General features: G+C 64.9%; 38 protein-coding genes (1 of these 38 running past the window's edge). 20 read left to right on the plus strand and 18 right to left on the minus strand.

The genetic code is table 11. From position 1 onward, the window contains the following. The 5 genes from FJ471_RS07495 to FJ471_RS07515 all read right to left on the minus strand — a co-directional run. Positions 1 to 593, minus strand: partial view of a sugar phosphate isomerase/epimerase family protein gene (locus FJ471_RS07495; RefSeq protein WP_140802532.1) — the 5' portion only. 262 nt of this gene lie to the left of the window's left edge; the window shows 593 of its 855 coding nt (coding positions 1-593); it begins with the start codon at positions 591 to 593; its stop codon lies off the left edge, out of view. Position 594: 1 nt separating this feature from the next. After that, positions 595 to 1,371 (minus strand): ATP-binding cassette domain-containing protein, encoded by a 777-nt coding sequence (locus FJ471_RS07500; protein ID WP_140802533.1) that lies wholly within the window; start codon positions 1,369 to 1,371, stop codon positions 595 to 597. Next, positions 1,368 to 2,360: an ABC transporter permease gene (locus FJ471_RS07505; protein WP_140802534.1), complete on the minus strand. Its 993-nt coding sequence runs from the start codon at positions 2,358 to 2,360 to the stop codon at positions 1,368 to 1,370. The genes FJ471_RS07500 and FJ471_RS07505 overlap by 4 nt, the downstream gene beginning before the upstream one ends. Positions 2,361 to 2,507: 147 nt before the next feature. Continuing rightward, a complete protein-coding gene (locus tag FJ471_RS07510) occupies positions 2,508 to 3,497 on the minus strand; it encodes a substrate-binding domain-containing protein (protein WP_140802535.1) in 990 nt (329 codons plus the stop codon). Positions 3,498 to 3,559: 62 nt separating this feature from the next. Further along, positions 3,560 to 4,636, minus strand: coding sequence for a LacI family DNA-binding transcriptional regulator (locus FJ471_RS07515; RefSeq protein WP_140802536.1), 1,077 nt, complete (start codon positions 4,634 to 4,636; stop codon positions 3,560 to 3,562). A gap of 143 nt (positions 4,637 to 4,779) precedes the next feature. On the opposite strand from FJ471_RS07515, the gene FJ471_RS07520 reads away from it, so the two are divergent. Then, the gene (locus tag FJ471_RS07520) at positions 4,780 to 5,811 is read left to right on the plus strand and encodes a hydroxyacid dehydrogenase (protein ID WP_140802537.1); all 1,032 of its coding nucleotides are present in this window, start codon (positions 4,780 to 4,782) and stop codon (positions 5,809 to 5,811) included. Positions 5,812 to 5,821: 10 nt separating this feature from the next. On the opposite strand, the gene FJ471_RS07525 is transcribed toward FJ471_RS07520, so the two are convergent. Continuing rightward, positions 5,822 to 6,499, minus strand: a complete 678-nt coding sequence (locus FJ471_RS07525; protein ID WP_140802538.1) for a GntR family transcriptional regulator — start codon at positions 6,497 to 6,499, stop codon at positions 5,822 to 5,824. A gap of 140 nt (positions 6,500 to 6,639) precedes the next feature. Between FJ471_RS07525 and FJ471_RS07530 the strand changes: the two genes are divergently transcribed. From FJ471_RS07530 to FJ471_RS07610, 17 genes are all read left to right on the plus strand, one after another. After that, on the plus strand, positions 6,640 to 7,227 hold the full coding sequence (locus tag FJ471_RS07530) for an amino acid synthesis family protein (RefSeq protein ID WP_140802539.1): 588 nt from the start codon (positions 6,640 to 6,642) through the stop codon (positions 7,225 to 7,227). Further along, positions 7,220 to 9,046 carry an alpha/beta fold hydrolase gene (locus FJ471_RS35520; RefSeq protein ID WP_140802540.1) on the plus strand — a complete coding sequence of 609 codons (1,827 nt, stop codon included), beginning with the start codon at positions 7,220 to 7,222 and terminating at the stop codon, positions 9,044 to 9,046. The genes FJ471_RS07530 and FJ471_RS35520 overlap by 8 nt, the downstream gene beginning before the upstream one ends. Positions 9,047 to 9,053: 7 nt before the next feature. Beyond that, on the plus strand, positions 9,054 to 10,106 hold the full coding sequence (locus tag FJ471_RS07540) for an LLM class flavin-dependent oxidoreductase (protein ID WP_140802541.1): 1,053 nt from the start codon (positions 9,054 to 9,056) through the stop codon (positions 10,104 to 10,106). Then, entirely contained in the window at positions 10,103 to 11,578 is a 1,476-nt protein-coding gene (locus FJ471_RS07545; protein ID WP_140802542.1) for an aldehyde dehydrogenase, read from the plus strand. The genes FJ471_RS07540 and FJ471_RS07545 overlap by 4 nt, the downstream gene beginning before the upstream one ends. Positions 11,579 to 11,643: 65 nt before the next feature. After that, the gene (locus FJ471_RS07550) at positions 11,644 to 12,648 is read left to right on the plus strand and encodes an ABC transporter substrate-binding protein (protein WP_140802543.1); all 1,005 of its coding nucleotides are present in this window, start codon (positions 11,644 to 11,646) and stop codon (positions 12,646 to 12,648) included. Positions 12,649 to 12,716: 68 nt separating this feature from the next. After that, positions 12,717 to 13,577, plus strand: coding sequence for an ABC transporter permease (locus FJ471_RS07555; protein WP_140802544.1), 861 nt, complete (start codon positions 12,717 to 12,719; stop codon positions 13,575 to 13,577). Between the two features lies 1 nt (position 13,578). Continuing rightward, positions 13,579 to 14,379, plus strand: coding sequence for an ABC transporter permease (locus FJ471_RS07560; protein WP_140802545.1), 801 nt, complete (start codon positions 13,579 to 13,581; stop codon positions 14,377 to 14,379). After that, positions 14,376 to 15,452: an ABC transporter ATP-binding protein gene (locus FJ471_RS07565; protein WP_140802546.1), complete on the plus strand. Its 1,077-nt coding sequence runs from the start codon at positions 14,376 to 14,378 to the stop codon at positions 15,450 to 15,452. Before FJ471_RS07560 ends, FJ471_RS07565 begins: the two co-directional genes overlap by 4 nt. A gap of 234 nt (positions 15,453 to 15,686) precedes the next feature. Further along, positions 15,687 to 16,898 (plus strand): efflux RND transporter periplasmic adaptor subunit, encoded by a 1,212-nt coding sequence (locus FJ471_RS07570; RefSeq protein WP_140802547.1) that lies wholly within the window; start codon positions 15,687 to 15,689, stop codon positions 16,896 to 16,898. Next, a complete protein-coding gene (locus FJ471_RS07575) occupies positions 16,898 to 20,056 on the plus strand; it encodes an efflux RND transporter permease subunit (protein WP_140802548.1) in 3,159 nt (1,052 codons plus the stop codon). Before FJ471_RS07570 ends, FJ471_RS07575 begins: the two co-directional genes overlap by 1 nt. Positions 20,057 to 20,264: 208 nt before the next feature. After that, positions 20,265 to 21,479 (plus strand): ROK family transcriptional regulator, encoded by a 1,215-nt coding sequence (locus FJ471_RS07580; protein ID WP_140802549.1) that lies wholly within the window; start codon positions 20,265 to 20,267, stop codon positions 21,477 to 21,479. Continuing rightward, positions 21,476 to 22,729, plus strand: coding sequence for a M20/M25/M40 family metallo-hydrolase (locus tag FJ471_RS07585; RefSeq protein ID WP_140802550.1), 1,254 nt, complete (start codon positions 21,476 to 21,478; stop codon positions 22,727 to 22,729). The genes FJ471_RS07580 and FJ471_RS07585 overlap by 4 nt, the downstream gene beginning before the upstream one ends. Positions 22,730 to 22,761: 32 nt before the next feature. Further along, a complete protein-coding gene (locus FJ471_RS07590; RefSeq protein WP_140802551.1) occupies positions 22,762 to 23,823 on the plus strand; it encodes a substrate-binding domain-containing protein in 1,062 nt (353 codons plus the stop codon). 63 nt (positions 23,824 to 23,886) lie between these two features. After that, positions 23,887 to 24,948 (plus strand): substrate-binding domain-containing protein, encoded by a 1,062-nt coding sequence (locus tag FJ471_RS07595; RefSeq protein ID WP_140802552.1) that lies wholly within the window; start codon positions 23,887 to 23,889, stop codon positions 24,946 to 24,948. Positions 24,949 to 24,991: 43 nt separating this feature from the next. Further along, positions 24,992 to 25,963: an ABC transporter permease gene (locus FJ471_RS07600; protein WP_140802553.1), complete on the plus strand. Its 972-nt coding sequence runs from the start codon at positions 24,992 to 24,994 to the stop codon at positions 25,961 to 25,963. A 12-nt stretch (positions 25,964 to 25,975) separates the two neighbouring features. Next, a complete protein-coding gene (locus FJ471_RS07605; protein WP_140802554.1) occupies positions 25,976 to 27,175 on the plus strand; it encodes an alanine racemase in 1,200 nt (399 codons plus the stop codon). A gap of 86 nt (positions 27,176 to 27,261) precedes the next feature. Continuing rightward, on the plus strand, positions 27,262 to 27,999 hold the full coding sequence (locus FJ471_RS07610; protein ID WP_140802555.1) for an ATP-binding cassette domain-containing protein: 738 nt from the start codon (positions 27,262 to 27,264) through the stop codon (positions 27,997 to 27,999). Positions 28,000 to 28,018: 19 nt separating this feature from the next. On the opposite strand, the gene otsB is transcribed toward FJ471_RS07610, so the two are convergent. From otsB to FJ471_RS07630, 4 genes are all read right to left on the minus strand, one after another. After that, complete coding sequence (gene otsB / locus FJ471_RS07615) at positions 28,019 to 28,798, minus strand: trehalose-phosphatase (RefSeq protein ID WP_140802556.1); 780 nt, start codon at positions 28,796 to 28,798, stop codon at positions 28,019 to 28,021. Next, the gene (locus FJ471_RS07620; protein ID WP_140802557.1) at positions 28,795 to 30,585 is read right to left on the minus strand and encodes a trehalose-6-phosphate synthase; all 1,791 of its coding nucleotides are present in this window, start codon (positions 30,583 to 30,585) and stop codon (positions 28,795 to 28,797) included. The genes otsB and FJ471_RS07620 overlap by 4 nt, the downstream gene beginning before the upstream one ends. Positions 30,586 to 30,733: 148 nt before the next feature. Next, positions 30,734 to 32,896: an amylo-alpha-1,6-glucosidase gene (locus FJ471_RS07625; protein ID WP_140802558.1), complete on the minus strand. Its 2,163-nt coding sequence runs from the start codon at positions 32,894 to 32,896 to the stop codon at positions 30,734 to 30,736. Between the two features lie 103 nt (positions 32,897 to 32,999). Beyond that, a complete protein-coding gene (locus tag FJ471_RS07630; protein ID WP_140802559.1) occupies positions 33,000 to 34,058 on the minus strand; it encodes a glycosyltransferase family 4 protein in 1,059 nt (352 codons plus the stop codon). 200 nt (positions 34,059 to 34,258) lie between these two features. Here FJ471_RS07630 and FJ471_RS07635 point away from each other — a divergent pair, with 200 nt between their 5' ends. Continuing rightward, on the plus strand, positions 34,259 to 35,464 hold the full coding sequence (locus FJ471_RS07635; protein WP_140802560.1) for an ROK family transcriptional regulator: 1,206 nt from the start codon (positions 34,259 to 34,261) through the stop codon (positions 35,462 to 35,464). A 3-nt stretch (positions 35,465 to 35,467) separates the two neighbouring features. Then, on the plus strand, positions 35,468 to 35,965 hold the full coding sequence (locus FJ471_RS07640) for a peptide deformylase (protein WP_140802561.1): 498 nt from the start codon (positions 35,468 to 35,470) through the stop codon (positions 35,963 to 35,965). A gap of 10 nt (positions 35,966 to 35,975) precedes the next feature. Here FJ471_RS07640 and FJ471_RS07645 read toward each other — a convergent pair whose 3' ends face one another. The 8 genes from FJ471_RS07645 to phnY all read right to left on the minus strand — a co-directional run bounded on the left by FJ471_RS07645 (position 35,976) and on the right by phnY (position 45,035). Beyond that, positions 35,976 to 36,773 carry an ABC transporter permease subunit gene (locus tag FJ471_RS07645; protein WP_140802562.1) on the minus strand — a complete coding sequence of 266 codons (798 nt, stop codon included), beginning with the start codon at positions 36,771 to 36,773 and terminating at the stop codon, positions 35,976 to 35,978. 2 nt (positions 36,774 to 36,775) lie between these two features. Next, on the minus strand, positions 36,776 to 37,636 hold the full coding sequence (locus tag FJ471_RS07650; RefSeq protein WP_140802563.1) for a 2-aminoethylphosphonate ABC transporter permease subunit: 861 nt from the start codon (positions 37,634 to 37,636) through the stop codon (positions 36,776 to 36,778). Next, positions 37,629 to 38,777 (minus strand): ATP-binding cassette domain-containing protein, encoded by a 1,149-nt coding sequence (locus tag FJ471_RS07655; protein ID WP_140802564.1) that lies wholly within the window; start codon positions 38,775 to 38,777, stop codon positions 37,629 to 37,631. The genes FJ471_RS07650 and FJ471_RS07655 overlap by 8 nt, the downstream gene beginning before the upstream one ends. 31 nt (positions 38,778 to 38,808) lie before the next feature. Continuing rightward, the gene (locus FJ471_RS07660) at positions 38,809 to 39,840 is read right to left on the minus strand and encodes a 2-aminoethylphosphonate ABC transporter substrate-binding protein (protein WP_140802565.1); all 1,032 of its coding nucleotides are present in this window, start codon (positions 39,838 to 39,840) and stop codon (positions 38,809 to 38,811) included. Between the two features lie 257 nt (positions 39,841 to 40,097). Continuing rightward, a complete protein-coding gene (locus FJ471_RS07665; RefSeq protein ID WP_140802566.1) occupies positions 40,098 to 41,108 on the minus strand; it encodes an NAD(P)-dependent oxidoreductase in 1,011 nt (336 codons plus the stop codon). Positions 41,109 to 41,113: 5 nt separating this feature from the next. Then, positions 41,114 to 42,460 (minus strand): aspartate aminotransferase family protein, encoded by a 1,347-nt coding sequence (locus tag FJ471_RS07670; RefSeq protein WP_140802567.1) that lies wholly within the window; start codon positions 42,458 to 42,460, stop codon positions 41,114 to 41,116. Next, complete coding sequence (locus tag FJ471_RS07675) at positions 42,457 to 43,575, minus strand: TIGR03364 family FAD-dependent oxidoreductase (RefSeq protein WP_140802568.1); 1,119 nt, start codon at positions 43,573 to 43,575, stop codon at positions 42,457 to 42,459. Before FJ471_RS07675 ends, FJ471_RS07670 begins: the two co-directional genes overlap by 4 nt. A gap of 5 nt (positions 43,576 to 43,580) precedes the next feature. After that, positions 43,581 to 45,035 (minus strand): phosphonoacetaldehyde dehydrogenase, encoded by a 1,455-nt coding sequence (phnY, locus tag FJ471_RS07680; protein ID WP_140802569.1) that lies wholly within the window; start codon positions 45,033 to 45,035, stop codon positions 43,581 to 43,583. Positions 45,036 to 45,225: the final 190 nt, after the last annotated feature.

Genomic DNA, 45,225 nt, shown 5'->3' on the forward strand with positions numbered 1-45,225 from the left:
TAGGGCGCCGCCGCCTCGAAACCGGACGCGAAACTCTCCTCCTCGATATGCATGTGGTAGGTGTCGAGATGGATGAAGATGTTGTCGGCGCCGACGCGCTCGATGATGCGCGCCGCATCGATGCCGCGATTGATCAGATGCGTCTCGTAGCGATTGCAGGGTTCGATGCCGAGCTTGAGGCTGCGCGACTTCGCCGACTTCGCCGCGCGTTCGAGGAAGCGGCACATGCCGTCGATCTCTCGCTGTGTCGGCGCCCGCCCGGTGGTCTTGCCGATCGTGCCGTAGGTGACGCCGCCAAGCGCCTCGGCGCCCACCTCGTTGCAGACCTTGAAGGCGGGCTGCAGGAAATCGAGCGCCTCGTCCGGCCGCTCGACCACGTCGAGCGCGCGCGGCAGGCCGAGCGACGGGATAAGCTGGACACCGTAGTGATTGGCAAAGCCGCGCGTGCGCTTGGTATCGATCTCCTCGGGGCGCAGCAGCGGGATCTCCATCAGGCCGATGCCGAGCTCCTTCAGCCGGTCCATCTGCGGCTCGATGCGGGCAAGGTCCCAGACCGGAGCGATGGCGAAAGTGTGCAGTCCGAAGGTGTTCATGTCAGCCTCGTTCTTCATGCGCCGCCGCTGCGGCCGTATCGCCGCCGCCGACAATGCGGCTGACGACTTCGTTCATATTGGTGTTGGCGGTGACGAGATCGGCATCCGCCCTGCCGTGACGTAGCACGACGATGCGGTCGGTGACCGACAGCACGTCGTTCAGCCGGTGCGAGATCAGGATGACGGCGATACCTTCCGACCTGAGCCGCCGGATGAGGTCGAGCACGCTCTGCACCTCGCGCACCGCAAGCGCCGCCGTCGGCTCGTCCATGATGACGAGCTTCGGGTTGAAGGTCAGCGCACGCGCGATCGCGACCGTCTGCTGCTGGCCGCCGGAGAACGAACCGACCGACCGGTTTATCGACGGCAGGTGCGCGCCCAGCCGCTCGATCATCCTGGCGGCCTGGCGGTCCATCTCGCCTTTGTCGACGAAGCCGGGGAACAGGCCGAACAGCCGCTTCGTCGGCTCGCGTCCGAGGAAGATGTTGGAGGCCACGTCCTGCTGCTTGGCCAAAGACAGATCCTGGTAGATCATCTCGATGCCAAGGCGCCGACGTTGGCCTGGATCCAGTGCCAGGATGTCCTTGCCGTCGAATTCGATCGAGCCGGTGTCGGCCCGGTAGATGCCGGTGATGGTCTTCATCAGCGTCGACTTGCCGGCGCCATTGTCGCCGACCAGCCCCACCACCTCGCCGGCCGCCACAGACAGATCGACGCCATGCAAAACGTCGACCGCGCCGAAGCTTTTGCGAATGCCACGAAGCGAAAGCAAGGTCATACGCGCGACTCCTTCCGCACCTGGTACTGGTCGATAAAGACCGCGAGGATCAGCACCGCGCCGATTGCCATCTGCTGGTAATAGGACTGCACCGCAAGCAGCGTCAGCCCGTTCTGCAGGACGCCCATGATCAGCGCGCCGATCATCGTGCCGAGGATCGAGGCGCGGCCGCCGAAGAGGTTGGTGCCGCCGATGATCGCCGCCGTGATGGCGGTGAGCTCGTAGTTGATGCCGGCGGTCGGATCGCCGGCGTTGACCCGGGCGGTAAAGAGCAGGCCCGCGAGCCCGGCCAACGCGCCGGAGAGCGTGTAGATAATACGGCGGTGATGCTCGACGCGGATGCCGGCCGCGCGCGCCGCACCCTCGCTGTCGCCCAGCGCCAGCGTGTGGCGGCCGAAGCGCGTATAGGCAAGCACCGCATGCGCGACGATCGCGGTGACCACGAGTATGATGACCGGCATCGGAATGCCGAATGGCCTGCCCTGGCCGATATAGACGATCTCAGGCGGCAGGCCGTAGATCGCCCTGCCCTGCGAGATGACCAGCGCCAACCCGCGCGCCAGGCCCAGCATGCCGAGCGTGACGATGAAGGCCGGCACGAAGGCGCGGGTGACCAGCTGCCCGTTGATGTTGCCGGCGATCCCACCGGCCAGGATGCAGGCGATCACCGCCAGCACTGACGGCCAACCGAGATTGACCGCGACGAAGGCGCCGGCCACGCCGGCAAGGCCCATCACCGAACCGAGCGACAGATCGAGCCCGCCCGAGCCGATGACGAAAGTTGCGGCTATCGCCAGCACGCCGATCGTCGAGGTCGCGAGCAGGATGTTGAGGAAATTGCTGAGCGACAGGAAATAGGGCGACAGGAGCGCCATCGCCGTGCTCAGCGCCAGAAGCACCACCAGCGACTCCAGCCTGATGTGGAGCCTTTCGACGGATGCGCGCTGCACCCGAGCCCAGAAGCCGGGCTGCGTCGTTTCGGAAGCCATTTTTCCACCCTTCGGGTAGGGGAATAGGGGAGTAAGGCAGTAGGGGAGTAGGGAAGGCAAGGAAGGTGGGGGAGACCGGTTGGAGAAGCGCAAACCATCATTTCTCCCTACTCCCCTACTGCCTTACTCCCCTACTCCCTTCCTTCCTCACTTCACATATTGCAGCATCGGTTCCTTGCCGGCATCGATCACGTCCTTGGTCAGCACCAAAGTCGGCACGGCGATGCTGTCCTCGACCTTCTCGCCGGCCAGCGCCTTCTTGACGTTCTCGACCGCCTGCTTGCCGACCAGATAGGGAAGCTGCGCCACCGAGGCGTTGAGGCGGCCTTCCTTGATCGACTTCACCGCGTCCGAATTGCCGTCGACGCCGATGATCGTCACCTGCGGACCTTTGCCGGCCGCGTAGACCGATTCCACCGCGCCGAGCGCCATGCCGTCATTGGCGCAGAAGATGGCGACGAGATCTGGATGCGCGGTCAGCGTATCGGTGGCGATCGAGGCGGCCTTGCCGCGATCCCAGTCGCCGGGCAGCGAGGCGACGATTTCGAGCCCCGGCGCCAGTTCCTTCAGCTTGTCGGCGAAGCCCTTGGCGCGCTTCTCGCCGGTGATGTTGCCCGAAAGGCCCTCGATCACCAGCACCGGACCCTTGGCGTCCTTGCCGAGCTTGTTGGCGAGATATTCCGCGCCCTGCGCGCCGGCGGCGATGTTGTCGGAGCCGATATGGAAGGTCACCTTGACGCCTTCCTTGTCGAGCACCGCCTGGTCGAGATTGTTGTCGAGGTCGACGATCTTGATGCCGGCGTCCTGCGCCGACTTCAGGCATGGCAGGAGGTTCGTCGAGTTGATGGCGGCGGTGATCATCGCCACCGGCTTGCGCTCGAGCATGGTGTTGCACAGGTTGAGCTGCGGCTCGGCCGCCTGGTCGCTCTCTGCCGCCTGCTGGAAATACTTGACGCCAGCTTCTTTGGCGCCGTCCGCGACGCCCTGCGCCATCGCGCCCCAGAACGGATTGGCCAGCGTCTTCATCAGCACACCATATTCGCCGTCCTCGGCCTTGGCGGCGCCGACGGCGGAAAACGCGAGCACGGCGCCCACGGCCAGGGTAAATCGATTTATCTTCAGGAAATGCGATGTCATTCGATCCTCCGTTTGATCCTTGGGCGCCGGATGCCTCGGCCAGGGCCGGCGCTAACTTTCGTTCACGACAATGGGGGCTGTTGTCGGTCTCCTCCCCCGGAATGCGGGCCGCTGCCTGGCGAGCCAACGGATTCCCGCATCAACACCTGGCAGGGCTCGAGCCGCGCCGTGGGTGGTCCCACGGCGCCCTCGACCCTGCGAAACAAGAGGTTCATCGCCTCGCTGGCGATGTGGCGCACCGGCTGCACCACGGCCGCGATCGCCGGCCACGTCACCTGCATCCATTCGGCATCGTCGAAGCCGACCAGCGAGATGTCGTTCGGGCAATGCCAGCCACGCCGGCGAAACTCCGACAGCGCGACGAGCGTGCCCTTCAAAAGCAGTGAATAGACGGCGGTCGGCCGCTCGCCCCTGGCAAAGTAATCGCGCAGCGAAGCCCTGAGCGGCTCGACGCTGACTTCCGAAGTGATGACGTCGATGCGCGCTGATGGATCGAGCGCCAGCGCCTGGGCGCGAAAGCCCTCCAGGCGGGCGCGCACTGTCGCCGCCTGCTCGGCAAGGCCGATGACCAGGATATGGCTGTGCCCCTTGCCGACCAGCATCCGCGCCACCTCGGCGCTGGCGGCCGCGCTGTCGGCCGATACCGTATCGAAAGCGTCGTCCGAGAGCACGCGGTCGATCAGCACGCCGGTCATGCCGTTGGCTTTCATGAAGGCAGCGGCCGGCCCGTGCTCGTTGCGCACCGGCGCAAGCACCACGCCCGCAACGCGCCAGTCATGCATGCGGGCGAGGATCTCCTTCTCGCGCGCTTCGGATTCACGGCTCGAGGCGGCGACAAGTGTGTAGCCGCGCTGCTCGGCAAGGCCTTCCAACTCGGTGACCATCTGCCCGAAGAACTCGCTTTCGAATTCCGGCATGATGGCGCCGATGATGCGGCGCTTTGCCCTGCGCATGTCGGAGGCAAGGGGATCGACGCGGTAGCCCAGACGCTCGACGGCATCGAGGACGCGCTGCGCGTTTTCAGGCTTCACGGTTGTGACGCCGGCCAGCACCTTTGAGACGGTGGCCGCGGACACGCCGGCATGGCTTGCCACGTCGTGTATCGACGGACGCCGCTGTCGGGCTTCCTGTTGCGTCATTGACCTCCTCCCGAGGACTGGCAGCCGCGTGCTGCCTCACTAATGTAACGGTAAATCGATTTTTCGTAGTTGTAAATCGTTTCATCGGGAGTAAGACTTGAATATGTAATTGACGCGATCCAATCGCGCCCGGGAGGAACAACATGTCCGACAAAACCTTGCCGCTGGTGATCAGCGCGCCTGAACCGCGCACGCTGGACCTGATCTTCACGCCGCCGCAGCTGGCGCTGTTTCGCAAAAAATATCGCATCGTCGAGACAACGCCTGAAGGCGTGGCGGAGTTGCCGCCGAATGTGCTGGCTGAAGCGCGCTACATCGTCGGCCAGCCGCCGATATCGCCTGAGACGCTGGAAAAGCTGAAGGCGCTGCGCTGCGTCTTCAACGTCGAGACCAACCTCCTCAACAACATGCCTTATGAGACATTGTTCGCGCGCGGCATCCATGTCGTCACCACCGGCCTTGTTTTTGCCGAGCCGGTAGCGGAGCTCGGCCTCGCCATGGCGCTGAACCTCGCGCGTAACATCGTCGACGCCGACCTCGCGTTCCGCCAAGGCGAGGAATTGTGGGGCGGTGACGGCAACCAGTCCGCGCGGCTTCTCTCCGGCGCCGATGTCGGCATCATCGGCTTCGGCGATCTCGGCCGCGCGCTCAACCGGTTGCTGGCCGGCTTTCGCACCCGCACCAAGGTCTATGATCCGTGGCTGCCGCCGTCGATCCTGATCGACAATGGCGTCGAGCCGGCCTCGCTGAACGAGGTGCTGTCGCAAAGCGATTTCGTCTTCGTGGTCGCTTCGGTCACCAGCGAGAACCAGGGTTTTCTCGGCGCGGACTCCTTTGCCAAGATGCGCAAGGGCGCCGCCTTCATCCTGCTCAGCCGCGCCGGCGTCGTCGATTTTCCGGCGTTGATGGCGGCCGTGAAGAGTGGCCACATCGTTGCCGCCAGCGACGTTTTCCCGGAGGAGCCGCTCGCGCCGGACCATCCCGTCCGCGCCCTCCCCGGCTTCCTGCGTTCGGCGCATCGCGCCGGCGCGCTCGACCTCGCCTTCAAGCGGATGGGCGACATGGTGCTGGAGGATATGGACCTTATCGATCGCGGGCTGCCGCCGCTGCGCTCCAAGCGGGCGGAGCGTGAGACGGTGTCGCGCATGCGCTCCAAGCCGGTCGACAGGAACTGAGGACAGCCGCCTAAAGCGACCCCAACCGAAGCGCGTGGCGCGCGATTTGCCAGGCGGTCTCCACATGCCGCCGGGCCGCCGCCTCGGCCGCCTCCGGCTTGCGCGAGCGGATCGCATCCATGATCGCGTGCATTTCGGCGATCGCCGGCTCGCGGCGGTTCTGCGACAGGATCGTCATCGAACGCAGCTGGTTGATGCGGACATTGAGACCGGTGACGATCTCCCAGGCGATGCGCTTGTCGGCGGCCTCGAACAGCACCTCGTAGAAGCTCGCCGTCGCCCGCATCACCTCGGCCGGCACGCCAGACGCCCACGCCTCGAGCAGCTTTGTCAGCGCCGCATCGAGCAAGGCGATCTGATCGTCGGTGGCCGAGGTGGCGCAGGCCCTCGCCGCGATGCCTTCCAGCAGCGCGCGCAGCTCGTAGATCTCGTCGGTCCGGCCGAGATCGGGCTTCGCTACGGCCGGCCCATGCCCGGGTATCATCTGCACCAGGCCTTCGGTCTCAAGCTGCCGCAATACCTCGCGCACGACCGAACGGCTGACCCCGAGCTGATCGCATAGCGGCCGCTCGACCAGCCTTTCGCCGGGCTGGAAATGGAAATCCATGATCGCCTCGCGCATGCGCTCCAGCGCCAGCGTCCTCAACGTCTTGGCGGAGCGGTCGATACGAAGCGTGTCGTCAGCCATTTTTCCCTGAATCCCTGGCCTCGTCACAAAAACAGATTCCATGACCGGTTGACAAGGCACTTGGCACTCCATAGCATGGTATACCATAAGACGATATAGAAATCGATGCGGTCGCGAGCGGCTTCATCCCGAGGAATTCCATGCAGCCGGCCATTCGCAAGATCGTGACCTATACCGAGAACACGCTGATCGAAGGCGGCAGGGCAGCGCCCAGGCCATTGCGCCTGATCGGCGTCGCCGCGGTGCTCACCAACCCATGGGCCGGCCGCGGCTTCATCGAGGATCTCTCTCCCGAAATCCGCGCCTTCGCGCCGGTACTTGGCGAAACGCTGACCAACGAGATCATCGGTATCGCGGGCTCCGGCGAAGCCATCGAAGGCTATGGCAAGGCGGCCATCTGCGGCACGTCGGGCGAGGTCGAGCATGCGTCGGCGCTGATCCACACGCTGCATTTCGGCAACCATTATCGCCGCGCCGTCGGCGCCAAGACCTACCTCGCCTTCACCAATCTGCGCGGCGGTCCGAACACCCCGATCATGATCCCGTTGATGGACAAGAACGACGAAGGCCGCCGCTCGCATTACCTGACCGTGCATTTCCAGATCGGCGACGCCCCTGCGCCCGACGAGCTGGTGGTGGCGCTCGGCGCTTCGATCGGCGGCCGCCCGCATCACCGCATCGGCGACCGCTACCAGGATCTGAAGCAGTTCGGAGACCTGCATGGCTGACGCCACGATGATCCGCAGCAAGGCTCCCGACGGCACCGGGTTCATCCGCGCCGGTTCGGGCGCGCCGGTGCTGCTCATCCACGGCGTCGGCATGGACGCCGCGATCTGGCAGCCGCAGATCGCCGCCATGCAGGACCGCTTCGACGTCATCGCCATTGACATGCTCGGCCACGGCGCTTCGCCTTTGCCTCCGGAGGACGCCGACCTCTCCGACTTCGCCGGTCAGGCGATCCGCCTGCTTGATCATCTTGGCCTGGATCGCGTCGCCCTCATCGGCCACTCGATGGGTGCGCTGGTTGCGCAGGAAATCGCGCTTCGCGCGCCCGCTCGCGTCGGCGCCGTCGTATGCCTCAACGCCGTCTTCCGGCGTCCGCCCGAGCTCGCGCAAGCGGTGCGCGAACGGGCGGCGGCGCTCGGCGGCCCTGGCGATCCGGCGGCCATCGCCGCGACGATCGCACGCTGGTTCGGCAATCCGATTCCGCCGGCTCTTTCGGATGCGGCCGCGACGGCCCGCGCGGCGCTCGAAAGCGTCGACGCCGAGGGCTATGCCCGCACCTATCGCCTCTTTGCCAGCGCCGATACCGCGCACGCCGATCACCTCGCCGACCTCGTGGCACCGGCACTGTTCATGACCGGCTCGGAAGATCGCAACTCGACCCCCGCCATGTCGGCGGCGATGGCGCGGCTCGCGCCGACCGGGCAATGCCTGGTGCTCGCCGGCGAAAAGCACATGATGACAATCGCTTCGCCGCAAAAGGTGACTCAGCGCATCACGGCCTTTCTCGACCAGGTCGCGGCTGTTCAGCCTCAGGCGGCGAAAGTCGATCCCTCATCCGACGCCCCCGCATTCGACGCCATGGAGTTCCGGCGCGCGCTGGGCTCCTTCCTGACCGGCGTCACCATCGTCACCACGATCGACGAGACCGGCGATGCGCGCGGCTTCACCGCCAACTCCTTCACCTCGGTCTCGCTCGATCCGCCGCTGGTGCTGGTCTGCATCGCCAAGAAGGCGCTGGGGCATCAGGCCTTCTCGACCTCGAGAGGCTTCGCCATCAACATCCTGGCGGAAGCCCAGAAAGCGGCGTCCGGCATCTTCGCCTCAAAGGCCGCCGACAAGTTCGCCTCCGTGGCTTGGCAGTCCGGACAGACCGGCAATCCGCTGATCGACGGGTCGGTCGCGGTGTTCGATTGCGGCATGGAGCAACTGGTCGACGCCGGCGACCATTCGATCCTCATCGGCCGTGTCCATGACTTCAGCCACAATGGAGCGCAGCCACTCGGCTACTGCCGCGGCGCCTATGTCACGCCGGGTCTGAGCCAGGAGGCACTCGCGGCGGCCGCCCCGCCCGGCACCGAGGTCGGCGCGATCCTCGAGAACGAAGGTCGCGTGCTCTTCTTCGAAACCGCCGAGGGGTCCTACCAATTGCCGGCCGGCCGGGGCCTCGGTGCAGCGAGCGATGCCAGCAGCCTCAGGGGGAAACTCGCCGCCAGGGCGATCGAGGCCGATCTCGGCTTCCTCTACGCGGTTTGGGACGACGCGTCGGATGCCGCGCGCACCCACGTCTATTATCGCGGGACGGTGGATGCCCCTGTCTCCGGCGACGGCCAGATCCGCTTTGTCGAGATCGAACGCATTGCCGAACTGAAGATCGCCGACCCGGCAGTGCGTTCGATGCTCACCCGCTACGCGCGCGAGCGCGCCGAGGACACGTTCGGCGTCTATGTCGGCAACGAGGTCGAAGGCGAGGTCCGGCCGCTCGCCAGGCCGGCGCCGTCGTCGCCAATCCATTCCGACCCAATCCATTCCGGCCAGCGGTGAGAGACTGATGAAGTTTTCGCTTTTCGTCCATATGGAGCGCTCGGATCTCGCCAAGCCGCATTCCGAATTGGTGGCGGAACTGGAAGAACTCGTGCTGCTGGCGGAAGCGGCAGATTTCGAGACGGCCTGGATCGGCGAGCATCACGGGATGGAATTCACCATCTCGCCGAACCCGTTCATCAACATCGCCTATCTCGCCGCGAAGACGAAAACCATCCGGCTCGGCACCGGCACGATCATCGCGCCCTTCTGGCATCCGATCAAACTCGCCGGCGAAGCGGCGATGGCCGATGTCATCACCGGCGGCAGGCTGGACCTGGGCATCGCGCGCGGCGCCTACAGCTATGAGTATCAGCGTGTCTTTCCGGGGCTTGATGCCTGGGGCGCCGGCCAGCGCATGCGCGAGATCATCCCGGCCATCCGTGGCCTCTGGGACGGCGACTACGAGCACACTGGCGAATTCTGGCAATTCCCGCCGACCACATCCTCGCCGAAGCCTTCGCAAAAACCCTACCCGCCGATCTGGGTGGCCGCGCGCGATCCGAACTCGCACGATTTCGCGGTCGCCAACAAATGCCAGGTGCAGGTGACGCCGCTTGCCTCCGGCGATGGCGAAGTGGCGAGCCTGATGGAGCGCTTCAACGCCGCCTGCCAGGCCCATCCGGACATCGCGCGGCCGGAAATCATGCTCTTGATGCACACCTTCGTCGCAGAGGACGCCGCCGACGCCGAACGGCTGACGCAGGACCTGTCGCAATTCTACTGCCAGTTCGGCGCCTGGTTCCAGAACAAGAAGCCTGTGCGCCAGGGCGTGCTTGAGCCACTGACCGAGAACGAGATCGCGGCGATGCCGCAATACGCGCCCGACAAGATCCGGCAGAACCTCGTCATCGGCGAGGCCGACGAGGTGATCGCCAGGCTGAAGACCTACGAGGCGCAGGGCTACGACCAGTACTCGATCTGGATCGACAGCGGTCTCTCGCATGAGCGCAAGAAGAAATCGCTGCAGCTGTTCATCGATAAGGTGATGCCGGCCTTCCAGGAGGCAGGGTCGCGATGAGCAGCACCGCCTTCAGAAACTACATAGACGGCCAGTTCACTGAGCCCACTTCCACCTTCGACAGTATCGATCCGTCGACAGGCTTGCCCTGGGCGGCGATGCCGGCCGCGTCCATTGCCGATACCGACCGCGCCGTGGAGGCCGCGCACCGGGCGCTGCGTTCCGGCCCCTGGGCCGCGATGACCGCGACCGCGCGCGGAAAACTGCTGGTGAAGCTTGGCGATCTCGTCGCCGCCAATGCCGGCCGGCTGGCCGAATTGGAAACGCGCGACACCGGCAAGATCATCCGCGAGACGCGCGCCCAGATCGCCTATGTCGGCGACTATTACCGCTATTATGGCGGGCTGGCCGACAAGCACGAAGGCGCCTTCATCCCGATCGACAAGCCCGACATGGAAGTGACGGTACGGCCCGAGCCGATCGGCGTCGTCGCCGCCGTCGTGCCGTGGAACTCGCAGCTCTTCCTGTCGGCGGTCAAGCTCGGTCCGGCGCTGGCCGCCGGCTGCACCGTCGTGCTCAAGGCGTCCGAGGATGGCCCGGCGCCGCTGCTCGCTTTCGCCGAGTTGGTTAGCGAAGCCGGCTTTCCAGCCGGCAGCGTCAACATCATTACCGGCTTCGGCCATGATTGCGGGCATCGCCTGACCAGCCATCCGCTGGTCGCCCGCGTCGCCTTCACCGGCGGTCCGGCGACCGCCCGGCGGATCGTGGCCAACACGGCCGAGAACCTCGCCTACACGACGCTCGAGCTCGGCGGCAAAAGCCCGGTCGTCGTCTTCGCCGACGCCGATCTCGACAGCGCCGCCAACGCCGTTGTCGCCGGCATCTTCGCGGCGACCGGCCAGAGCTGCGTCGCCGGCTCGCGGCTTTTGGTCGAGCGTTCGGTCAAGGACGATTTCCTTGCGCGGCTGAAACGCAAGGCCGAGGCCATCGTCATCGGCGACCCGCAGGACCCGGCGACCGAGATGGGCCCGCTGGCGACGGCGCGCCAGCGCGAAAGGATCGAGGCGATCGTCGCGCAAAGCCTGGCGACGGGTGGGCGGCTGGTCACCGGCGGCGCGCGGCCTAAGGACAAGGCAAACGGATACTACTACGCGCCGACGATCATCGAGGCGCGGGATCAGACGCTCGCCTGCGTGCGCGAAGAGCTGTTCGGACCGGTGCTGAGCGCAATCGCCTTCGGCAGCGAGGCCGAGGCGCTGGCTTTGGCTAACGACACGCAATTCGGGCTCGCTTCCGGCGTCTTCACCTTGAATCTCGCCAAGGCGCATCGCATGGCGCGCGGCATCCATGCGGGCGTCGTCTGGGTCAACACCTACCGCGCCGTCTCGCCGCTGGTTCCCTTCGGCGGCTATGGCCTTTCCGGTCTCGGCCGCGAAGGCGGCCTCGATGCGATCCGCGACTACACGCGCTCGAAATCGGTGTGGATCCGCACCTCGGACGACCCGATCCCCGATCCCTTCGTCATGCGCTGAAACGGCGTGGCGAAGGTTGGACTGACAAGAACAAGAAACGGAACAACCAATCAGAGGAGAATGACATGAAACTGATTTTCGCCGGCATCCTTGCCGGGTTGATGGCGACCACCGCCGCCAAGGCCGACGAGATGGTGTTCACCAGCTGGGGTGGAACGACGCAGGAGGCCCAGACCAAGTCCTGGGCTGAGCCGTTCTCCGCCTCGTCGGGCATCAAGGTGCTGCAGGACGGTCCGACCGATTACGGCAAGCTGAAAGCCATGGTCGACGCCAAGAACGTCACCTGGGACGTCGTCGACGTCGAGATGGACTTCGCCATCAAGGCGGCCAAGGACGGCCTGCTCGAGCCGATCGACTTCGCCGTCGTGCCGAAGGACGATCTCGACCCGCGCTTCTCGAACGAGAATGCCGTCGGCAGCTTCTATTATTCCTTCGTGCTCGCCTGGAACAAAAGCGCCGTCTCCGGCGAGCCGGCAAGCTGGGCCGACATGTTCGACACCAAGAAATTTCCCGGAAAGCGCACCTTCTACAAATGGTCGGCGCCGGGTGTGATCGAGATCGCGCTGCTCGCCGACGGCGTGCCGGCCGACAAGCTCTATCCGCTTGATCTCGACCGCGCCTTCAAGAAGCTCGACACCATCAAGTCCGACATCGTCTGGTGGGGTGGCGGTGCGGAGTCGCAGCAGCTGATCGCTTCCGGCGAGGCCGCCTTCGGCCAGCTCTGGAACGGCCGCGTCTTCGCGCTGGAGAAGGACGGCGCCGATGTCGGCGTCTCCTGGAACCAGAACTTGACCGCCGCCGACGTGCTTGTCGTGCCGAAGGGCGCCAAGAACAAGGACGCCGCCATGAAATTCCTCGCCGCGGCGACCAGCCCGACCGGTCAGGCGAAATTCGCCGAGGCGAGCGGCTACGCGCCGATCAACACCAAGGCCAAGGCCGAGATGCCGGCCGATGTGGTCAAGGGCCTGCCCGACGCTCATGTCGACAGCCAGATCAATCTCGATATGAACTACTGGGCCGAGCATCGCGACGAGATCGCCACGCGCTGGTACGCCTGGCAGGCGAAGTGACGCCCTTTCTTTCATGACAAAACTCGGAACGGCGCTGGCCGTCCCGATCCGCAATCCGGGATACCGCCATGTCGGTGGAAGCACAGCAAGGAATCGCAACCCCGCGAATACCGGCAGGCCTCGGCGGCCTGCTTCCGGCGTTGATCCTGATCGGACTGTTTTTCGTCGTGCCGGTACTGGCGCTGTTGCTGCGCAGCGTCACCGACCCCGCTCCGGGCCTGCAGAATTATGCGGCGCTGCTGGGCGACGGCACATATGCGCGGGTGTTCTTCAACACTTTTCTGGTCGCCGCCGTCGTCACCATCGTCACCGTGCTCGTCGCCTTCCCGGTCGCCTGGATGCTGGCGATCATGCCGCCCGTACTGGCCTCGATCCTGTTCGGCATCATCATCCTGTCGATGTGGACGAACCTGTTGACCCGCACCTATGCCTGGATGGTGCTCCTGCAGCGCACCGGCGTCATCAACCGGGCGCTGATGGGCGCCGGCATCATCGACCAGCCGCTGCCACTCATCAACAACCTCACCGGCGTCACCATCGGCATGGTCTACATCATGCTGCCCTTCATGATCCTGCCGCTGGTCGGCACCTTGCGCGCGATCGATCCGATGACCTTGCGCGCCGCCGCGCTCTGTGGTGCCAGCCCGCTGGCAGCATTCCGCCGCATCCTTTTGCCGCTCTCGCTGCCCGGCATCGCCGCCGGCGGGTTGATGGTCTTCGTCATGTCGCTCGGTTATTTCGTCACGCCCGCCTTGCTCGGCGGCACGTCGAACATGATGCTCGCCGAAATGATCGCGCAGATGATCCAGTCGCTGCTCAACTGGGGTCTGGGCAGCGCAGCCGCCTTCATCCTGCTCGTCGTCACCATGGCGCTCTATGCGCTGCAGCTGCGCCTTGTCGGCGCCAGACGCACGACGGGAGGCGCCTGAGATGCTGCTCGACTATGACCGCCTCGGCTGGCTGAAGGCAGCACTGCTCGCCTTCACCGCACTGGTCGCCGCCTTCCTGCTGCTGCCCGTGGTCTTCATCGTGCTGCTCTCCTTCGGCTCGTCGCGCTGGCTGGCCTTCCCGCCGCCCGGCTGGACGCTGAAATGGTACCAAGAGCTGTTTGCCGATCCGTCCTGGATTGAGGCCGCGCTGACCAGCGCCCGCATCGCCACGATGACGGCGATCCTCGCCGTCACCATCGGCCTGCTCGCTTCCTTCGCGCTGGTGCGCGGCCAGTTCCGAGGCCGCGAGATCCTGCGCGGACTGCTGCTCACGCCGATGGTGCTGCCGGTGGTCGTCTTCGCCATCGCCATTTACGCCTTTTTCTTGAGACTTGGCCTCGGCGGCACCACGATCGGTTTCGTCGTCGCTCACACCGTGCTTGCGCTGCCCTTCGCCATCATCCCGATGGCCACCGCGCTCGAAGGCTTCGACAAGTCGATCGAGGATGCGGCCATCGTCTGCGGCGCGAGCCCGCTCCAGGCCAAGCTTCGCATCACTCTGCCGTCGATCCGCATCGGCATCTTCTCCGCCGCGATCTTTTCCTTCCTGGCCTCCTGGGACGAGGTGGTGGTGGCGATCTTCATGGCGAGCCCCACCTTGCAGACCTTGCCGGTCAAGATCTGGGGCAGCCTCCGCTCGGACCTCACGCCTGTGATCGCCGCCGCCTCCAGCCTGCTGGTCGCGCTCACGCTGGCCCTGATGATCGTGACGGCACTCTTGCGCCGAAAGCTCCAGACATGACCCAGCCCTTTCTCTCGATCCGCAAATTGCGCAAGGCGTTCGGCGCCTTCACCGCCGTTCACGATGTGACGCTGGATATTCCGAAGGGCGAGTTCCTGACCTTCCTCGGACCGTCCGGCTCGGGTAAATCGACCACGCTCTACGCCATCGCCGGCTTCCAGGACCCGACGTCGGGCGATGTCTTGCTGCAGGACAAATCGCTGCTGTCGGTGCCCTCGCACAAGCGCAACATCGGCATGGTCTTCCAGCGCTACACGCTGTTCCCGCATCTGAGCGTCGCCGAAAACGTCGCCTTCCCGCTCCGCGTTCGCCGCCGGCCCGAGGCCGAGGTCAAGCGCAAGGTCGCCGACATGCTCGCCCTGGTGCGGCTGGAGAACTTCGCCGAGCGTCTGCCCGCCGCGCTCTCGGGCGGCCAGCAGCAGCGCGTCGCGCTTGCCCGGGCGCTTGCCTACGATCCACCGATCCTTTTGATGGACGAGCCGCTCTCGGCGCTCGACAAGAAGCTGCGCGAGGAGATCCAGGCCGAGATCCGTCGCATCCATCGCGAGACCGGCGTCACCATCCTTTACGTCACCCACGACCAGGAAGAAGCGCTGCATCTGTCGGACCGCATCGCGCTCTTCCGCGATGGCCGTATCGAGCAGATCGGCACCGGCGAGGACCTTTACCTGAGGCCCACCACCGATTTCGTCGCAGGCTTCATCGGCAACTCGAATTTCCTCGCCGCCGAGCATCTGGAAACCGTGGGCGGCGCTTCCACCATCCGCCTCGCCGACGGCGCGCTTGTCTCCGGCATTAATGCCAATGGCAGCTTCGCCCCCGGGCAGAAAACCAGGCTGATGATCAGGCCGGAAGCGTTCCGCCTGGAGCGCTCGCCGAACAATGCGGAACTTTCGGTCGAGATCGTCGATGTCGCCTTCTACGGCGAGCGCCGCCGCATTGTGGCGCGCACGAGCGCCGGACAGGAAATCGACATCCGGCCGACCTCCGCAGCGCTTGCCGCGCAGGATGTTGCATCGTCTCATCGCCCGGTGTTTTTCGATCCGGGCGCGGCGTTCCTGTTTCCCGCCTGAGCAATTGATTGTCGCTCCGGTTCGGGCCCGGGCTATGAACAAATTTTGATTTTGCCGCGATGGTACGGTCAAGACGGCCTCACGCAACCTTGAATGCCGCAGCGCAACATGACCGATCTGTAAGCTGACAGCGCAGCGCCGGCAGGACTACTGTCGCGCCAATCGACGAGGTCGATCCCAACCTCCAACCATCCTGAAACGGCTAGATATTCTGGCCCGCAGATGGACGGCACCATGAGCATTTCATCAACACGACAACCCGTTCGCAACCGGCCGAAGCGCTCTCGCAGCATCGTGCTTTTGGCCGCGCTCATCCTGCTTGGCGGCGGCTATGGCCTGTGGCGCAACCATGCCCAGGCAAAGGCAGCGGCGACCGCTGCGTCGGCGCAGCCCGCGCCCAAGGTCCCGGTCACCGTCGCCACCGTGCGGAAGGCCGATTTCCCCCTTTACCTCTACGGGCTCGGCACGGTGACGCCGTTGAACAGCGTCAGCATCTCCAGCCGTGTCGCCGGCGTCGTCGACCAGGTTCCGGTCGACCAGGGGCAGATGGTCAAGCAGGGCGACCTGCTCGCCGAGATCGACCCTCGCCCCTATCAGGCGGTGCTCGATCAGGCGAAAGCCAAGCAGGCTGAGGACGAAGCGACATTGAAGAACGCGCAAGTCGTGCTCAATCGCCTTTCCACGCTGCTCAAAAAGACCTTCGAAACCCAGCAGGACGTCGATAATCAGCAGGCGGTGGTCACGACCACTGCCGCAACGATAGAGGGCGACAAGGCCGCCATTGAGGCGGCGCAACTCAATCTCGATTTCACCAGGATCATCGCGCCGCTGGCCGGCAAGACGAGCTTCCGCACCATCGATCCGGGCAACATCGTGCAGGCCGGCCAGAGTCCCGGGCTTTTCACGGTCGTGCAGCTTCAGCCCATCTACGTTTCGTTCACGCAGCCGCAGGACGAAGTCGCAACCATCAACAAGGTGTTCGCGGCCGGCGCCGTGCCGATCGACACGCTTGGCGCGGACATGAAGACCGTGCTGGCCAGCGGCAAGCTGGAAGCGGTCCAGAACCAGGTCGATCAGGCCTCCGGCACAATTTCGCTCAAGGCGACATTCGCGAACCAGGACAATGCATTGTGGCCGGGTCTTTCCGTCAGCACGCGCATACGCATCGGCACGATGTCCGGCGCGATCGTGGTGCCGGACGAAGCCGTCCAGCATGGTCCTGACGGGCTCTTCACCTATGTCGTCGGCGACGACGGCAAGGTCCATCGGCAGACCGTCAAGACAGGCCCTTCGGACGGCGGCGAGACGGTCGTCACCGACGGCTTGAATCCTGGGCAGCGGGTGGTGGTTGCCGGTCAATACCGGGTGGTCGATGGCGCAAGCGTCGACGCCACCACGGCTTCCGCCGCCGGACAGACGCAAGGCAATTCCGGAGGTGCAAGCTGATGGCTGCGATCGGTGTTTCCACGCCTTTCATCCGCTACCCGGTCGCCACCTCGCTGTTGATGATCGGCGTGTTGTTCGTCGGCGTGGTCGCTTATCTCAACCTGCCGGTCGCACCGATGCCCAACGTCGACTTCCCGACGATCCAGGTGTCCACCAGCCTGCCGGGCGCCGACCCGATCACCATAGCGTCGTCGGTGACCCAGCCGCTCGAGACGCAGTTCGCGCAGATCCCCGGCATCGCCGAGATGACGTCGAGCAGCCTGTCCGGTTCCAGCCAGATCACCCTGCAATTCGCTCTCGACGTCGACATCGCCGCGGCCGCCGGGCTGGTGCAGTCGGCCATCAATGCCGCCGGCGGGCAATTGCCAAAGAACCTGCCCAATCCCCCGACCTACAGGGAGGTCAATCCGACGGATTCGCCGATCATGCTGATCGGCGCGAGCTCGACCGACCTGCCGCTGACGACGCTGAGCGACGACGTCTACACCAAGCTTGCGCAGGTGATCAGCCATGTCGACGGCGTCGGCCAGGTCCTGGTCGGCGGCCAGCAGACGCCGTCGATCCGCGTCCAGCTCGATCCGGCCAAATTAGCGGCAAGGGGCCTGTCGCTGGAGGCGGTACGCACGCCGCTCTCGATCGGCACCGTGGACCTGCCCAAGGGCAACATTCAGGGCGAAGTGCGCTCCTTCACCATCTTCTCCAACGACCAGATGACCGCCGCCGACGACTGGAACAACGCCATCATCGCCTATCGCGACGGTGCGCCGGTGCGGGTCAAGGATGTCGGCCGGGCGGTGCTCGACGCGCAGGACTACACCCAGGCCGGCTGGGCCGACACGACGCGCGGCGTCGTGCTTGTCATCTTCAAGGAGCCGGGCGCCAACATCATCGACACGGTCGACAAGATCAAGGCCGAGCTGCCGATGCTGACCGCCTCGATGCCGGCGTCGCTCAAGCTGCAGGTTCTTTCCGACCGCACCCAGACCATCCGCGCTTCGGTGGCGGACGTGCAGTTCACGCTGCTGCTCACCATCGGGCTGGTCGTGATGGTGATCTTCCTGTTTCTGCGCAATGTCTGGGCAACGGCCATCCCCGCCTTCACCGTGCCGCTGGCACTGCTTGGCACCTGCGGCCTGATGTGGTCCGCCGGCTATTCGATCGACAATCTGTCGCTGATGGCCTTGACGATTTCCATCGGCTTCGTCGTCGACGACGCCATCGTCATGCTGGAAAACATCGTCCGCTACATCGAGCACGGCGAGAAGCCGATGCAGGCCGCGATCCGCGGCGCTAGCGAGATCGGCTTCACCATCATGTCGATCTCGATTTCGCTGGTGGCGGTGCTGATCCCGCTGCTCCTGATGAGCGGCATCATCGGCCGCCTGTTCAAGGAGTTCGCCGTCACGCTGGCGATGACAATCCTGGTCTCGGCCTGCGTTTCGCTGACCCTGACCCCGATGCTCGCCTCGCGCTTCATCAAGCCGGCGGCCGAGGAGCATCACGGCAGGCTCTACCGCTGGAGCGAAAGCGTCTTCGATGGCATGCTGCGCGCCTATGAGCGCGGCCTCGACCGGGCGCTCAGGCATCGCTTCATCACGCTTCTGGCGTTCCTGACCTGCGTCGGGCTGACCGGCTATTTCTTCACCCTCGTCCCGAGCGGGTTCTTCCCGCAGCAGGACACCGGCCTGATCTTCGGCCAGGTGATCGCCGGCCAGGATGTCTCCACCGGCCAGATGCAGTCCTACATGGCGCAGTTCGCCGGGATCGTCTCCAAGGATCCGGCGGTGGCGCATTTCGCGGCATCGACCGGCGGCAGCGGCAACACGCAGAACACCGGCCGCATGTTCATCCAGCTGAAGCCGCGCGACGAGCGCGACGCTTCGGCCGACCAGATCATCCGGCGATTGCAGCCGAAGCTGTCGGCCGTCCAGGGCGCGCGCCTGTTCATGCAGGCTTCGCAGGACGTGCGCGTCGGCGGCAAGCTCTCCGCCTCGCAATACCAGTATGTGCTGGAGAGCAGCGATCTGGACTCGCTGGATGGCTGGGCACCCAAGCTGTTGACGGCTTTGCAGCGCCTGCGCGAATTGCGGGACGTCTCGACCGACCAGATGAGTTCCGGCACGACGCTCACATTGCAGGTCGACCGCGACCAGGCGGCCCGCTATGGCCTGACGGCGAACGACGTCGACAACACGCTCAACGACGCCTTCGGCCAGCGCCAGATCGCACAATACTTCACGCAGCTTTCAACCTATGACGTGATCCTCGAGGTGCTGCCGTCGCTGCGCGGAAACCTCAGGGCGCTCGACCAGATCTATCTGACCACGTCGAGCGGTTCGCAGGTGCCGCTTTCGGCCATCGCCAAATGGACGACGAAGCCGGTGCAGCCGCTGGTCATCAACCATGAAGGCCAGTTCCCGTCGGTGACGATCAGCTTCAACCTGGCGCCCGGCGTGGCGCTCGGCCAAGCCACTGCCGCGATCGACCGGACCGCTGCTCAGATGGGGTTGCCCGCGACCATCCAGACCAATTACACCGGAACGGCGCAGGCCTTCCAGCAGTCGCTGTCATCGGTGCCGGTGCTCATCCTCGGCGCCTTGGTCGTGGTCTATTTGATCCTCGGCATCCTCTACGAAAGCTACATTCACCCGCTGACCATTCTGTCCACCCTGCCCTCGGCCGGGCTTGGCGCGCTCGGCACGCTGCTGGTCTTCCACATGGAGTTCAACCTGATCGGCCTGATCGGCGTCATCCTGCTCATCGGCATCGTGAAGAAGAACGGCATCATGATGGTCGACTTCGCCATCGCGGCCGAACGGGACCAGCATCTGAGTTCCCTGGAATCGATCCGCCAGGCCTGCCTGCTCAGGTTCCGGCCCATCATGATGACCACCATGGTCTCGATGCTCGGCGCACTGCCGCTGATGCTGGAGAACGGCACCGGGGCGGAGATCCGCCAGCCGCTCGGCTACACGATGTTCGGCGGACTGCTCGTCAGCCAGGCGCTGACGCTCTTCACCACGCCGGTGATCTATCTCTACCTCGACGGTCTTTCGCATTGGCTGAGCTCGTTCCGTGGACACGGAGAAGGCCATGACGAGCCGGAGCTCCCGCTGGACGAGGTCAGCCTTGCCCGACGCAAGCTGGCGGCCGAGTAGCTGCCGAGGCGGCGGGCACTCCGTTCTAAAAGCCAGGATTCTTTCGTAAGCCATTGATCATGATGGCGGTTATCTGGCTGAATTGCCGCCGGAATTCTGTCGGCATCCGCCGTACGGTCGTTGTTCCCAAGCGCTACAACGAGGCCGTTGACAAGCGAATGCTTGAATAATAAGTTCGGTTACAGAACGAATTAATCCGAGGCCCGCCGTGAGCGATCTGCCGCGTATTTCCCGACAGTTCTCGCAACGCTCCGTCATGGAGGCGATCGTCCAGGGCGGCCCCATATCGCGGGCCTCGATCTCCAAGCTCACCGGCCTCTCGAAGCAGACGATCTCGGAAATCGTGCGCGGCCTCGAGCAGGAAGGCTGGGTGCAGGAGACCGGACGCACCAGCGGCCATGTCGGACGCACCGCCGTCACTTACGAGCTCGTCCATGACGCCGCCTACATCATTGCCGTTGACCTCGGCGGCACCAAGGTGCGGGTCGCGCTGACCGATCTTGCCTGCCAGATCTTCGCCGAAGCGGCGACCCCGACCGACCCCCGTGGCGGGCAGTTCGTGGTCGACCAGATTGCCGCACTCGCTTTCCAAGCGGCGACCAAGCAGCGCATCCCACGCAAGAAGATCCGTCTTGCCGTCATCGGCGCGCCGGGTGCGCCGGACCCAGCGACCGGCCGCATCCTGCTTGCGCCGAATATCGCCGGCTTCGACGCCATGAATGTGCTCGACGCGTTTGAGAAGGCGCTCGGCGTCGCGGTGATGATCGAGAACGACGTCAATCTCGCCGTGCTCGGCGAGAATTGGCTGGGTCAGGGCCAGGGCATCGACAATCTCGCCTATATCGCGCTTGGCACCGGCGTCGGCAGCGGCCTGATGCTGGGCGGCCATCTGGTACGCGGCGCCACCCATGCGGCAGGGGAGATCGGTTTCATGCCGATCGGCGCCGATCCGTTCGCGGCGGAATCGCTGCACACCGGCGCGTTCGAGCGGGCGGTGGCGACGCATGCGATGACGGAGCGCTACAAGTCGCATACCGGCAAACAAATCGACGTTCCGGCGATCTTCGAGAAGGCGGTGGAGGGCGACAAGAACGCAATCGCCGTGCTCGATCAGACCGCCCGTTATCTGGCGCAGGGCATCGCGGCGATCGCAGCGGTCGCGAACCCAGAAAAAATCATTCTGGGCGGCTCGATCGGCCTGAGACCCGAGATCCTGTCCCGCGTACAAAATCTAATGCCGCACTGCTTCCCCTACCCTGTTACCGTCGAGGCCAGCGAGTTGGGTGCGCGCGCCGCGCTCATCGGCGCCGCCGCGATCGGCCTCGGCCAGTTGCACAACACGCTGTTCGGCGTCGACGCACCCGACGGCCGCATTTCGTTGCCGCCGGCCCAGGCCGCCGCTTTGAAGGAGGTCGCGCTGTGACCAGCGATATCGTCACCCGTTTGCAGGCGGCCCTTGATAGGGATCAGGCGTTGGCGCTGTTCCGCGGCGCCATCGGTCGCGAAAGCATCACCGGCAACGAGGCGAATTTCGTCGACTTCCTCGAAGCTAAAATGCGCGAGCTGGGACTGGGCGGCCTGAGCCGCGCGGATTTCCTGCCCGGCAGGCCGAACATCTGGGGCGAGCGCAAGGGTGCCGGCAATGGTAAGCGCCTGCTCTTCATCGGCCATACCGACACTGTTCATGTCGACGGCTGGAGCGAGCATTGGGCCGGCACCGAGCGCGAGGACCCGTTCGGTGCGCCCATAATCGACGGGGCGGTCTGGGGCCGCGGCTCGGGCGATCTCAAGGCGGGCATCACCGCTTCGCTGGCGGCGCTCGCGCTGCTCGACAAGGCCGGCATCCGCCTCAAGGGCGACGTCGCCTTCGCCTTTGTCGGCGATGAGGAAAGCGGCCAGCCCGGCACCGGCGTCTCCGCCGGCATCCAGCATTTCGTCAGCCGCATCGAAACCGGCGAGGTCGCGGCGCCCGATTTCACGGTCTATGTCGAGCCGACGCTGCTTGCCGTCTACGCCGCGCAGATCGGCTTCTTCATCACCGACATCACGATCACCGGCAAGTCGGCCTATTTCGGCGTGCCCGAGCTTGGCAAGGACGCGCTACGCGCCGCGCATGCCGCCATGACGGCGCTGTGGAAGCACTCGGATGACGTGGCGGCCCGCGCCGAGCACAAGCTGATCGGGCGCGGCTTCCTTTTGATCACCGGCCTTACCGGCGGCGGCTATATCGCCGTGCCGGAACGGTGCACGCTGTCTCTGATCCGCAAGCTCCTGCCGGGCGAGGACCTCGACACGGCGGCCGCCGAGATCGAGGCCGCGGTGCGCGGCGCCATCACCGACCCCGAGATCACCGTGGAGTTCGCCTATCCGGCCGGGCGCGACCACAGGCTGGGCGGCACCGCCGCCGAGATCGACGAGACGCGCGCCGAGGTCGCCATGCTTTCGCAATCGATGGCGGGTGCCATGGGCGGGCGCGGCGTGATCGAGGGCGCGCCCTTCTGGTCGGAATCGTCCTTCTTCGTCAACCGGCTCGGCATTCCCGCCATCTATTGCGCCCCGGGCGACATCCGCAACTGCCACACTTTCGAGGAGCACGTCGATGTCGAGGAATACCTCGCCGGCATCGTCGGCTTCGCAGCCTTCATGGCCCGCTACTGCGGCGTGGCCGACTGAACCACCAACGCAGCAAAAATGGGAGAACTAGGATGCTGATGAAGAAACTGCTTGCCGCCGCCTTTGCCGGTGGATTGATGCTTGCCGCCTACCCGGCCTTTGCGCAGACGGTCGGCCCGCAGGGCGAAGCCGCCACGCCGAGCGCCGATCTGAAGCTGAGCGACGCCGACATCGCCGCGCTGAAGGACAAGGGCTACAAGGCGGCTCTGCTCTGGCACACCTCGTCCGACTTCACCAACGCGGTGACCGCGGGCGCCACCGACGAGTTCGCCCGCGCCGGCATCTCGATCGCGGTCAAGACCGACGCGCAGTTCGACGCCGCCCGCCAGCGCAGCGACATCGAGACCGCGCTCGCCGCCAAGCCAAACGTCATCCTGGCGCTGCCGCTCGACCCTGTCACCTCCGCCGAAGCCTTCCGCCAGGCGGTCAAGGACGGCGTCAAGCTGGTGTTCCTGTCCAACCTGCCCAAGGACTACAAGCAAGGCACCGACTACGCCTCGATCGTCACCGACGATCTCTACCAGATGGGCAAGCAGGCGGCCGACGCGATGGCCAAGGCCATCGGCGGCAAGGGCAAGGTCGGCTATATCTTCCACGACGCCAATTACTACGTCACCAACCAGCGCGATCAGTCCTTCAAGAAGACCATCGAAAAGGACTATCCCGACATCAAGATCGTCGCCGAGCAGGGCATCTCCGATCCGGCCCGGGCCGAGGAACTGGCCAATGCCATGCTGCTGCAGCATACCGACCTCGACGGCATCTACGTGACCTGGGCCGAGCCGGCCGACGGCGTGCTCTCGGCGCTGCGTGGTGCCGGCAACACGCACACCAAGATCGTCACGCTCGACCTTGCCGAGCCGGTCGCGCTCGACATGGTCAAGGGCGGCAATGTCGCGGCGCTCGTCGCCGACAAGGCCTATGAGCTCGGCCGCGCCATGGCCGCCTCCGGCATGAAGTCGCTGCTTGCCCAGCAGACGCCCGCTTTCGTCGTCGCGCCGGCGCTGACCGTGACCAAGGAGAATGTCTCCCAGGGCTGGAAGGATTCGCTCAACCGCGACGCGCCGCAGTCGGTGCTCGACGCGGCGAAGTGAAGCCGACGCTCCGGCCCGGCTGCCGGGCCGGAGCTTTCTTCCTGAACAAGAAGGGGAACCGACATGCGCAAAGCACTGAGCACCATGACCGTAGTGGCGAGCCTGTTCGCCGCTCACGCCTTCGCCGCCGAAGGTGTCACCACCGGCCCTAACGGCGAGAAGCCGGTTCCGGCGGCCTCGCTGACGCTGACGGCGGCGCAGGAGCAGCAGATCAAGGACGGCAAGTTCACCGCGGCCCTCGTCTGGCACGAGATGAGCGAGTACACCAACGCCGTCAACGCCGGCGCGCGCGACGAGTTCAAGCGTCTCGGCATCGAGGTGGTGGCGCAGACCGACGCCGGCTTCGACGCCGCGCGCCAGAAGGCGGATGTCGAGACGGTGATGGCCAAGAAGCCCTCGATCATCCTGTCGCTTCCGGTCGATCCGGCGACCGCGGCCTCCGTCTACGATCCGGCTCGCCAGGCCGGCGTGAAGCTCGGCTTCGTCGACAATTGCCCGGCCGGATACAAGCAGGGTACCGATTACGTCACCATCGTTTCCGACGACCTCTTCCAGATGGGCAACAAGGCCGGCATCGCCATGGCCGAGGCGCTCGGCAAGAAGGGCAAGGTCGGCTACATCTTCCACGACGCCGATTTCTACGTCACCAACCAGCGCGACGGCGCCTTCAAGAAGACCATCGAGCAGGACTATCCCGACATGAAGATCGCCGCCGAGGCCGGCATGGCCGACCCGGCGCGCTCAGAGGACATCGCGCAGGCGATGATCACCCAGCATCCGGACCTCGACGGCATCTATGTCACCTGGGCCGAGCCGGCTCTCAGCGTGCTCTCCGCGTTGCGCGCCGCCGGCAACACGCACACCAAGATCGTCACGCTCGACCTCAACGAACCCGCCGCGCTCGACATGGTCAAAGGCGGTAACGTCGCGGCTCTTGTCGCCGACGAGGCCTACTCGATCGGCGTGACGCTGGCGCGTGCCTCCGCAGGCTCGCTGATCGGCCTGAAGGCGGAGCCTTTCTACGCCGTCGATTCCATCGCCGTCACCAAGGAGACGGTGAAGGAAGGCTGGAAGAAGTCGCTCAACAGGGATGTGCCCGCGACCATCGCGGACGCCATCAAGTAGACGGCGTGGCAGGCTGCGAAGCACCCACCATCGGAGATCGAACATGACCAGCGCCAACACCGATACCGAGGTGGGCAGCTTCGCCAGCCGCTTCAATCTGCAGCAATATGTCGTCTACCTCGGCTTCCTGGCGATCTTCCTGTTCTTCGCCTTCATGCTGAGGGACAGCGGCTTCCTCACCGTCCGCAACCTCTCCAACATCGTGCTGCAGACGGCGCCGGTGACGATCATGGCGATCGGCCTGGTCTTCGTCATGTCGGCCGGCGAGATCGACCTTTCGATCGGCTCGATCGTGGCGGTAGCAGCGCTCGCCGCCGCCGTCACCATTGCTTCCTATGGCATGGCGGCGGGCATCGTCGTCGGCCTGGGCGCCGGTATCCTGATCGGCCTCATCAATGGCGCGCTGGTTGCCTACGTGAAACTGCCGTCCTTCCTGGTGACGCTGGCGACGATGGGCCTGTTCGCCGGCGTCTCGCGCTCGATGACCGATCTGCGTTCGATTTCGGTCACCAATGAGACCTTCACCGGCTTCTTCGGCTCGGGCTCGCTGCTTAGCGTGCCGTCGCTGATCTGGTGGACGGTCATTGCCATCGCCATCGGCCACCTCGTCTACCGTGAGACGCGTTTCGGCGCGCATGTGCTGGCGACCGGCGACAATGCCCGCGCCGCCAGCGTCTCGGGCATCAGCGTTCCCAAGATCCGGCTCGCCGTGCTTACCATCAGCGGCGGGCTCGCGGGGCTTGCCGGACTGCTCTACGCAGGCCGCCTGCAGGCGGCGAAATACACGCTTGGCGAAACGGATCTGATGACGGTCATCGCCGCCGTCATCGTCGGCGGCACGCTGCTCAACGGCGGCAAGGGCTCGATCGTCGGCGCTCTGGTCGGCTCGCTGATGATGGGCATGCTGAACAACGGGCTGATCCTGATGGGCCTTTCGGTCTCCGACCAGATGATCGTGCGCGGCCTGATCATCCTCACCGCCGTCGCCGTGTCGCTGCGCGACAAATCCCGCTGAAGGAATTCTTCCATGTTTCTCGACGTTCTGCGCCGCCGCAACCCCGCCTTCATCGAAGCGGCGATCGGCCTTCATCAGCAGGGCAAGCTGCCGGCCAACGCCTATGTGCTCGATCTCGACACGGTCGAGCGCAATGCGGCGATCTTGAAGCGGGAAGCCGAACGGCTCGGCCTGAAGATATTAGCCATGACCAAGCAGGTCGGCCGCTCGAGCTCATTCTGCAAGGCGGTGATGCGCGGCGGCATCGAACGCGCGGTCGCCGTCGACATGGCCTGCGCGCGCGCCACGCATAAGGCCGGCATGAAGCTCGGCCATCTCGGCCATCTGCAGCAGATTGCGAAATTCGAAGCGGATGCGGCGGCAAGGACGTTCAAGCCGGACTATTGGACAGTCTTCAACGACATCAAGGCCGAGGAAGCCGGCAAGGGCGCCAAGGCCGCCGGCTATGTCCAAGGCCTGCTCGCCCGCATCGCGGCCGAAGGCGACATTTTCTACCGCGGCCATGAAGGCGGCTTCGACGCCGGCGAGGTTGTCGCCGTCGCCGACCGGCTCGATGCCGTTCCCGGCGGCCGCTTTGCCGGCATCACCACCTTCCCTGCCCTGCTCTTCGACCATGCCGCGCGAAAAGTGTTGCCCACGCCCAATCTGGCGACACTGGGCAAGGCCGCCGAGGCGCTCGCCAAGGCCGGCCGCAGGGAGATCGAAATCAACGCGCCGGGCACCACGTCGAGCGTCATGCTGGCCGCGCTGGCGGAAGCCGGCGCCACGCAATGCGAACCCGGCAACGGCCTGCATGGCACCACGGCGCTGCATGTCATGGAAGACCTGCCGGAATTGCCCGCCGTGCTCTACCTCACCGAGGTCTCGCATCTTTCGGGCGGCAAGGCCTACTGCTTCGGCGGCGGCTTCTATATCGACCCGATCTTCCCGGACTACGACGTCAAGGCGATCGTCTCGGCCGAGCCGACAGCGGCCGCGACGGCGCTCAGAAGCGTCGAGGTGCCACCGCCTTCGGCGATCGACTACTACGCCATGATCGATGCCTCCGGCGCCAGCGCGCCGAAGTCCGGCGACAGCGCCGTCTTCGGTTTCCGCGGCCAGGCCTTCGTAACCCGAGCCTATGTCGTCGGCGTCTCTGGCATCTCGAAGGGCAAGCCAGTGGTCGAGACGATCGAGAACGGCTTCGGCGAGCCCTATGCCTGGCCTGTCTAGAGCATGATCCCGAACCGAAGGACCGCGTCAGCGAAAAGTGGGAACCGGTTTTCGGACAAGATCATGCTCCAACGAAGGAGAATGCGATGAACGCGCCCATCCTGCAGCTTCAGGACATTCGCAAGAATTTCGGCGGCATCACCGCTATCGAGAATTTCTCGCTCGAGGTTTTCCCGGGCGAGATCGTGGCACTCGTCGGCGACAACGGCGCCGGCAAGTCGACGCTGGTCAAGATCGTCTCGGGCGTGCATCCGCCTTCCTCCGGCACGATCGCCATCGAGGGCAGGCCGGTGATGATGTCGAACGCCACCATGGGCCGCGCGCATGGCATCGAGGTGGTCTATCAGGACCTCGCGCTGGCCGACCAGCAGACGGTCTACATGAACATGTTCCTCGGCCGCGAGCCGCTGAACCGCTTCGGCCTGCTCGACCGTCGCCGCATGATCGCCGAGACGGAAAAGCTGGTAAAGGAGCTCGACGTGCGCATTCCGTCCGCGCACGCCACCATCCGCGACCTCTCCGGCGGCCAGCGGCAGGGCGTCGCGATCGCCAGGGCGACGCATTGGGCGAGCAAGCTGATCCTGCTCGACGAGCCGACGGCAGCGCTCGGCGTTGCCGAGACGGCGAAAGTGGAAGAAATCGTTCTGTCGCTGAAGCAGCGCAATGTCGGCATCCTGATCATCACCCACAGCCTCGATCAGGTGTTCAAGCTGTCCGACCGCATCTGCGTCCTGAGGCGCGGCAAACAGATCGGCGTGCGCGAGACGAAGAAGACCGACAAGAACGAGATCATCGCCATGATCACGGGCTTGCAGCAGCAATAGTTGGCTGGCGCTTGCCGGCCTAGGCGACGAGGTCGCTGCTGGGTGTTTGTGCGGCAGGGACGAAATTGGCCTCCAGCCAGGCGATCGCGCCGGCTACATCTTCGATGGCGAAACGCGCCGCCGTCTCGCCTTGCGGCTTGACGCGGATCGATATCCCACCCGCGGCATTGACCGTGTCGAATCCGTTCTCATCGGACGTGTCGTCGCCAAGGAACACCGGACGCCTGCCGGTGAACGGATCGAGTTGCATGAAACGCCGGATCGCGGCGCCCTTGGCGGCTTCGAGCGGCATCAGTTCGACGCCGGCATTGCCGGCGATCACGCGGTAGCCCTGCGGCAAGCGCGCGAGCGCTGCTTCGACCAACTCCGTCGCCCGCGCCAGAAGCTGCGGCGCGGCTCTCGTGTGGATGGCGAGCACCGGCCCCTTGCGCTCGACATAGACGGCCTTACTCGCCAGCTCCAGTTCGATCTCGTCGGCAAGCGCCGCCATATCCGCCGGCTCGTCGGCGGCTTCGATCCGCCCATCCGGTAGAAGCCTGTGCTCCAGCCCGTAGAGGCCGGCGATCCGCAGCTTCAACGGGTCGAACAGATGGTCGACGGCCGCGATCGAACGGCCGGTGATGAAGGCGAGAGCGCCGTCGAGCCGCCGCTCGATCCTTTGCAGGAGAACGCGCAACTCCTCGCTGACCGAGACGGCGTCGGGATGCGCCGCGTGCTCCAGCAAGGTCCCGTCGATGTCGAGGAAAAGCGCCCACCGTCCCGCGGGAAGCGGTGGGGTAAGGTCTACCTGACTGTTCATCTAAATCCCACTGCCTGTTTGCGTTCGAACATGGAGACGACATTGTCGCCGGTGGGGCCTGCCGGCCGGTCGTATAAGGCGGTGACCCGGTCGAGGTCGCCGCGCTTTCTCAGCCGCGCCGCGTCGAGCAACATGCTGCCGGCCCAGCGATAGACATTGTTGTCGCGCACGATGTCGCGCATGCGCCGCATGCGCTCATGCTGCTCGTCCGGCCCCATGGTCAGCGCCTGCAGCATCGCCTCGCTCATCATCGCCGCGTCGTAAGGATTGATGATCAGCGCCTCCAGCAGCTCGCGCGAGGCGCCGGCGAAGGTGCTGAGCAAAAGCACGCCCTGCTCGTCGTCACGCGACGCGACGAACTCCTTGGCGACGAGGTTCATGCCGTCATGCAGGCTGGTGACCAGGCAGATGTCGGCGGCGCGATAGAGTTCATAGACCGCCGCTTGCGAATGATGCTCGGCCACCATGACGACCGGCCGGTAGGAGTCGCTGCCATAGCGCTGATTGATCTCCTCGGCACAGCGCAGGCATTCCTCATGCAGATGCTTGTAGGCCGGCAGCGTGCCGCGGCTCGGCGCCGCGATCTGCAGGAACACGACATTGCCCACCATTTCGGGATGGCGAATGAACAACTCCTCCAGCGCGTGGAAGCGATCGAGGATACCCTTGGTGTAGTCGAGACGCTCGACGCCGACGCACAGCTTGGCGCCGGCTGGAATCCTGAACCGCTTGCGAACGCGCACCCGGCATTCCTCGACGCTGGGCAGGGCTTTCAGGAGATCGACTGGCCATTCGATCGATATCGGATAGGAATGCACCAGCGTCACCTGGCCGCCGTAGGAAATGGCGGCATCGGCACGCTCGATGCGGCTTTCCATGAAGCGGTCGACGCTCTCGGTGAAGTTGTTGGCGTGGAACTGGGTGTGGAAGCCCACGATCGAGCTGCCGAGCAGGCCGTCGAGGATGCGCTCGCGCCACGGACAGATGCTGAACACCTCAGAATTCGGCCAGGGGATGTGCCAGAAGGTGATCACGATCGCCTCGGGCAGACGCTCGCGGATCATGCGCGGCAAAAGCGCGAAGTGATAGTCCTGGACTAGCACGATCGGCCGCTCGTTGCGAGCCTCGGCAACCACGGTGTCAGCGAATTTGCGGTTGACGGCTTCATAGGCCTCCCAGTCCGACTCGCGAAAGATCGGCCGCGTGAAGGCGATATGGCAGAGCGGCCACAGGCCTTCATTGGCGAATCCGAGATAATAACCTTGATACTCGTCGTCACTGAGCCAGACCCGGCGCAGCGTGTAGGAGGGATGCCCAGGCGGCACTTGCACGCGGTCGTTTCCGTCGACCACCGTCCGGTCGGCGGTGCCGCCGCCATAGGCGATCCAAGTGCCGGCGCAGGCGCGTGTGATCGGCTCCAGCGCCGAGACCAGTCCGCTCGCTGGCACGACAAGCTCGACGCCGCCATCCGTCTCGTTATGAATATAGGGCTCGCGATTGGAGACGACGATCACCTGCGCTTCCGGCAGCTCGTCGGCGAGGATCTTGCGCAGCGTGTCCGGCGACCATGTCACAAGAGCCGCGTCGACCGACTGCCCGTTCTTCTCGAATTCGCGCAGCACCTTTCGCGCCGCCTCGGCGGCAAAGTCGTCCCCGGAACCCGGCATGGCCGATGCCCTCGGGTGATTGCGACGGTACCGGGATATCGAAATGAAAATCGCTAGTGCGGAAAGTCCGAGGCTTGCGAGAATAAGGACCAATAACAGGTCGACGCCATATTGTGTCATTGAAACGCCAGGTTGCCTCCGGCCGTCCGTTCATTGTTTTCGTTCTTGCCGGCCGCAGACGGGCAAGCCGGGTTAGGTTGGGAACGCGCAAACCGGCGATCAGTTCCGATATTTTTCGATTGTTGAACGCAGGGTTGCAGCGCTTTGTTTACGTGCGCACAATGAGCGGCACCTGTCCCTCATGCCGGTCCGACAGGAAGGCGGCGACGCGGTCGCCAACCCGTTGGAAGGTAAGATCGATCGCCCTATCGCCGACCGTGAGATGCCTGATGGTGAGGGTATCGATGCCGATTGGCAGCCTCGGTCGCGTGACGTGCAATTCGCCCTCCCAGCCATCGATCTCCAGGCCAAGGCACGCCTGCATCAGCATGAAGGTGGAGCCGGCCGACCAGGCCTGTGGCAGGCAGGCGACGGGATAGGCGATCGGCGCCTCGCCGGGCGCCCGGGCGAAGCCGCAGAACAGCTCCGGCAGCCGCATGTTGAAATGCACAGCCGACTCGAAAGTGCCACTCATCAGCCGCACCACGCTGTCGCGCTCGCCGTAGCGTGCGAGGCCGACGCCGCATAGCGCCGTATCATGTGGCCAGATCGAGCCGTTATGGTAGGACATCGGGTTGAAAAACACCGCATCGTCGGCGAGCGTCCTCAGCCCCCAACCGGAATGGAAGGAGGCCGACAGCAACTGGTCGGCGACCAGGTTGGCGCGCTCGGGCTGCGGCAACCCGACGAAAAGCAGGTGCCCCGCATTCGATGTGCGCACCTTGCAGGGCTGGCCCTCGCCATCGATGGCCAAGGCGTAGAAATTCATGTCGTCCAGCCAGAAGTCGCGTTCCACGGCGACCCGCATTTCCTCGGCGCGGCCCTCCCAATGCTCGGCATCCGCGAATTCGCCGCGGCGGCGTGCGAGCGCCGCCATGCCGCGGAAGGCGGCAAAGACATAGCCCTGCACCTCGACCAGCGCGATCGGTCCCTTGGGGATACGGCCGTCGGCATGGAAGACCGAATCGAAGCTGTCCTTCCAGCCCTGGTTGGCAAGGCCCGACTCGGCGGCACGCTGGTAAGTGACGAAACCGGTGGCGCGGCTCGCCTCATCCGTCCATTCGGCGGCGGCTTTCAGCGAAGGCCAGAGCTTGTCGATGAAGGCCATGTCGCCGGTGCGGTCGGCATAGGCGGAAGCCAGATGGATATAGAGCGGCGTGGTGTCGACGCCACCATAGTAGCGCCCGAAGGGAAGCTCGCGCAGCGCCGCCATCTCGCCCTTGCGCGTCTCATGCATGATCTTGCCGGGCTGGGAATCCCAAAAAGGCGACGTTTCGGTCGCCTGGTGCTCGGCCAGAAAAGCAAGCACCCCGCGCGCCAGGCCGGGATTGAGCCAAAGCATCTGCAGGCTCGAGATCACGCCGTCGCGGCCGAATGCCGTCGAGAACCACGGGATGCCGGCATAGGGATAGGGTCCCGTCGGAAGCTCCGTGGTTAGCAGCGCCACATCGGCGCGGGCGCGCTCGACCCAATCGTTGAAGACGCGGCCCGAGGTGTGCACCGTGGCGCCATGCCTGCGCTTGGCGCGCATGCCGAAGCGGGCGCGTGCCGCCGCGGCGCGGAAACGGTCGCGATCGGGCGGATCGGCGACCTCGGGACCAACCTCGATATAGAGCACTTTTTGACTGCGCTTGGTCACCGCGATGAGGAAATCGGCGCGATTGTCGCTCAACTGGTCGGGCGCCTGCGAAAAGGAGATTGCGGAAAGCCTCGGCAGACCGTCGAGGCCGTCATAGCCGAGCAGCACGGAGGTCTTGTCGGTCTTGGCGACATGCGTCGTGCCGCGCTTCACCCGCGTCGAGCCGCGCACCTCGAACATGTCGCGAAAGTCGGCGGAAAAATGCAGCGAGGCGGTGATGGTCGAATGCTCGCGGCTGTAGTTGGAAAGTGTGATCCGCTCAAACAGCCTGTCCTGCCAGATGAGCCTGACGCGTTCGATGTGGATTGCACCCTGCGGGATATCGCGGCCTGCGGCACTCTGGATCGGCAGGTTGGTGAGGTTGGACGTGAACAGCACATTGTCCTGGCTGAGCGAAGCGCCGAGCAGCGACATCTGCCTGCCGCCGATGGTCAGCCGGAATTCGGAAAGCACGCGGGTGTCGTCGCGGAAGAAGCCGTCACCCGATCCTCTGATGTCGCCATAGGCGTCGGCGACAGCGAAGCAGTCGCCCTGCTTGAGGGCAAAAAGCCGGTGCGGTTCCCGCGGCGCCGTTTCGTCGAGCGTGGAAAGCGCCACGGCGGGATCGAGCTTGCGCTCGTCGAGCTCCGTCATTCGTCACCTCTTCGTTTGCCCCGCCCTGGAGGATGATGCCGAAAAGTGTGAAGCGGTTTTCGGACAACATCATGCTCTATCTCGTAGATTAGCGCTATGAAGGTCAGGAGGCCTTGGCCTCCGGCATGCCGGTCAGACGCATATAGGCAGCAAGATAGTCGCGTGCCATTCTTGTCGCCGAGAACCTCTTCTCGAAGACAGCCCTCACCTGCCGCCGATCCAGATCGAGAAGCGCGGGCATCGACGCGACCGCACCGTCCACGCTGTCCACGACGAAGCCGGTGACGCCATTGTCGACGATCTCCGGCAGAGCGCCCTGGTCCCAGGCAATCACCGGCGTGCCGCAGGCCATGGCCTCGATCGCGACGAGGCCGAACGGCTCCGGCCAGTCGATGGGGAACAAAAGGCCCGCCGCATTGCCGAGAAACCCGGCCTTCTCGTCTTCCGTGATCTCGCCGACATAGTCGATGCGGTCGCCGTCGATGAGCGCCTCGATGTTGTCGCGGAAATAGGCGCGGTCATCGTCGCCGATCTTCGCCGCCAGCTTCAGCTTCAACCCGGACCGTCGCGCGATCTCGATGGCGCGGTCCGGCCGCTTGTCGCGCGACAGGCGTCCGAGGAAGGCGAGATATGGTTCTTCCGCCTGCGGATCATAAGTCGGTTGGTAGGCGTCGAGCGGCAGTCCGTGATGGATGGTGGCCAGCCAGTTCGCGTCGGGCAAGCCGCGCTTCTGGCTGTGCGAAATCGAAATCATCGGGAAACGCGGGAAGCGTTTGTAGGCCGGCGCCAGGTCGACATAGTCGAGCCGGCCATGCGGCGTCGTCACCGTCCGCTCCGCGATCTCTGCGAAGAACGGAAAATGCAGGAAGTGGCTGAGATGGAAATGGATGACGTCGAACTCCCCGGCGCGCTCGCGCACATCGGCAAGCATCGCCAGATGCGCGGCGATCTCCGATTTCTTCGGCCGCGGGTCCAGGCGGATCGCCTGGTCGCGCCCGGCCACCAGCCTGGCCGACGTCTCGCTGTCACCGCTCGCAAAAAGCGTCACGTCGTGCCCGAGCTCGATCAGTGCTTGCGTGATGTAGAAGACGATCCGCTCGGTGCCGCCATAAAGCTTCGGCGGCACGGATTCATAGAGCGGCGCGACATGGGCTATGCGCATCGGATCCCTCGGCTGTTGACGCGAGGCAAAATGCGTCAGCCGCGAGATCGTTCCTGACCAATTGGTCGCGGACACAATTGAGATCCGCTCGAGAGCTTTCAACCTCGCCGCGTTATAAGATGGTGGCGAGCGCAAAATAATTAAATCAACTTGATTTTCTAAAGCGGCTATCTACAGTTTCCGTGATTGGTACCTACCTGATGACCCCCAAGAAAGCCATCTCCGGCACAAATCTCGAGCAGGCGAAATCGCACAACCGCCGCGTGGTGATCGAAGCGATCCGCACCAACGGCGCGTTGTCGCGGGCGGCGATTGCAAGGCTGACGGCGCTGTCGTCGCAGACCATTTCCAACATCGTCGAGGAATTGGAAGCGGCCGGTCTGCTGCGCCCGGAAGCAACGCTGAAAGGCGCGCGCGGCCAACCTGCCGTCCCCTACTCCATCAATCCCGACGGAGGCTATTCGATCGGCCTGCAGCTCGACCACCAGCTTGCCGTCGGCGTCGTCACCGATCTCTCCGGCACGATGCGCGCGCGTATCGAGAGGAGTGTCGACCGGCCAACGCCCGCAGAGGCCATGCCGCTGCTTGCCGCGATCTCGGATGACCTGATCGCAACCTCTCGACTGGCACGGACAAGGCTGCTCGGCATAGGGATGGCGATGCCGGGACCGTTCGACGTCGAAGGCATGACGTCGGTCGGTCCGACGGCCCTTCCCGGCTGGCAGGATTTTCCGGTGGCTGACGAGCTGCAACGGCTGACCGGTATCGCCGTCACCGTCGAGAACGACGCCACCGCGGCGGCAATAGGCGAGCGGCTATATGGCGTTGCCCGCAAGCTCGACAGCTTCGTCTACCTCTTCATCGGGACGGGCCTGGGCGCCGGCCTCTTCCTCAACGGCCATCTCTACAAGGGCTCTCGCCACAATGCCGGCGAGATCGGCCATGTCATCGTGCGGCCGGGCGGCCTGCCCTGCGGCTGCGGCAAGCGCGGCTGCCTGGAGCGCTACGTCTCGCTGCGCGCGGCCTATGACAGGCTCGATTTGCCGGACCCCGACCACGCCTCGCCTGAGCTGCTTGAGAAGCTGTTGGCCAATGGCGACAGTCGTTTCGAGGCCTGGCTCGCCGAGGCGGTCGATCCGTTGCGGCAAGCGATCGACGTCCTGGAAATGGCGCTCGATCCCGAGACCGTCGTGCTCGGCGGCTTCATGCCGCTGCCGGTGATCGAGGCTTTGGCCAGCCGGCTCGAACCGCTCCACCTCTCCGTGAGCGCGACCAGCGCCCGCATGACGCCGCGGGTCCTGGTCGGCGCCGCGGGCAGGGACACCTCCGTCCTTGGCGCCGCGGCCTTGCCGATCTTCTCGGAAACCAACCCGCAATTCGACGTGCTGCAGAAGCCGGTGGGCTGACACATGGCAGTCCGCCCTATCATAAAGTTCCCTGATCCCCTGCTGCGCGCCGTCGCGGAACCCGTCGAACGGTTCGACGTCGAGCTGTTCCGTCTCGCCAGTGATCTTCTCGACACCATGTACGCGGCGCCCGGGATCGGCATCACCGCCCCGCATATCGGGGTTTTGAAACGTGTGGTGGCGATTGAACTGCCTTCGACCTCCAAGCCCGGGATCTTTGTAAATCCGTCGATTGTCGAAGCGTCGAGCGAAATGATCCGTCATACGGAAGGCAGCGTTTCGATGCCTGGTGTGACGGAGGATGTCGAGCGGCACGCCCGCGTCCGGGTTCGTTATCAGGATCTCGAAGGCAAGGAGCAATTCGAGGACGCCGAAGGTCTGCTGGCGGTCTGCCACCAGCATGAGATCGACCAGCTCGACGGGGTCTTCTGGATACACAGGCTGTCGCGCTTGAAGCGCGAGCGCTTGATCAAACGCTACGGCAAACTGCGGGCATCCTAGATCGGCGAGGTCACGACCTCGTCTGGCGACCGGTGACGCGTTCGAGCCCAAGCAGCAGGATGAGCGTCACGGCGACGAGCACCATGGTCAGCGCCGCGCCCGCGAAGACATCGCCGCGATCGGTCAGGCTGAAGATCGATACCGGCAGCGTCACCCAGCCCGGCGGATAGACCATGACGGTGGCGCCAAGCTCGCCCATCGACAGAGCGAAGCTTAGGCCGAAGGCGGCGACCAGATAGGGCGTAAGCAAGGGCAGCGTGACATGCCAAAGCCTATAGGCGGGGCGCGCGCCGAGGCTCGACGCCACCTGCTCGAAATCGGGCGAGAGCCGCGCCAGCCCGGCCGAGACATTGCCGAAAGTGAAGGCCGAGATCAGCACGAAATGCGCGACCATGACGATGGCGATGGTGCCGTTGAGCAGCAGCGGCGGGTGACTGAAGGCCACCAGCAGGCCAAGGCCGACGGACACGGAAGGCACCGCGCTGGGGATGAAGAACAGCACGCCAAGCAACCTGGCCAGCGTGGCGTCCTGGATACGCAGCGCGAGCGCCGCCCAGGTGCCGCTGACCAGCGCCAGCGCGCTGGCCAGGAATCCGGTGACCAGGCTCGCCTTGACCGCCTTCCATGCCGCCCCTTGCGCGACATCGGTGTAGTGCTCGACCGTGAACCCGCTCGGCAGCACGCCGTTCCACTGGTCGGCCAGGCTGGAAAGCAGGATGACGGCGAGCGGGGCGAGGAACAGCACGCCGAACAGCAGCGAGAAGACCAACCAGATCAGCATGCGGCCGGGGCGCGACCAGACCAGCATCTCTATGCTCCCAGCCGGCCGGCTGCGAAGCGGTAGAGGCCGAACAGCCCCAGCGACAGCGCGATGTTGATGACGGCGATGATGCAGGCGACCTGATAGGCCGATTCCTGGATCGCCTTGCTGTAGATCAGCAGCGGCAGCGTGATGACGCCCTTGGCGCCGATGAACAGCACGATGCCGAACTCGTTGACCGTCAACAGCAGGCAAAGGCTGCCGCCGGCGATCAGCGCAGGCACGGCCGCCGGCAGGATCACCTGGCGCACGATGCGGAATGGCCGGGCTCCGAGCACGCTCGCCGCTTCGATCTGGCCACGGTCGACCAGTGAAAATGCGGCGAGCAGCGGGCGCAGCACGAAGGGCGAGTAGACGGTGACCTCGGCCAGCACCACGCCCCAGGTCGAGTAGAGGAAGTTGACCGGCGGCGCCTGCAGCGAGAACACCTCCATCAATCCGGCATTGAGCATGCCGGCTGAGCCGTAGAGGAAGGTGAAGGCGAGCGTCACCAGGAAGGTCGGCAAGGCGATGAAGGTGTCGATCAGCCGGGCGATGACGCCGCTGCCGGGAAACGGCACGAAGGCGAGGATCAGCCCCAGCACCAGCCCGACGACCAGGCAGCCGGCCGTCGCCGCGACCGAAATGGTGATGGTGTTGATGAGCGCGTTGAGGAAGAAGCGCGCATGCAGCACCCGCGCGAATTCGGCGACATTGGCCATGCCGCTGTCGTCGGTGAAAGCCTGCTGGACGATCAGCGCCAGCGGATAGAAGAACAGCAGCGCCAGCAGCGCCGCCGGCGGCACGATCCAGAACCGGCCGGGCATTCTTCTCGCTGCCGGTGTGGCGGAAAGGACGGCGGTGTCAGCCACGGACGTCTTCCGGAACGAGCGAGGTGTCGCCGGGCGTGAAGAACAGCGGCATGGCCGAGCCGCGCTCCGGCAGGCTCATCGGCAGCCTGGTCGCCGAGACGCGCACCGGCGTGCCGTCGACATCGAGCACCAGATGCGTGAGCTCGCCCTGCCAGTGCACTTCCTTCAGCGTGCCGACGATCCTGTTGGTATGTTCCGCGTCGCCGGTGAGGCTGAGATGCTGCGGCCTGATGCACAGAAGGGTCTTGTCGCCGGGCTTCTCGCTGCGTCCCGCGCCGGCAAGCACGGCATCGCCGAGCCTGGCCTTGGCGAGCCCCTTCGGCCCGTCGGCGCCTTCCGCGACCGTGACCGGCAGAAGGTTGGCGCGCCCAAGGAACTCGGCCGTAAAACGGTTGGGCGGCCGGCGGTAGAGCTCGATCGTCGGGCCGTGCGAGGACACCCTTCCGTCGCGCATGATGGCGATCTTGTCGGCAAGCGTCAGCGCTTCGGTCTGGTCGTGGGTGACATAGAGGATCGTCAGGCCCGGCAGGTCGCGATGCAGCTTGGCGATCTCCTCGACCATGTTGCGCCTGATCTGCGCGTCGAGCGCCGAAAGCGGCTCGTCGAGTAGAAGCACGCGCGGCCTGACCGCAAGCGCCCGCGCGATGGCGACACGCTGCTGCTGGCCGCCGGAAAGCTCGCGCGGATAGCGCTTGGCAAAGCCCGACATGCCGACGGTCGCGAGCGAGTCCTTGACGCGCTCGCCGATCAGCGACTTGTCGGCGCCTTGCGCCCTGAGCCCGAAGGCGACGTTGTCCTCGACCCGCATATGCGGGAACAGCGCGTAGTTCTGCACCACCATGCCGAGCCCACGCTCATAGGGCGGGAGATCGGTCACGTCGGTGGCGCCGATGCGGATGCGGCCACTTGCCGGCCGAACGAAACCGGCGACCGCCCTGAGCGCCGTCGTCTTGCCGGAGCCGGAGGGCCCGATCATCGCCAGGATCTCGCCAGGCGCGATGTCGAGCGTCAGCGGATGCAGCACGACATGCGCGCCATAGGCAACGCTGACCTTGTCGAAGTGGACATTGGAGCCGGCGCCGCGAATTTTCGCGGCGTCGACGTCCATGACATTGCTTCCCGTGAAAGCGGGCACCGACATGGCTGCTCCTCCGGATTTGCTCACCAGGAGATCAACTTCCCGTCGCTTCGTTCCACTTCTTGACGTAGTCGGGCAACTTGGTCAGCGCATCGTCCCAGTTCGGCGCCCAGATCGTCACGCCCTTCATTGCCTCCTGCGCCTTGGCGAAATTAGCGTCGTCCGGCTTCACGTCCTTGCGGGCCGGCAGGCCGAGCGCCACCGAGCTTACCGTCGACTGTGCTTCCTTGGCGAGCAGGAACTCGATCAGCTTCTTGCCGTTGTCGCTGTTGGGCGCACCGGTGACCAGGCCGATCTCATAGGGCAGCGCGAAGGTGGAGCGGGCGCCGTCCGGACCCGCGGGCCAGAACACCTTGATGTTCGGATTGTCGGCCATCTGCGACATGTTCATTTGCAGGTCGCCATTGGCGACGTGCAGCTCGCCCTTGTTGACCAGCGCGGTCAGCTTGCCGGTCGAGGCGGACGGGCCGACATTGTTGTCCTGCAGCTTCTTCATGAATTCGAAGCCCGCGTCCTCGCCACCGAAGGCGTGGATGATCTCAAGCATGACGGCGGTGCCGTCGCCGGCCTGGCCGGGCGTCGAATACTGGATCTTGCCCTTGAATTTCGGATCGAGCAGGTCGTTGTAGCTCTTCGGCGCTTCCGACAGCACGGAGGCGTTGTAGATGAAGTTCATGTAGTTGTTGACCAGGGGCCGGTACTTGTCGGTGCCGCCATCGATCTGGTCGGAACCCTCGGGCTTGAAATCCTGCAACAGGCCGTCGGCGGCGGCGCGCTGGATGAAGGGCGGCAGCGTGACGAGAACGTCGGCCTGCGGGTTCGACTTCTCCTTGGCGACGCGTTCGACGACCCCGCCCGAACCGCCTTCGATATACTGCACGGTGATGCCGGTGGCCTTGGTGAAGGCGGCGAACTCGGTCTCGTACCAGCTGCCGTTGCCGTCATGCAGGCCGTCGGCCGAATAGATGGTGACGACGCCGTCGGCAAACGCCGGCGCGACGAGTGCCGATGAGCCCAGCAGCGCAGCGGCGAAGGTCATAGCCACGGTAAGATTTCGCGATTTCATGATCAGTTCCCCTTTATTTATTGAAGGCACAATTTGCGACGCACTCGTAATCGCGTTCCTGGCCCGCTATTGCCTGAGTAGCGCTGGTGCATGTCGTCGTTGTGTCAACTTTGGGGGCACCCAATCGATAAGTAAAATCTATTTATTTTATGATAGACAAATCTCAGCTGATATTTGTCATGGAACTGTCGCACGGGCGTTGCAGGCGCGTTCTCCTACACGCCTGGTTGCGATACCCCGCGGAAATGACGGATTCTTCAGCGGAATTCGACGCCCGTGGTCTGCGCGCGCAAGCGCGGGTCGCGCGAGCGGATCGTCACAGGCCGACCTTCGAGCACCTCGAAACAGCGAGCAAGCGTATCGTCGACGAGCCGGCGCATCGCCTCATGCGTGAAGAAGGTGAGGTGCGGAAACAGGATCACATTGTCGCGATCGAAAAGCGCGCTCATCGGATGGCCGGATTTGGTCAGCGGCTCCAGCGAATAGACGTCGAGCCCGGCTCCGGCGATGCGCCCTGCAACGATCGTCTCGACAAGTGCGGCCTCGTCGATCAGCGCTCCGCGAGACACGTTGATGAGGATCGCCGAAGGCTTCATGCAGACAAGTTCTCGGCCGCCGATCAGGCCGCGCGTCTCATCGTTCAACACGCAGTGGATCGAGACGAAATCGCAGGCGCCGAGCATCGCTTGCAGATCGTCCGCCTTATCGATCCCCGCATCTCTCATCGTCGCGGCATCAACGCCGGGATCGAAGCCGAGCACCCGCGCCCGGAACCCCAGCCCTGCCATGCGCGCCATGCTGCGGCCGATCTTGCCGCAGCCGACCAGCCCAAGCGTCGACCCTGAAATGTCACGCCCCAGCCAGCGCTGCTCCGGCCAGATCCAGCCGTCGCGCGAAACCGCCGCGGTGATCGCCGGCAGCCGCTTCGCCAGCGCGATCATCAGCGCGAAAGCACCCTCGGCAACCGTCTCCTCGGCATATTCAGGAACGTTGACGACCGGAATGCCGCGCCGCATTGCCGCCTGGATATCGATGGCATCGATGCCGACGCCGTATTTGACGATGCCCTTGAGTTTCCGCGCGGCCTCGATGACACGCCCGGTGATCGGCGTGTAGCACATCAAGATGAGATCGGCATCGGCAACCGCCGCCATGAGCTCGGCTTCCGGAATGCCGTCCGGCAGCGTCACGAGTTCGACACCGCGCGCCCTCAAGCCGGCGTCTATGCCCGGGCATTCGAGCTCGCGATCGGTGCGGACCGCCTTCACCGGACTCAGGCCGCCAGCACGGCGGCCTCGACGATGTCGAGCGCCCGGTCGAGATCGGCGCGCGCGATCACCAGCGGCGGCGAAAGGGTCAGCACGTTGCCCTGGCTGATCTTGAAGCTCAGCCCCTGGTCGAGGCAGCGATAGTAGATCTTCTCGGCAAGCGCCCGCGCCGGCGCGCGGCTCGCCTTGTCCTCGACCATCTCGACGCCGAACATCAGTCCCCTGCCCCTGACGTCACCGACGAAAGGCGAGCGCTGCATGAGATCCTGCATGCGACCGAGCGCATGGGCGCCAAGCTCGGCCGACCGCTCGACGAGACCGTCGTCGCGGATGATGGCGATGGTGGTCAACGCGGCGCGCGTGGTGACGGGATTCTTCTCATGCGTATAGTGGCCGATCGCATAGTCGCCGGCGACGTCGAGGTCGCGCCGCGCGATCACCGAAGCGATCGGCAGGATGCCACCGCCGAGCGATTTGCCGAGCACGATGATGTCGGGCGTCACCCCATCATGCTCGGAGGCGAAGAATTTTCCGGTCTTGCCAAGACCGGTCGGGATTTCGTCGAAGATCAGCAGCGTGCCATGCCGGTCGCAGGCTTCGCGCACTGCTTTCCAGAAGCCCGGCGCCGGCACCAGCGGCGTCGCGCGCATCGGCTCGGCGATAAAGGCGGCGAAGTCGCCTTCGCGTCCCAGCACATACGAGATCATGTTGGCGCAGGCGCGTGCCGACTCCTCCAGCGAGTTGGTGCCATACGGGCAATTGTGCGGCGCCCAGGGCGCGACATGCTCGGTGCCGGGCAGCAGCGGCCCGGCGATGCCGGAGCGGAACGTCGCCTCGCCGCCGACGCTGGAAGCGCCGAAGCCGGCGCCGTGGAACGCATCCCAGAAAGACAGCGTCTTGAACCGGCCAGTGGCGGCGCGCGCCAATTTCAGTGACACCTCGATCGCGTCGGACCCGCCGGTCGTGAACAGCACCTTGCCGAGGTCGCCCGGCGCCAGCGCGCGAAGTGTCTCGGCCAGCTCGACCGCCGGCTCGCAGGTGAAGCGGCGCGGCGAGAACGGCAGCTCGTCCATCTGCTTGGCGATGGCTTCCTTGAGCCGCGGATGCCCATAGCCGATATGGTGGACGCTGTTGCCGTGGAAATCCATATAACGGCGTCCGGCCGTGTCCTCGATCCAGATGCCTTCGGCCTTGGCGATGGCCGACACGCAGGGGCTGGAAAGGCTCTGGTGCAGGAAGGCCTCGGCGTCGCGGCGCAAGAGCTCTTGCGACGGCGCGTGACTCTGCTTGGCGCTCCATTCCTGTCGCGCCGCGGCCTTGTTGGATTCGCCTTCGGTATGGACGAGCGTCATTGGCCGAACAACTCCGTTATGGTCTCCTCGCCAAGCCCAAATCCGGTGCTGGCGCCGGTGCCGCTGGTGACGATCACCAGCCGCACGCCTTCGTGCGGGGCGTCGCGCAGCACCGCATTCTTGGCCGAAGCGTAATATCCCGTCCAGCGTGCAAGAACGTTCGGCACCTTGCCGAACAATGTCTTGAACTCATCGAGGATCAATTGGTCGACGGCTTCCGATCCGAACGGATCGAGCGTGAGCCCATAATGATGGGAATCGCCGACGACCAGCGAACCGTCCGCGCTCTGCACGACGATCAGGTGAACGCCGTTGGCCAATGCGGCCCCGCGTTCCTCGCTCAATTTCGCCCGCAACGCGCCGGCTTCCGGCAATGCGGCGAAGCCGCCATAGCGTAACAGGCTGAGGTCGGACATAAGCGCCGACTGGAGCCGGAAGCCCGGGTCGGCGAGGCGCAGCATCTGCAGCTTGCAGCGCTGCACGCCGTGCCTGCCGATCAGTTCCGGATAAAGCGAGCTGAAATCGTCGCCGGGACAGACGACGATCTTTGAAGCGTGAACACGCCCCGCGCTGGTTTCGACGAAGGGCGGCGCGATCTCCGTCACCGACACGCCGGTGCGGAACACGACGCCATGCTTCTCAGCCAGGAACGATGCCAGCCGCGGCAGCACTTCGCGCGACTCCACGCGCAACTCGAACGGGCTGTGGAGCCCGCCGATGATTGCTTTCCCGTCGAGCCCGGCCTGATGCGCGAGCGCCTCACGCGCGGTCAGGAGTTTGCACTCGGCGCCGTGCTCGCCGGATTTGAAGGTCTCGAGCAGCGCAAGCGCTTCCGGCCGCTGCGCCGCGATCAGCTTGCCGCGATGCAGGATTTCGATCCCCGCCTCGTTCGCGAGTTCGAGCCAGATTTCCCGGCTGCGTTCCGCCAGCCGGCGCGACTGGCCCGGCTCCTGTCCGGTGACGACGACGAGGCCGAAATTGCGGATCGAGGCGCCGTTGGCTTTCTGATCGCGATCGATGACGACGACGCGCAGGCCGCGACGCGCGGCTGCCAGCGCATGAGCCAGCCCGATAATGCCGGAGCCGACAATTGCAAGGTCAAAGCTGTCCGTCACGGCACTTACCAGGGCAGGGAGAAGGTCTTGACGTTGGTGTAGCTCTTCATCGCCTCGATGACGCCTTCCTTGTAGCCGTTGCCCGAATCCTTGATACCGCCGAAGGGGCTCATCTCGATGCGGTATCCCGGCACTTCCCAGATGTTGACGGTGCCGACCTTGAGGCCGGTTATGTATTTCTGCATGCGGCGGAAGTCGTTGGTGCAGACGCCCGACGACAGGCCGAACGCCGTCGAATTCGAAAGCGCGATCAACGCCTCGTCATCGTCGGGCGCGCGCACGATCGGCACGATCGGACCGAAAGTCTCTTCCATCACCAGCTCGGATTGATGCGGCACGCGATCGACGACGATCGGCGGCAGCAACGCGCCCTTGCGGCCGGGATTGTAAAGCACCTCGGCGCCCTGCTCGGCCGCCATGTGGACACGGCTTTCGAACAGCGCCGCGGCCTTCTCGTGTACCACCGTGCCGAGCTGCGTGGCCGGATCGCGCGGGTCGCCGAATTTGATGGCCTTTGTCCGCTCCAGCACCATCGGCACGAAGCGGTCGGCGACCTTTTCCTGCACCAGGATGCGTTTCACCGCCGTGCAGCGCTGGCCGGAATTCTTGGTAGCGCCGGCCACCGCAAGGTCGGCCGCCTTCGCCAGATCCTCGTCCGATAGATCGTTGAGGATGATCAGCGGATCGTTGCCGCCAAGCTCCAGCACCTGGCGCTTGTAGCCGGCCTTGGATGCGATCATCTTGCCGACCGGCACGCCACCGGTGAAGGTGATCAGGTCGATGTTGGGATTGGTGATCATCTCGTCGCCGATATCGGCCGGCCATCCGGTGACGACCGACAGCATTTCCGGCGGCAGGCCGGCCTCGTAGAGGATGTCGGCCAGCATCAGCGCCGTGATCGGCGTCAGTTCCGTCGGCTTGACCACGACGCAATTGTTGGTGGCGATCGCCGGCGCCACCTTGTGCGACACCATGTTGAGCGGATGGTTGAACGGCGTGATCGCCGAGATCGCGCTGAGCGGCTCGCGAAGGGTGAAGATCTTGCGCTGCTTGCCGTGCGGGGTGAGATCGCAGGAGAATATCTGCCCGTCGTCCTGGATCGCCAACTGACCGCTAAGGGTAAACACGTCGAAGGCACGTCCCACCTCGTAGAGCGAGTCCTGCTTGGAGATGCCGAGCTCCAGCGTGATGAGATCCGACAGCTCGTCCTTGCGGGCACTTAGCAGCTCGGCGGTCTTGAGCAGGATACGCTGCCGCTCGTAGCGCGTCAGCTTCGGCTGGTAGGCGGCCGCAATCTCGAAGGCGCGCCGCGCATGCTCCGCCCCGCCCGCCGGCACGGTGCCGATGACGGTGTCGTTCCAGGGGAAGCGCACCTCCAGCCTTTGATCGGCGTCGACCTTCTGGCCGGCGATGCGCATCGGCTCGTGGCGGACTTTGATGGCGGGATCGAGTTGGGTCATGGTTAGTTCCATTATTGGACACGTCGCGGGGATCGACCCCCACTCCGGCCCTGCGGGCCACCTCTCCTCCGATCGACGGGGGAGAGGAAATCTTGCGGGGCCAGCGCCCCGTCGTTCTAATTCAACGGCACGGCATTTCGAGCCAAAGACGCTGCCGAATCGACCAAGCGCCTTTCATCTCTCCCGACGA

The organism is Mesorhizobium sp. B2-7-1 (assembly GCF_006440735.1).
Lineage (GTDB): Bacteria > Pseudomonadota > Alphaproteobacteria > Rhizobiales > Rhizobiaceae > Mesorhizobium.

Coding starts and splice junctions, on each gene's coding strand:
- FJ471_RS07560 (WP_140802545.1), top strand. CDS start 13,579: ATGCTGCTCGACTATGACCGCCTCGGCTGGCTGAAGGCAGCACTGCTC.
- FJ471_RS07510 (WP_140802535.1), bottom strand. CDS start 3,497: ATGACATCGCATTTCCTGAAGATAAATCGATTTACCCTGGCCGTGGGC.
- phnY (WP_140802569.1), bottom strand. CDS start 45,035: ATGACCCAACTCGATCCCGCCATCAAAGTCCGCCACGAGCCGATGCGC.
- FJ471_RS07555 (WP_140802544.1), top strand. CDS start 12,717: ATGTCGGTGGAAGCACAGCAAGGAATCGCAACCCCGCGAATACCGGCA.
- FJ471_RS07530 (WP_140802539.1), top strand. CDS start 6,640: ATGCAGCCGGCCATTCGCAAGATCGTGACCTATACCGAGAACACGCTG.
- FJ471_RS07620 (WP_140802557.1), bottom strand. CDS start 30,585: ATGACACAATATGGCGTCGACCTGTTATTGGTCCTTATTCTCGCAAGC.
- FJ471_RS07610 (WP_140802555.1), top strand. CDS start 27,262: ATGAACGCGCCCATCCTGCAGCTTCAGGACATTCGCAAGAATTTCGGC.
- FJ471_RS07660 (WP_140802565.1), bottom strand. CDS start 39,840: ATGAAATCGCGAAATCTTACCGTGGCTATGACCTTCGCCGCTGCGCTG.
- otsB (WP_140802556.1), bottom strand. CDS start 28,798: ATGAACAGTCAGGTAGACCTTACCCCACCGCTTCCCGCGGGACGGTGG.
- FJ471_RS07625 (WP_140802558.1), bottom strand. CDS start 32,896: ATGACGGAGCTCGACGAGCGCAAGCTCGATCCCGCCGTGGCGCTTTCC.
- FJ471_RS07500 (WP_140802533.1), bottom strand. CDS start 1,371: ATGACCTTGCTTTCGCTTCGTGGCATTCGCAAAAGCTTCGGCGCGGTC.
- FJ471_RS07525 (WP_140802538.1), bottom strand. CDS start 6,499: ATGGCTGACGACACGCTTCGTATCGACCGCTCCGCCAAGACGTTGAGG.
- FJ471_RS07540 (WP_140802541.1), top strand. CDS start 9,054: ATGAAGTTTTCGCTTTTCGTCCATATGGAGCGCTCGGATCTCGCCAAG.
- FJ471_RS07520 (WP_140802537.1), top strand. CDS start 4,780: ATGTCCGACAAAACCTTGCCGCTGGTGATCAGCGCGCCTGAACCGCGC.
- FJ471_RS07570 (WP_140802547.1), top strand. CDS start 15,687: ATGAGCATTTCATCAACACGACAACCCGTTCGCAACCGGCCGAAGCGC.
- FJ471_RS35520 (WP_140802540.1), top strand. CDS start 7,220: ATGGCTGACGCCACGATGATCCGCAGCAAGGCTCCCGACGGCACCGGG.
- FJ471_RS07590 (WP_140802551.1), top strand. CDS start 22,762: ATGCTGATGAAGAAACTGCTTGCCGCCGCCTTTGCCGGTGGATTGATG.
- FJ471_RS07655 (WP_140802564.1), bottom strand. CDS start 38,777: ATGTCGGTGCCCGCTTTCACGGGAAGCAATGTCATGGACGTCGACGCC.
- FJ471_RS07595 (WP_140802552.1), top strand. CDS start 23,887: ATGCGCAAAGCACTGAGCACCATGACCGTAGTGGCGAGCCTGTTCGCC.
- FJ471_RS07515 (WP_140802536.1), bottom strand. CDS start 4,636: ATGACGCAACAGGAAGCCCGACAGCGGCGTCCGTCGATACACGACGTG.
- FJ471_RS07635 (WP_140802560.1), top strand. CDS start 34,259: ATGACCCCCAAGAAAGCCATCTCCGGCACAAATCTCGAGCAGGCGAAA.
- FJ471_RS07630 (WP_140802559.1), bottom strand. CDS start 34,058: ATGCGCATAGCCCATGTCGCGCCGCTCTATGAATCCGTGCCGCCGAAG.
- FJ471_RS07640 (WP_140802561.1), top strand. CDS start 35,468: ATGGCAGTCCGCCCTATCATAAAGTTCCCTGATCCCCTGCTGCGCGCC.
- FJ471_RS07575 (WP_140802548.1), top strand. CDS start 16,898: ATGGCTGCGATCGGTGTTTCCACGCCTTTCATCCGCTACCCGGTCGCC.
- FJ471_RS07505 (WP_140802534.1), bottom strand. CDS start 2,360: ATGGCTTCCGAAACGACGCAGCCCGGCTTCTGGGCTCGGGTGCAGCGC.
- FJ471_RS07600 (WP_140802553.1), top strand. CDS start 24,992: ATGACCAGCGCCAACACCGATACCGAGGTGGGCAGCTTCGCCAGCCGC.
- FJ471_RS07605 (WP_140802554.1), top strand. CDS start 25,976: ATGTTTCTCGACGTTCTGCGCCGCCGCAACCCCGCCTTCATCGAAGCG.
- FJ471_RS07670 (WP_140802567.1), bottom strand. CDS start 42,460: ATGACGCTCGTCCATACCGAAGGCGAATCCAACAAGGCCGCGGCGCGA.
- FJ471_RS07565 (WP_140802546.1), top strand. CDS start 14,376: ATGACCCAGCCCTTTCTCTCGATCCGCAAATTGCGCAAGGCGTTCGGC.
- FJ471_RS07545 (WP_140802542.1), top strand. CDS start 10,103: ATGAGCAGCACCGCCTTCAGAAACTACATAGACGGCCAGTTCACTGAG.
- FJ471_RS07550 (WP_140802543.1), top strand. CDS start 11,644: ATGAAACTGATTTTCGCCGGCATCCTTGCCGGGTTGATGGCGACCACC.
- FJ471_RS07645 (WP_140802562.1), bottom strand. CDS start 36,773: ATGCTGGTCTGGTCGCGCCCCGGCCGCATGCTGATCTGGTTGGTCTTC.